This is a genomic window from Malonomonas rubra DSM 5091 (assembly GCF_900142125.1).
Taxonomy (GTDB): domain Bacteria; phylum Desulfobacterota; class Desulfuromonadia; order Desulfuromonadales; family Geopsychrobacteraceae; genus Malonomonas; species Malonomonas rubra.
Genome location: NZ_FQZT01000008.1, coordinates 114,761 through 157,508, shown reverse-complemented (window position 1 = coordinate 157,508; position 42,748 = coordinate 114,761). Strand labels below are relative to the sequence as shown.

51 protein-coding genes (1 of these 51 only partly in view) are annotated in these 42,748 nt (G+C 52.9%); 17 read left to right on the top strand and 34 right to left on the bottom strand.

Translation table 11 applies throughout. The annotated features are described in order from the left end of the window. Positions 1-283: integrase core domain-containing protein (locus tag BUB13_RS12150; RefSeq protein WP_139249373.1), on the top strand; the 283-nt coding region annotated here is incomplete at its 5' end. A 69-nt stretch (positions 284-352) separates the two neighbouring features. Here BUB13_RS12150 and BUB13_RS12145 read toward each other — a convergent pair. Beyond that, a complete protein-coding gene (locus BUB13_RS12145) occupies positions 353-772 on the bottom strand; it encodes a rhodanese-like domain-containing protein (RefSeq protein WP_072909034.1) in 420 nt (139 codons plus the stop codon). A 135-nt stretch (positions 773-907) separates the two neighbouring features. On the opposite strand from BUB13_RS12145, the gene BUB13_RS12140 reads away from it, so the two are divergent. Continuing rightward, positions 908-1,813 (top strand): selenium metabolism-associated LysR family transcriptional regulator, encoded by a 906-nt coding sequence (locus BUB13_RS12140; protein WP_072909033.1) that lies wholly within the window; start codon positions 908-910, stop codon positions 1,811-1,813. On the opposite strand, the gene BUB13_RS12135 is transcribed toward BUB13_RS12140, so the two are convergent. From BUB13_RS12135 to BUB13_RS12090, 10 genes are all read right to left on the bottom strand, one after another. After that, a complete protein-coding gene (locus BUB13_RS12135) occupies positions 1,728-3,584 on the bottom strand; it encodes an ATP-binding protein (protein ID WP_072909032.1) in 1,857 nt (618 codons plus the stop codon). The two genes, BUB13_RS12140 and BUB13_RS12135, sit on opposite strands and share 86 nt — an antisense overlap. A 115-nt stretch (positions 3,585-3,699) precedes the next feature. Beyond that, positions 3,700-4,209: a peptide deformylase gene (def, locus tag BUB13_RS12130; protein WP_072909031.1), complete on the bottom strand. Its 510-nt coding sequence runs from the start codon at positions 4,207-4,209 to the stop codon at positions 3,700-3,702. A 7-nt stretch (positions 4,210-4,216) separates the two neighbouring features. Continuing rightward, positions 4,217-4,756 carry a glycine cleavage system transcriptional repressor gene (locus BUB13_RS12125; RefSeq protein ID WP_072909030.1) on the bottom strand — a complete coding sequence of 180 codons (540 nt, stop codon included), beginning with the start codon at positions 4,754-4,756 and terminating at the stop codon, positions 4,217-4,219. 66 nt (positions 4,757-4,822) lie between these two features. Next, positions 4,823-5,599, bottom strand: a complete 777-nt coding sequence (locus BUB13_RS12120) for a PstS family phosphate ABC transporter substrate-binding protein (protein ID WP_072909029.1) — start codon at positions 5,597-5,599, stop codon at positions 4,823-4,825. A gap of 94 nt (positions 5,600-5,693) precedes the next feature. Beyond that, positions 5,694-6,596, bottom strand: a complete 903-nt coding sequence (locus tag BUB13_RS12115) for a protoheme IX farnesyltransferase (RefSeq protein WP_072909028.1) — start codon at positions 6,594-6,596, stop codon at positions 5,694-5,696. Between the two features lie 12 nt (positions 6,597-6,608). Next, the gene (coxB, locus tag BUB13_RS12110; protein ID WP_072909027.1) at positions 6,609-7,817 is read right to left on the bottom strand and encodes a cytochrome c oxidase subunit II; all 1,209 of its coding nucleotides are present in this window, start codon (positions 7,815-7,817) and stop codon (positions 6,609-6,611) included. Between the two features lie 8 nt (positions 7,818-7,825). Next, positions 7,826-8,110 (bottom strand): cytochrome C oxidase subunit IV family protein, encoded by a 285-nt coding sequence (locus tag BUB13_RS12105; protein ID WP_072909026.1) that lies wholly within the window; start codon positions 8,108-8,110, stop codon positions 7,826-7,828. 9 nt (positions 8,111-8,119) lie between these two features. Next, complete coding sequence (locus BUB13_RS12100) at positions 8,120-8,719, bottom strand: cytochrome c oxidase subunit 3 family protein (RefSeq protein ID WP_072909025.1); 600 nt, start codon at positions 8,717-8,719, stop codon at positions 8,120-8,122. Then, entirely contained in the window at positions 8,709-10,331 is a 1,623-nt protein-coding gene (locus BUB13_RS12095; protein ID WP_072909024.1) for a cytochrome c oxidase subunit I, read from the bottom strand. Before BUB13_RS12095 ends, BUB13_RS12100 begins: the two co-directional genes overlap by 11 nt. Continuing rightward, on the bottom strand, positions 10,328-11,086 hold the full coding sequence (locus BUB13_RS12090; RefSeq protein ID WP_139249372.1) for an SCO family protein: 759 nt from the start codon (positions 11,084-11,086) through the stop codon (positions 10,328-10,330). Before BUB13_RS12090 ends, BUB13_RS12095 begins: the two co-directional genes overlap by 4 nt. Before the next feature lie 181 nt (positions 11,087-11,267). Between BUB13_RS12090 and BUB13_RS12085 the strand changes: the two genes are divergently transcribed. Genes BUB13_RS12085 through BUB13_RS12065 form a run of 5 tightly spaced genes read left to right on the top strand, consistent with a single transcriptional unit; the run spans position 11,268 to position 14,483 of the window. Beyond that, positions 11,268-11,462 (top strand): SlyX family protein, encoded by a 195-nt coding sequence (locus BUB13_RS12085; RefSeq protein ID WP_072909022.1) that lies wholly within the window; start codon positions 11,268-11,270, stop codon positions 11,460-11,462. Continuing rightward, positions 11,455-11,985, top strand: coding sequence for a rhodanese-like domain-containing protein (locus BUB13_RS12080; RefSeq protein ID WP_084092058.1), 531 nt, complete (start codon positions 11,455-11,457; stop codon positions 11,983-11,985). The genes BUB13_RS12085 and BUB13_RS12080 overlap by 8 nt, the downstream gene beginning before the upstream one ends. Next, positions 11,982-12,431 (top strand): MauE/DoxX family redox-associated membrane protein, encoded by a 450-nt coding sequence (locus BUB13_RS12075; protein ID WP_072909021.1) that lies wholly within the window; start codon positions 11,982-11,984, stop codon positions 12,429-12,431. The genes BUB13_RS12080 and BUB13_RS12075 overlap by 4 nt, the downstream gene beginning before the upstream one ends. Continuing rightward, a complete protein-coding gene (locus BUB13_RS12070; RefSeq protein WP_072909020.1) occupies positions 12,431-13,477 on the top strand; it encodes a KamA family radical SAM protein in 1,047 nt (348 codons plus the stop codon). Before BUB13_RS12075 ends, BUB13_RS12070 begins: the two co-directional genes overlap by 1 nt. Before the next feature lie 10 nt (positions 13,478-13,487). Continuing rightward, the gene (locus BUB13_RS12065; protein ID WP_072909019.1) at positions 13,488-14,483 is read left to right on the top strand and encodes a 4Fe-4S binding protein; all 996 of its coding nucleotides are present in this window, start codon (positions 13,488-13,490) and stop codon (positions 14,481-14,483) included. Positions 14,484-14,492: 9 nt separating this feature from the next. Here BUB13_RS12065 and BUB13_RS12060 read toward each other — a convergent pair whose 3' ends face one another. Both BUB13_RS12060 and BUB13_RS12055 read right to left on the bottom strand, forming a co-directional pair. Further along, positions 14,493-16,793 carry a PAS domain-containing hybrid sensor histidine kinase/response regulator gene (locus BUB13_RS12060; protein ID WP_072909018.1) on the bottom strand — a complete coding sequence of 767 codons (2,301 nt, stop codon included), beginning with the start codon at positions 16,791-16,793 and terminating at the stop codon, positions 14,493-14,495. Between the two features lie 70 nt (positions 16,794-16,863). Then, positions 16,864-17,889, bottom strand: a complete 1,026-nt coding sequence (locus tag BUB13_RS12055; protein WP_072909017.1) for a radical SAM/SPASM domain-containing protein — start codon at positions 17,887-17,889, stop codon at positions 16,864-16,866. A 35-nt stretch (positions 17,890-17,924) separates the two neighbouring features. Here BUB13_RS12055 and BUB13_RS12050 point away from each other — a divergent pair, with 35 nt between their 5' ends. The 4 genes from BUB13_RS12050 to BUB13_RS12035 all read left to right on the top strand — a co-directional run bounded on the left by BUB13_RS12050 (position 17,925) and on the right by BUB13_RS12035 (position 22,797). After that, positions 17,925-18,404, top strand: coding sequence for a cupin domain-containing protein (locus BUB13_RS12050; RefSeq protein ID WP_072909016.1), 480 nt, complete (start codon positions 17,925-17,927; stop codon positions 18,402-18,404). A gap of 299 nt (positions 18,405-18,703) precedes the next feature. After that, positions 18,704-20,374, top strand: a complete 1,671-nt coding sequence (gene ilvB, locus BUB13_RS12045) for a biosynthetic-type acetolactate synthase large subunit (protein ID WP_072909015.1) — start codon at positions 18,704-18,706, stop codon at positions 20,372-20,374. A 163-nt stretch (positions 20,375-20,537) separates the two neighbouring features. Beyond that, positions 20,538-22,031: a helicase HerA-like domain-containing protein gene (locus BUB13_RS12040; RefSeq protein WP_072909014.1), complete on the top strand. Its 1,494-nt coding sequence runs from the start codon at positions 20,538-20,540 to the stop codon at positions 22,029-22,031. A 13-nt stretch (positions 22,032-22,044) separates the two neighbouring features. Next, positions 22,045-22,797, top strand: a complete 753-nt coding sequence (locus BUB13_RS12035) for an alpha/beta hydrolase (RefSeq protein ID WP_072909013.1) — start codon at positions 22,045-22,047, stop codon at positions 22,795-22,797. A gap of 20 nt (positions 22,798-22,817) precedes the next feature. Here BUB13_RS12035 and BUB13_RS12030 read toward each other — a convergent pair whose 3' ends face one another. The 15 genes from BUB13_RS12030 to BUB13_RS11960 form a co-directional block, all read right to left on the bottom strand. After that, complete coding sequence (locus tag BUB13_RS12030; protein WP_072909012.1) at positions 22,818-23,420, bottom strand: NUDIX hydrolase; 603 nt, start codon at positions 23,418-23,420, stop codon at positions 22,818-22,820. A gap of 82 nt (positions 23,421-23,502) precedes the next feature. After that, positions 23,503-24,273, bottom strand: coding sequence for a substrate-binding domain-containing protein (locus BUB13_RS12025; RefSeq protein ID WP_072909011.1), 771 nt, complete (start codon positions 24,271-24,273; stop codon positions 23,503-23,505). A gap of 130 nt (positions 24,274-24,403) precedes the next feature. Further along, entirely contained in the window at positions 24,404-24,970 is a 567-nt protein-coding gene (locus BUB13_RS12020) for an elongation factor P (protein WP_072909010.1), read from the bottom strand. 15 nt (positions 24,971-24,985) lie between these two features. Next, complete coding sequence (locus BUB13_RS12015; RefSeq protein WP_072909009.1) at positions 24,986-25,396, bottom strand: PaaI family thioesterase; 411 nt, start codon at positions 25,394-25,396, stop codon at positions 24,986-24,988. Positions 25,397-25,422: 26 nt separating this feature from the next. Continuing rightward, positions 25,423-25,611: a hypothetical protein gene (locus BUB13_RS12010; RefSeq protein WP_072909008.1), complete on the bottom strand. Its 189-nt coding sequence runs from the start codon at positions 25,609-25,611 to the stop codon at positions 25,423-25,425. A gap of 124 nt (positions 25,612-25,735) precedes the next feature. Beyond that, the gene (locus BUB13_RS12005) at positions 25,736-26,332 is read right to left on the bottom strand and encodes a J domain-containing protein (protein WP_072909007.1); all 597 of its coding nucleotides are present in this window, start codon (positions 26,330-26,332) and stop codon (positions 25,736-25,738) included. A gap of 116 nt (positions 26,333-26,448) precedes the next feature. Continuing rightward, the gene (locus tag BUB13_RS12000; protein ID WP_072909006.1) at positions 26,449-27,018 is read right to left on the bottom strand and encodes a LemA family protein; all 570 of its coding nucleotides are present in this window, start codon (positions 27,016-27,018) and stop codon (positions 26,449-26,451) included. 19 nt (positions 27,019-27,037) lie between these two features. Further along, the gene (locus BUB13_RS11995) at positions 27,038-29,014 is read right to left on the bottom strand and encodes a GIDE domain-containing protein (protein ID WP_072909005.1); all 1,977 of its coding nucleotides are present in this window, start codon (positions 29,012-29,014) and stop codon (positions 27,038-27,040) included. Positions 29,015-29,117: 103 nt separating this feature from the next. Further along, a complete protein-coding gene (gene arfB / locus BUB13_RS11990; RefSeq protein ID WP_072909004.1) occupies positions 29,118-29,537 on the bottom strand; it encodes an alternative ribosome rescue aminoacyl-tRNA hydrolase ArfB in 420 nt (139 codons plus the stop codon). 5 nt (positions 29,538-29,542) lie between these two features. Beyond that, positions 29,543-29,794 carry a hypothetical protein gene (locus BUB13_RS11985; RefSeq protein WP_072909003.1) on the bottom strand — a complete coding sequence of 84 codons (252 nt, stop codon included), beginning with the start codon at positions 29,792-29,794 and terminating at the stop codon, positions 29,543-29,545. 18 nt (positions 29,795-29,812) lie between these two features. Beyond that, complete coding sequence (locus tag BUB13_RS11980) at positions 29,813-30,655, bottom strand: hypothetical protein (RefSeq protein WP_072909002.1); 843 nt, start codon at positions 30,653-30,655, stop codon at positions 29,813-29,815. Between the two features lie 4 nt (positions 30,656-30,659). Next, entirely contained in the window at positions 30,660-31,322 is a 663-nt protein-coding gene (locus tag BUB13_RS11975; protein WP_072909001.1) for a class I SAM-dependent methyltransferase, read from the bottom strand. A gap of 19 nt (positions 31,323-31,341) precedes the next feature. Further along, the gene (locus BUB13_RS11970; protein WP_072909000.1) at positions 31,342-31,782 is read right to left on the bottom strand and encodes a hypothetical protein; all 441 of its coding nucleotides are present in this window, start codon (positions 31,780-31,782) and stop codon (positions 31,342-31,344) included. 80 nt (positions 31,783-31,862) lie between these two features. Then, positions 31,863-32,846, bottom strand: a complete 984-nt coding sequence (locus BUB13_RS11965) for an oxidoreductase family protein (protein WP_072908999.1) — start codon at positions 32,844-32,846, stop codon at positions 31,863-31,865. 100 nt (positions 32,847-32,946) lie between these two features. After that, positions 32,947-34,857, bottom strand: a complete 1,911-nt coding sequence (locus BUB13_RS11960) for a methyl-accepting chemotaxis protein (RefSeq protein WP_072908998.1) — start codon at positions 34,855-34,857, stop codon at positions 32,947-32,949. A 175-nt stretch (positions 34,858-35,032) separates the two neighbouring features. Between BUB13_RS11960 and BUB13_RS11955 the strand changes: the two genes are divergently transcribed. Together BUB13_RS11955 and BUB13_RS11950 are read left to right on the top strand one after the other, a co-directional pair. Continuing rightward, positions 35,033-35,326 (top strand): GIY-YIG nuclease family protein, encoded by a 294-nt coding sequence (locus BUB13_RS11955; RefSeq protein WP_072908997.1) that lies wholly within the window; start codon positions 35,033-35,035, stop codon positions 35,324-35,326. A gap of 1 nt (position 35,327) precedes the next feature. After that, positions 35,328-35,675, top strand: coding sequence for a hypothetical protein (locus BUB13_RS11950; protein ID WP_072908996.1), 348 nt, complete (start codon positions 35,328-35,330; stop codon positions 35,673-35,675). Positions 35,676-35,719: 44 nt separating this feature from the next. Here the strand turns inward: BUB13_RS11950 and BUB13_RS11945 are convergent, their stop codons facing one another. After that, the gene (locus tag BUB13_RS11945) at positions 35,720-35,974 is read right to left on the bottom strand and encodes a hypothetical protein (RefSeq protein ID WP_072908995.1); all 255 of its coding nucleotides are present in this window, start codon (positions 35,972-35,974) and stop codon (positions 35,720-35,722) included. A gap of 49 nt (positions 35,975-36,023) precedes the next feature. Further along, on the bottom strand, positions 36,024-36,539 hold the full coding sequence (locus tag BUB13_RS11940) for a YcxB family protein (RefSeq protein WP_072908994.1): 516 nt from the start codon (positions 36,537-36,539) through the stop codon (positions 36,024-36,026). Positions 36,540-36,753: 214 nt separating this feature from the next. Here BUB13_RS11940 and BUB13_RS11935 point away from each other — a divergent pair, with 214 nt between their 5' ends. Both BUB13_RS11935 and BUB13_RS11930 read left to right on the top strand, forming a co-directional pair. Further along, entirely contained in the window at positions 36,754-38,118 is a 1,365-nt protein-coding gene (locus BUB13_RS11935) for an SPOR domain-containing protein (protein ID WP_161947650.1), read from the top strand. A gap of 58 nt (positions 38,119-38,176) precedes the next feature. Then, positions 38,177-39,304, top strand: coding sequence for a DUF362 domain-containing protein (locus BUB13_RS11930; RefSeq protein ID WP_072908992.1), 1,128 nt, complete (start codon positions 38,177-38,179; stop codon positions 39,302-39,304). 92 nt (positions 39,305-39,396) lie between these two features. Here the strand turns inward: BUB13_RS11930 and BUB13_RS11925 are convergent, their stop codons facing one another. The 3 genes from BUB13_RS11925 to BUB13_RS11915 all read right to left on the bottom strand — a co-directional run bounded on the left by BUB13_RS11925 (position 39,397) and on the right by BUB13_RS11915 (position 40,853). Beyond that, on the bottom strand, positions 39,397-40,053 hold the full coding sequence (locus BUB13_RS11925; protein WP_072908991.1) for a Bax inhibitor-1 family protein: 657 nt from the start codon (positions 40,051-40,053) through the stop codon (positions 39,397-39,399). Positions 40,054-40,126: 73 nt separating this feature from the next. Beyond that, on the bottom strand, positions 40,127-40,540 hold the full coding sequence (locus BUB13_RS11920; RefSeq protein WP_072908990.1) for a hypothetical protein: 414 nt from the start codon (positions 40,538-40,540) through the stop codon (positions 40,127-40,129). A gap of 31 nt (positions 40,541-40,571) precedes the next feature. After that, entirely contained in the window at positions 40,572-40,853 is a 282-nt protein-coding gene (locus BUB13_RS11915; RefSeq protein WP_072908989.1) for a DUF3144 domain-containing protein, read from the bottom strand. Between the two features lie 479 nt (positions 40,854-41,332). Here BUB13_RS11915 and BUB13_RS11910 point away from each other — a divergent pair, with 479 nt between their 5' ends. Continuing rightward, complete coding sequence (locus BUB13_RS11910; RefSeq protein ID WP_072908988.1) at positions 41,333-41,737, top strand: hypothetical protein; 405 nt, start codon at positions 41,333-41,335, stop codon at positions 41,735-41,737. Positions 41,738-41,790: 53 nt separating this feature from the next. Then, entirely contained in the window at positions 41,791-42,003 is a 213-nt protein-coding gene (locus BUB13_RS11905; protein ID WP_072908987.1) for a hypothetical protein, read from the top strand. 279 nt (positions 42,004-42,282) lie between these two features. Here BUB13_RS11905 and BUB13_RS11900 read toward each other — a convergent pair whose 3' ends face one another. Then, positions 42,283-42,748: the 3' portion of an ABC transporter ATP-binding protein gene (locus tag BUB13_RS11900; RefSeq protein WP_072908986.1), read on the bottom strand. Its footprint extends 260 nt past the window's final position; only the last 466 of its 726 coding nucleotides appear in the window; its start codon lies beyond the right edge, outside the window; its stop codon occupies positions 42,283-42,285.

The window sequence follows — 42,748 nt, the reverse complement described above, 5'->3', positions numbered from 1 at the left end:
ACAGTATTGCTCAGGGGTCTATCAGCAAGAACTGAAGCGTCATGGCATAACGCCATCAATGACAGATGGTTACGATTGTTATCAGAATGCTTTGGCTGAAAGGGTGAACGGCATATTGAAGCAAGAGTTTCTGCTCCACAAATGCCGTAATTTGCAAGAGCTGAAAGGCCTGGTTCGAGAATCGGTCGCTATTTACAACCGCTTACGGCCACACCTTAGTTTGAATATGCAAACACCGGAAGAAGTACATAAGAAAGCCACCTCCATGGGGGAGGTGGCTTAGGAAAAAACTGTCAACGTATTTTAGGACGTGACAGCAACTGTTCTCAAAAAAAAGCCTGCGCCGGTAGTTCTATTTCTGTGCAAGCAGCTCCGGGTAAGGCCAGCCTTGCTGCCCTTTTTCGAGGATGAATAGGCGTTCAGATGCGATCCCCTGCTTCTCCAGATGATCATAGGCGCGTTTGGCTCCACCACCGCCGCGCGGGCAGACAACGACGACGATCTCTGAAGATTCCTTCAGTTGAGGCAGAAACGCGTCAATCCTGCTTTTGTCTGCGTCAGATTTGACCGGGTAGGCATAGGTTGCCAACGCGTTCGGTAGATGGTGTTGGTTGAATTCTTCTTCAACCTGAATATCGATTAAAGCCATCGGCACCTTGTTGTTCAAGTTATCTCGCGTGTCGGCAGAAGAGATGTACTGGTAGGATCCGGCCCAGGCTGGCGAAAGAAGGCAGAACAGGACGATTAAAAGCAGCAAAAAAGATTTTTTCATTTTTCTTTCCTCTCATGTGGCTGTGAAAATAGATTATGAACGGGTACAGATATATATGTGGCTTGACCAGATTTGGTCAAATGGATATTTTTTATAAAAACGATCATGTTGATCGTTTTTATCGATGGAGGAACTATGAATCTGCGCCAGCTTGATCTTTTTGTTGCTGTTGCCGAAACCGGGAGTTTTTCCCGCGGTGCTGAAATTATCTGCCTGACCCAATCAACAGTCAGCCAACACATTGCGGCCCTCGAGGATGAGGTCGACACCAGATTGTTTGACCGAACCCAGCAGGGAGCGTTGCTGACGCCGGGCGGCGAGGTGTTTCTGCGTCACGCTCGGCGGATTCTGGCGGAGCGCGATCAACTTTATCAGGGGATGGCAAATTTCAATGGTCTGTCGGAAGGAGATTTGTTGATCGGGGCAAGCAACATCCCTGCAAATCACCTGATACCAGAGATTCTCCCCCGCCTGGCCCAAACTTATCCTGGCGTCTCTTTGAATATGCAGAGCGGCGACAGCCAGACGGTTCTGCAGAGCCTGCTGAGTGCGGAAGTGGAGCTCGCCGTCGTCGGTGGTCGCTCGGATAACAAAAAGCTCGAATTCCTGCCGCTTGGCAGTGATGTCCTGGTCCTGATTGTCGGCAGAAAGCATCCCTGGTATGGCAAAGGGATGATCTCTTTAAACGATCTGACGCAGCAGCCAATGGTGGTCCGGGAGAAAAGTTCCGGTAGTGAACAGGCATTATTACGGGAGCTGCAGCGGATTAATTTTGATACGGGGCAGTTGCAGATAGCAGCTCGACTTGGCAGTAATGAGGGCGTTCGACAAGTCGTCCTCTCCGGTTTCGGTTGTGCATTTGTTTCAGAATTGTCTGTGCGCCACGAGCTGGAAGCTGGTGACCTGTGGCAGGTTTCTGTTGGTGGTATGCGGGTTGAAAGGAAGTTCTGGCTGGCTAGCCTGCGTGGCCGCTCCCTGTCCCCTGCAGCGATTGCTCTGTCGCGGCTGCTGCAGGAAGCTTACCCGGCAGCGAAGAACTGAAATCGATCATGATTTTGTCCAGCAGCCTGTACAGCTGTTTGCTGGTGAAGGGTTTGGTCAGGTATTCATCCATCCCGGCCTGCAGGCATTCTTCCTGATCCCCTTTCATGGCATTGGCGGTAATGGCGCTGATGGGGGTCCGCCTGTTTGCGAGCTGCTGATTGAGCTGTGCTTGCAGGTCGCTCGGTAGTGAGGGGTGTGCCAGTTGCCCGCGCTCGGCATCTCTTATGATACGGCAGGCACTGAGCCCGTCCATGCCCGGCATCTGGATATCCATCAGGAGGATATCGCAGGGGTTTTCGGCCAGCTTCTCCAGGCAGTTCTCACCGTTAATAGCCGTTCGAACCCGATGTCCCCTTTCTGCCAGGATCGTTTTGATCAGCTCCTGATTGATCAGGTTATCTTCCGCAACCAGGAAGTTGAAAGCCTGATCGGTTTTGCTGACACTGTCGGTATGCGTTTCGGACTCATCCTGGCTCGCTTGCTCCAGCAGTATGTCGAAAGTGAAGGTCGAGCCTTTGTCCTTTTCACTTGTCAGAGATATCTTTCCCCCCATAAGCGTGACCAGTTGCTTGCAGATTGTCAATCCAAGACCTGAACCACCATAGCGCCGTACGGTCGAGGAATCAGACTGGTTGAAACTGGCAAAAATAAGATCCTGGTTCTCAGGAGGAATGCCGATACCTGTGTCGGTCACGCTGAATTCTAGCCTGATCTGTTTTTCAGAGGCCGTCAGCTCGCGAACAAGCAGGTCGACACTTCCATGATGGGTAAACTTGATAGCGTTGCTGATGAGGTTCAGTAACACCTGGCGTAATCTCAATTCATCGCCGCAGAGCTTGTCGGGCAGCCCTTGCAGGTTATGCTGTATGTGCAAAGTCAGGCCTTTTTCACGGGCAGACAGCTCAGTTGTCTCATAGAGTGAACTGAGTAACTCGGACAGCCGGAAATCATGCTTGTCGATGGCAAGCTGGCCTGCCTCGATCTTTGACAGATCGAGAATGTCATTCAGCAGGGCGAGAAGGCTGTCAGAGGACTTTTTCACGACATCGAGCAATTTGCGTTGCCTCTCCGTCAGGTCGGTTTTGAGAAGAATTTCGTTCATACCGATGATCGCAGCCATTGGATTTCTGATTTCATGGCTCATGTTTGCCAGAAAAGCAGATTTTGCAGTTGTCGCCTGCTCTGCCTTTTGTTTTTCTGCCACCAGCTGATCCGCCATCTGCATCAATTCCGCATAGGATTGCTCACGCGATTTCTCTGCCAGGTAAGCAAAAAAGATAACCACCAGCATGGACGGGAAAAACCGTAGCATCAGGGAGCTCGAGTAGGTGGCGAAACCTTCTGGCATTGCAGCGGGGAAAAGTGTGTAGAGCAAGGCGATTGCCAGCAAGGCCGATGCTGTAATCGCGCCTCGTTTCGCACCCAGCAGAAAAGATGAAATCAGCGGGAATACGTAAAACCAGACATAGGCGCTGTTATCCACGCCACCGGTAAAGAAAAGGAAAAGGCAAAACAGGGAAAAGAAGACAGAGCCAGAGTAGACAATCAGTCGCGGATCCTTCCCCTTCGTCTGCAATATCAATAGCGATGCCATGATCGCCAGGCAGATGATGTCAGCGATGGCCAGCCGGAGGTTTCCTTGAGCGTAGGCAATCGCTGCCATTGGGAACAGGAAGATAACGGCAATTCGAAAGATCAATTGGGCGAGCTTGAGCTTCCTCCGCTCTTCCTTCGCCTGAATTGTCGCTGCCGTTAAGGTTTCTTCCATACAGCCCCGATAATTTTGATGTTTACGTTTAGATCATAGTAGGAATGGGTTCTTCGATTATTCTATCAACTTTCGATATTAATACAAACGTATTAGCTGCCTGCCTGTGCTGCCGCTATTTTTTCTGCTTACGGCGAAACAGGTCGGTTTTCAAGCTTGAGACCCGGTCGAGAAAAAGGTGGCCGTCCAAGTGGTCCAGTTCATGCTGAATGGCGATCGCTTCAAACCCTTCAGACGGAACGACTTTGAAATCACCGTTCTCATCCAGATACTGCACGACGATCTTTTCAGCGCGGGTGACGTTGCCGGTGTAGTCCGGGACAGACATGCAGCCCTCGCGGACGACCTGGCTGCCCTCGGTTTCTATGATCTTCGGGTTGACCATCTGCATCAGCCCGTGGTTCACCTGCTTTTTCCCCAGCTTGCTTTTCGAGACATCGACCACCACGGCGCGGCGCAAGTCGCCGATTTGCGGTGCGGCAACACCAACCGAGTGGCCGGCGTCAATCATGGTATCGACCAGGTCTTGCAGCAGTTGGCGGACTGAATCGTCAAAATCATCAACCGGCGCGCACATTTCTTTCAGGCGCGGGTCGGGATAAACCAGTACTTCTTTAACAGCCATCGTTCTTTTATAACTCCACGGCCAGCAGTGAGCGGACTGAAATATCGACCTGCAGCTTCTGTTTCAGTTCCACCATCCAACTCTCGACCGTTTCGATCTCGACCTCGTCCGGCAGGATGGCTTCGATCATCATGACGTAGACCGGGCGCTTTTCATCGCCAATCAGTTTGGTGTTGAGGTCGGTGATGTTGATCTGACGGTCACCCAGTTCCTTTGCCACTTGGTAGACAATTCCTGGTTTGTCAGCGCCGTAAACCGAAATCATGCAGAGATGGCCTTCAAGCTCAGGGCGTTCTTCGCCACCCGGCTTCAGGGTGCGGATGAAAACCGACAGGTTGCTCTCTTCCAGCTTGGCAAAGTCGTCGGCAAACTGTTCTTTACTGGTGATTTTCGGGTTGGAGATGATCAGGATCATGGAGAATTGACCACCGAGAATCGAGCAGCTTGAGTCGGCAATATTGAAGCCGTCACGATAGAGAATTTCCGTGACCTGGGAGACGATCCCGGGGCGATCGCGCCCGATAATGGTCAGTGCGAAGTATTGCATAATCTACCTCCAAAACGGGTAAGGCGGGCAAGCCCGCCAAATTTATCGAATGAAAAAAGAATCTTGTTACAAATCAGCCGGCAGCAGGCCAAGCATTGATAAACCACCTCGCCATTCCGTTGATTCCGCGAAACGCCGGGCAGCTTTGACAACTTTGTGGTCTGCATTTTTCTGATCGTAAGTCAGCCCGATGTTGACACCGATCTCAAAGTCGGTGACATCGAGGATGTTGATGAAAGAAAAGTTCGGTTTGGAGCCAAAAGCGATGGAGTAGGCCCCATCATCGGTTTTCAGGTAATCAACAACTTCGTTGTCTCTCTTCAGGATCAGGTCGAAACTGGAGTTGCTGAATTGGGGGTACGCTGCCTTCAGCGCGGCAAAGAAGGCTTCAGACGATTCGCGGCCGATCACTTTGATAGCGGTGTCCGGGCCTCCCAGGTCTTTCCAGTTTTCGATCCTGCCGAGAAAGATCGCTGCAACCTGGTCGAGGGTTAACCTGTTCAGGCCGACTTTCGGTCCAATGACAAAGACAAAGGGAACTTTGGCAAGAAACAGTTCAATTTTGCCCAGTTTCTTTTCTTCCGCGTTGAACGGGCGCCCGATCCTTCCAAACAGGTAGTCATCACTGTTTTTTATGCCACCTGCATGCTTTGCCGATGTGGCCGGGACGTAGAAGTGGTAGTCGGCTGCTTCCGGCTTTTTGCTTAAAAACTGAAAAAACAGCTGGGCGACTGCCGTTGAAGGCCCGGCCCCGGCGACCATCTGTTTGGTGTCGTCGGCCAGTGGGGCATTCGCACATGTCAGTGTGAAAAGGAGTCCTGCGAGTAAAGTCGCGAAACGCATTGGAAGAAACCCCAGCAGTGAATATTTAAGTCAGGTAATCGATTAATTTTACAAGCTAAAATTTGCTGGTTTTACTGTCAAGGGAATACGTATCTTAAAACCCCGCAAAGCTGTTGTCGAGTAACAGTAAAAGAAGCAGGAGGGTCATCGATAAGTTGGTCAGGTGGAAGAGTTTTTTGGCTTTCGGTTGTTTTTGTCGACTCTCGCTGAAAATTGCCAGACCGATCGCTGCCAGCCCGGCGAGAAAAACTGCGCGGAAAGAAGCAGAACCGAGGTAGCCGAAAAGTGGAAACTGCAGATAGCAGAACAGCAGCGCCAGCAACCAGTAGCTATTGATGCGCATCAACCGTTGCGTTGAAAAGGTCGTAAACAGGTTTGGCAGGCCGCTCAGTTGCAGATCTTTGCGGTAATGGCAGAGCAGCAGCCAGCTGTGGGGAACCTGCCAGAGGAACAGGGTAATAAACAGGCTGATGATTTTGACATCAAGCAGCGATTCGCCGGCAGCCGTCCAGCCGATTAATGGTGGTAGCGCGCCGCAGATCGCCCCCGGAAGGGCAGCAAATGCCGTCACTCGCTTAAGCGGCGTGTAGATGGCGTTGTACCAGATGATTGCCAAAAGACCGAGCAGCAGTGGCAGTTGTGATGGCAAAAAGGCCAGCAAAAGCAGACCGCAAACGAGCAAAACAGCGGTCAAGAAAAGGGCGGCTGAAGGGGGCAGGGTGCCCGCGGGGAGAGGCCGGTTACGGGTCCGCTGCATGCGAGCGTCAAGATCCCGCTCCTGCCACTGGTTCAGTGCCGAGCATCCAGCGGCTAAAAGCAGCACAGCAAAGCACACCTGAAAGCTTTCCAGCGACCAGCGCTGAGCGCCGAACAGGTTCCCGGTCAGTGCCGCGAAGGCCACCATTCCGGAGAGTTCAGCGCGGGTCAGAAGGCGCAGATCATTCAGTCGCAGCAGCAGCTGGTTGAGCGGAATTGTCGTAGTTTGCAGTTTTGCCATAGTGCTTTGTCTCTATTGCTGCAGCAGGTACTGCACCAGCGCATCGATCTCTTCGTCCGACAGGTAATCGGCCGAGGGCATAATCGCCGGGAAACCTTTGACCAGCTCTTTGTTTGGGTTGAGCAGCGCCTGCCGCAGGTAGGCCGCATCGACTTTAATGGTTTTCTCTTCGTTGTCGCGGATAATTGTCACCTGCCGGCTGCCGAGTCCTTTGAAGGTCGGCGCGATCGACTCACTACCGTCGTTTGAGTGGCAGCCGATGCAGCCGTTGTTTTCCAGCAGTGCACGGGCGTCGATTTTCGGCGCAACCGGTTTCTGCACCTTGCCGAGCAGGTAATCGACCACGGCCTGCAGATCTGCATCGTTCATTGTGTTTTCATCGTAGGCCGGCATCATCGGGTCGTATCCTGCCACCACTTCCGCATTCGGGTCGCGGATCGCACGTTTCAGGTACTCGGCGTTGATGGTGATTTCTCCGCCGCTGGCGAGATTTCTCTTCTGCCCGGCCAGCTGGAAGAGGCTGGGTGCAATCCCCTCGCTACCATCGAGGCTGTGGCAGCCGACGCAGCCGAGTTCGTTCATCACTGCCAGGCCACGCGCTTCTCCGCCCGTTGCTTTCGGCTGCTGCCAGGCGGCGAAATCTGCTTCGTTCAAAGCCTCGATACTAGTCGTCATATCTGCATGCCCGACCCCGCAATATTCAGCGCAGAAGATATCGTAGCTGCCTGGTTCTGTTGCTTCGAACCAGATGTAGGTCTCCATGCCGGGGACCGTGTCCCGCTTGATGCGGAAGGCCGGGGCGAAGAAGCTATGCAGCACATCAGTTGAAATCAGCTGCACTTTTATCGGTTTGCCGACCGGCACATAAAGCTTGCTGGCCCGCTGGCCGTCCGGGTATTCGAAGGTCCAGGACCACATCCGCGCCGTCGCTTTAACCTCAAGTGCGCCTTCCGGCACCTCGCGCAGGCCGGTATAGTTGGTCCAGCCGTACCAGAACATGGTCAGCACGATCAATGTTGGCAGCAGGGTCCAGATGGTTTCCAGCAAGATGCTGTGGGAAACCTCGGAGGTTGGTTCCGGGTGCTTCGAGCGATGATATTTGATCACTAGCCAGACGGTGACGACGGTGATTCCGAGCAGCAGAATCAGCGAAAAACCGAAAATGTAAATCAGAACGTTATCGACAGCCTGGGCCGTCGGATTATTCGCCAGTGCGTTCACGATCTCTCCTAACGATAGAGCACATCAAAGAAGGTCATGCCGATAAAAATCGCCAGTATCGTCAGCATCACCAACAGGCCGATTTTAAAGAGTTTCGATTCCTGCCGCAGGTGCATGAAAAAGAAAATGACCAGACTCGACTTGACCGAAGCAACCAGCAGCGCGACCCAGATGTTCAGGGCGCCCAGATCGAAGCGTGAGACCACGACTGTTACGACTGTCAGCCCGATCAGTGCGAGCCATATGTTGATGAATGTCCGGTAGGGAACCGGTGCGTGTTTTTCTTCGGACATGGGTTCACCTCATAGGATCAGGTAATAGAGCGGGAACAGGAAAATCCATACCAGGTCGACCAGGTGCCAGTAGAGAGCGCTGTTTTCCAGCAGGGTGTAACGATCGCTGGTCACCTTGTCTTTTGCCGTCATCACCGCAACCACTGCAATCAGGGTGGCGCCGATGAGAACGTGCAACCCATGCAGGCCGGCAGTGAAATAATAGAGGTTGAAAAAAACGGTGATTCCTGCCCCCATCTCGGCCAGATGCTCCGAACCGGGGTAAATGCCGTGACTGATTTCTGCCGACCACTCGAAATACTTGTTGATCAGAAAGACGATCGCCAGGGCAATAGTGACCCAGCAAAGCTGCAGGCACTGCTTCTTACGCCCCATCTGGATGGCGCTGATCGCCAGCGCGATCGTTAAACTGCTGGTCAGCAGCACAATGGTATTGGCCCCGCCGAAGTAAACGTTCAGCTTGTTGCTGGCCTGGCTGAACTCGGCCGGGTAATTGGTCAGTGAAACCGCGTAAATGATAAACAGCCCGCTGAACAGGATCACTTCGGTATAGAGGAACAGCCACATGCCGAAGCGGGCGCCGGTGTCGTCGCGATGCTCAATACTCATCGGCTACCACTCCTTTGTAGTCATAAGGGCCTTTGCTGACGACCGGATCTTTCGGGCCGAAGTTGTCCATCGGTGGCGGTGAAGGGATATCCCATTCGAGCGTCGCTGCGCCCCAGGGGTTTTTACCGACCGGGTCACCGGCACGACATCCGAGAAACAGGTTGACGAACATCATCACCAGGCCGACAGCCAGTATCCAGGAACCGAAAGTTGCTACTTGGTTAAGCGTCGTGAACTCTGGCAGGTAATCGTAATAGCGTCGTGGCATGCCCTGGATGCCGACCGCCTGCATCGACATGTAGGTGATATTGAAGCCGACAAAGAGCAGCGCCCAGGCCACCAGCGCCGGTTTGTGCTGATACATGCGGCCGGTGAATTTCGGCAGCCAGTAGTGCAGGGCGGCGAAAAAAGCGAAACCGGTGCCGCCGAACATGGTGTAGTGGAAGTGGCCGACGACGAAGGTGGTGTCGTGCAGGTGGATATCGGCTGCTGCCGCTCCCAGCGCCAGGCCGCCGAGGCCGCCGATGGCAAAGTTGAAAATAAAGGCGAGGGAGTGAAGCATCGGTGGTGCCAGCTGGATAGAGCCTTTGTAGAGGGTGGAAATCCAGTTGAATATCTTGATCGCGCTTGGAATCGCGACGATGAAAGTCAAAAAGGAGAACACCAGAACGGCAAAGTCGCTCATGCCGCTGGCGTACATGTGGTGTGCCCAGACCAGTGATCCGGCGAAAGCGATCGCCAGCGAGGAGAGCGCCATCGCCCAGTAGCCGAACAGTGGCTTACGGGCAAACGTCGGAATAACCTCCGAAATGACCCCCATTCCCGGCAGGATCATGATGTAAACCGCCGGGTGTGAATAGATCCAGAATAGATGCTGAAACAGGATCGGATCGCCGCCCCGCGCGGCATCGAATAAGCCTGCGCCAAAGGTCCGCTCGAGAATCACCAGTACCAGGGTGATTCCCAGCATCGGCGTTGCCAGCACCTGAATCCAGGCTGTAGCGTAGAGGGTCCAGACGAACAGTGGTAGCCGTCCCCAGCCCATTCCTTCAGCGCGCAACCGGTGGATGGTGGTGACAAAGTTGATCCCGGTCAGGATCGAGGAAAAGCCGAGCATGAATGCTGCGAAGGCCGCCAGGTTGACGTTGGTCGTGGTCTGGGTGCTGAAGGGGACGTAGAAGGTCCAGCCGGTATCAGGTGCGCCGCCGCCAGAGAAAATAGCAAGCAGGGCCAGAATCGCGCCGATGACGTAAAAATACCAGGAGAGCAGGTTCAGCTTGGGAAAGCTGACATCCCGCGCACCGATCTGGATCGGCATGATCAGGTTACCAAAAGCCGCCGGAATGCTCGGGATGATGAAGAGGAAGATCATGATGATGCCGTGGACCGTGAATGTTGCGTTGTAAGTCTGTGGTCCCATGATCGTCGGTCCCGGTGCGATCAGCTCCAGTCGAATCGCCAGCCCCAGGCAGACAGCGACCAGGAACATGGTGACGATGCAGCCCAGGTACATGATGCCGATCCGCTTGTGATCGGTCGACAGCAGCCAGCCGAGAATGCCGGAACGTGGGCTTTCCTTCCAGAAACCGGTATATGTTGAGGTCTGACTCATTTCTTCTTCTTTCTACCGCTGAGGATAAGGAACAGCATAAAGGAACCGAGAGTCAGCAGGATGACAGTGCCACTGACTCGCAGCAGGTTAAAAACATAACGACGCCCTTCCGGGTCGTAAGTAAAGCAGTATTCCAGGGCCTTGCGGATCGGTGTGCCGATGCGGCCTTCACTCGCCTCGTAGAGGGCCATGGTCAGGTCGAGGGGCATGAATCGTTGCCCGATAAGGTAGCGGACGATGGTTCCGTCCGGAGTTACCACAAAGGTGGCTACGGGGTGCAGGAACTCCTTGCCTTCCTTCGCAAAATAATACCCGGCGGCGTCTGTCAGCTGCAAAATATTTTCCTGTGTACCGGTCAGAAAATGCCAGGCGCCTTCCGGGAAAGGTTCCTGTATTGCTGTCAGGTAGGTTTTCTTATTGTGTTTGGCAAGCTCCACTGTTTCTTCGGGGTCGAAGCTTAAGGCGATGATTTCGTAATCTTCCCCCGGCACCAGCTTGACGTCAGGAAGCACTTGCGACAAGCCACCCAGCATGAAATTGCAGACGCTGCGACATTCGTAGTAGACAGGAACGATTAGTGTCGGTCGATCGATCAGTTGGCGTAGCTGGACATTTTCGCCAGCTGAATTTACAAAGCTCAGATCAAGGGGGATTTTTTCGCCAAGTTGCTCGACCAGTTCTATTCGTGGAGCAGAAACAGCAGAGCTTGTAAAAAGACAGAGCAGGATTATGTTCAGCAGAAATAGCCGTACCAAAATTGATTCTCTCTTGCCTGTGAGGAGTGGTGCGTAAAAAGGAACTACGAACATACGTTGCTGCTAAGTTTAGCGAATCAGTAAGGATTTGCAAAGGGCATGATTAGAGAAATAAAAGAGAGTTGGCAAGAAGGGGGCCGCGGCGTTATAACTTGACAGAATTTTCCGTCTGGAGATTGTCATGTTGGAAGAAGTCGAAGAACGTATAACCGAGCTGGAAATCCGTTTCAGCCATCAGGCACAACTGATTGATGAGTTGAACGAAGTGGTCACCGATTGCAACCTGCGTATCGATCAGCTGCAGAAAGAAAACCGGATACTGCGGGAGATGGTGAAGAGCCTGTCACCGGAAATGCTGGAGTCGCCGGATGAGTGACCTTCACCTCTCGCCGACGATGAAACGCATCCTGCTGGAGGCCTGTATTATCACCACGGTCGCTTTCGCCTTTGGGCTGATGGTCAATTACCAGATGGTGATGAACTCCTTTGCAGGTAAGTCGGTTTCTACCTCTGTCGAGAAGACCGCTGACGGTAATTCTACCGGTGGTGCAGTGACTGATCTGCTTTACCCCGACCCGGTCGATATGGAGGAGATCGATGACCTGTTAGCTGAGGGGGCTTTGCTGGTCGATGCTAGAAATAATGAAGATTACAAAGCCGGGCACCTGAAGAGTGCTATTTCGTATCCGATTGGGGATGCCGAAACCAAGCTTGAAGACTTTATGCAACAAGTACCCAAAGATCGAACGCTGATCCTGTATTGCAATGGCTTCGGTTGTCCTGACTCTTTCGATCTCGGTGTTTTTCTTCTGAACGCTGGCTATCAGGATGTTCTCGCCTACGAAGGTGGTTATCCCGAATGGCGGGACGCTGGGCGGCCGCTGGAGAAGGGACTATGAAGGAAAAGCTTTCAGCGGTTATCTATCATGTCAGTCGCCTGGTGCTGGCAGGTACATTTATTTATGCGGGTTACATCAAGGGGGCTGACCCGGTCGCTTTTGCCGGCCAGGTGGCCAACTACCAGATTTTACCCTACGCATGGAATTTCGTTGTTGCCGCCACACTGCCTTACATCGAGTTTTTATGTGGTGCCATGCTGCTGCTGAATCAGCGGGTGCGGCCGGCAGTGCTGGTTTTGTTCGGGTTGAATCTGATTTTTATGCTTTTGCTCAGTTACACTATTGCTCGCGGGCTTGATATTGATTGTGGCTGCTTTAACCCCGATGCGGAGAGCAAGACCAAGCCGCTGCACGCACTCTGGCGCGATGCCGGGCTGATGCTGTTGATGATTTCCACCTGGATGCTGCGTTACCGCCAGTCGTTGCCGGAAGATCGCGAGGATTGATGGCGACGGAAAACTGGCAGCAAAGTCTGAAAGACAGCATCAGCACACCGGAGCAGTTAGCGGAATATTTTCGTCTCGATCCGGCCCCGTTGCGGCAGGTTGCAGAGCGCTATCCAATGCGCATTTCTCCTCACTATCTACGCCTAATTGAACAGCCGGGGGATCCTATCTGGCTGCAGTCTGTCCCTGATCTGCGTGAGTTGGATGATGCCGGTCTGGTCGATCCCCTCGGGGAGGAGGATCTGTCTCCTGTCCCGGCAGTGATTCATCGCTATCCGGATCGGGTCATTTTTCTTGTCTCCAGCAGTTGTGCCACCTACTGTCGCTTTTGTACCCGCAAACGTAAAGTCGGCTGCCGCGAGTTGTCACTCAGTTTCAAGGAGTTGCGCGACGGCATCGACTATATTGCGGCAACACCGGAAATTCGCGATGTCATTTTTTCCGGAGGAGATCCCCTTTTGTTACCAGATCCTGTGCTGGCTGACCTGTTGGCAAGAGTACATGCGATCCCTCATGTTGAGATGATTCGCATAGGCAGCCGGGTACCGGTAACTTTGCCGGAGCGGATTACCGGTAAGCTCTGTCAAATATTGCAGCGTTTTGCGCCGATCTATCTGAATACACACTTCAACCACCCACGTGAGTTGACTGTTGAATCTGCTGCGGCCTGTTCCAGGCTGGCCGATGCCGGAATTGTCCTCGGTAACCAGACGGTCCTGTTGCGTGGGGTGAATGATCGCCCGCAGATTATCGCTGATCTTTTTCGTGGCTTGCTGAAAATGCGGGTACGTCCGTATTACTTGCACCAGATGGATCTGGTGCGGGGCGGTGAACATTTTAGGACTTCCATTAATACTGGCCTCAATATCATAAAAAATCTGCGTGGCCCAGTGTCGGGCTTGGCAAACCCTTATTATGTTATAGATCTCCCTGGAGGGAAAGGGAAGGTGCCGTTGGTACCGGACGACGTTGTTCGTGAAGGTGATCGCCTGCTGATACGGGCAGCCAGCGGCGAGTTGGTAGAATATTCAGATAAGGTTGATTGATAACAGAATCATGAAATTTTTGACTGGTTGGAACAATGTGGTCCGCTGGCGCTTGCTCGTTCAGTGGGCTTTTCTTGGTTGGTGTCTCTTTCTTGGTGTGCAGTTTGCGCTCTTCGTGCGTCATTTTGAACTGCTTGGCCAGACCGCTTATTATCCGCGTCCGCCCGGGGTTGAAGGTTTTCTGCCGATCGGAGCCCTCGTCAGTTTGAAAGCCTGGCTCACCAGTGGTTATTTCGATCATGTCCATCCGGCCGCGCTGGTGCTGTTTCTCACCTTTCTCGCTATGGCACTGTTTGCACGAAAATCATTTTGTTCCTGGCTCTGTCCGGTCGGAACCTTGTCTGAGGGATTGTGGAAGCTGGGGCGAAAAGTTTTTGGTAAAAACTTCCGCATCTGGCGCTGGCTTGATTTGCTATTCCGCGTGGCGAAATACGGGCTATTGTTTTTTTTCATCAAACTGGTGCTGCTCGATATGCCGAGCATGGCGCTGAAAGGCTTTCTGCAAGCTCCTTACTGGTCAATGGCAGACATCAAAATGCTACACTTCTTCACCCGTATGTCACCAACAAGCCTGGCAGTGATTGCCGTATTGACCGTGTTGTCGGTCTTTTATCAGAATTTCTGGTGTCGTTATCTTTGCCCTTATGGTGCGCTGCATGGCCTTTTCAGCTTTTTCAGCCCGCTGCGGATAGTTCGGAATCAACAGAGCTGTACCAATTGTGGCGCCTGCAGTCGGGCTTGCCCGGCGCAGATCGATGTGCAAAATAAAAAATACGTTTGCTCTGTAGAGTGCACCGGGTGTCTCACCTGTGTCACTCATTGCCCGGAAAAAGAGACATTGAATATCGCCTTCTGGAAACGTCCATTGCCAGGCTGGAGCTTTGCCTTGCTGGTACTCTTCCTCTTTTCGGGTGGCGTATTGATCGGGATGATGAGTGGGCACTGGGAGACGAGCTTGCAATATTCTGATTACCAGAGGTTGGTGCCACTGGCGAATCGTCTGTAATTTAGCTTGCTAGCCAGTCAGCGCTGTTTCGATCGCATGCTGCAGTTCTTCAATGCTGTAGGGTTTGCAGACCACCCCTTTGAAACCGTACTCTTCGTAGCGGGACATTACCGGGTCTTCGGCGTATCCGCTGGCGACCAATGCTTTGGCCTGCGAATTGATAGCATGGATTTCTTTCAGCGTCTCTAATCCACCAGGCCCACCAGGAATGGTCAGATCGAGGATCAGCAGGTCAAACTCATTCTGCCGGTATCTGCGTAAAGTTTTTTCACAATCGGTTGCTGTTTCTACTTTGTGGCCCAAGCTTTCCAGCATCTCGGAAACCAGATCAAGGATAACCAATTCGTCATCCATCACCAGAATACGAGCACTGTCAACGCTGTTTCGGCGGGTTGCTTTTGGCTTGTTATCTCCTTCTACCGGAGTTTTGTCGCTCGCAGGAATCAATAGGGTGAAAGTGGTGCCTTGGCCAGGGCTCGAATCGACCTCTATTTGACCTTTGTGGCGATGGATAATCGAGTAAACCGTTGCCAGACCCAAACCGCTGCCGGTTTGTTTTGTGCTGAAATATGGATCGAAAATTTTTCCGAGGTCTTGTTTGTTTATACCTGTTCCCGTGTCTCTAACTGATACTTTCAGATATTTTCCGGGAGACAGGTTTTTAATTTTACCGTCAGTGTTGTCGTAGTTCTGCAGGTTGATGAAGAGCTTTCCGCCGTCCGGCATCGCCTGGTTGGCGTTGGTGGTCAGGTTGGAAAAAACCTGCTGGATCTGGCCTTTGTCCACGTCAGCGGTCCAGAGATCTGAAGGTATGTCAAAGATCGCTTTAACGTTACTGCCGGTCAGGTCGAAGAGCACGACATCTTTCATCAGCTCTGTCAGGCTGACATGATCACGAATCGGCTCACCGCCTTTGGCAAAGGTGAGAAGCTTTCCGGTCAGGTTTTTAGCCCGTTCCGCACTGTTTTCAGCTTTTTCCAGATTCTTGAATGCAGGATGCTCCGTGTCCAGCTTGCGCTTGGCCATGGTGATGTTGCCGAATAACCCCATGAGAATATTGTTGAAATCGTGGGCAATCCCCCCGGCAAGGATGCCGATACTCTCCAGGGTTTGTATTCTTTGTAAATCGCTGTGAAGGCGCAGTTCTTCGCCGATGTCGCGGAAAACCAGGACAGTCCCTTTTACGCTCCCTTCGGTATCTTTGATCGGTGAAGCAGAGCAGGCGACCTGGTGTTCGCCGCCGTTTTTCATTTTCAACTGCGCATGGCGCAGTTTGGCCGTATGTGCGTCCGAGGTCTGAAGGTGATGGACAAAATTCTTTATCGGTTTGCCGTCTTCCGGATCAGCGAGTTGGAAAACATCTTTGAGATTTTGCTCCAGCGCTTCATTCTCTGACCAGCCGGTTAATTTTTCCGCCACCCGGTTGAGGTTGATGATCTTCTGCTGGAAATCGGTGGCGATAACGGCGTCGCCGATTGAGTTAAGAATGGTGCGTAAATGTTCTTCGCTCTCCCGCAGGTTTCTTTCAGCCTGTTTTCGGTCGGTGATGTCGAGAGCTGTAAACGTTATGCCTTCGCCCAGATTGTCAGGGTTTATCGGCGTAGAACTGAGCAGCACGTCGAACAAGCTTCCGTCTTTTCGCACCATCTGGGTTTCGACGGTGCCGGTTCCATGGTGACTAATCTGACGATACTTTTCTCGACCGACCCACTCAAACACTTCTTCTGTCAGGTAGAGTTTGCGAGCCGGCAGCCCTTCCAGCTCTTCCGCGTTGTATCCTGTCATCTCGCAAAACCTGCGATTAGGCCTGTGGATAACACGGTCTAAAGTGACGCCGATTCCGGTCGGAGCGACCCGCAAAATACTGGCTAAGCGTGCTTCACTGTTTTTAAGAGCGAGCTCGCCCTTTTTACTTTCGTCAATATCGGTGTGCATTCCTGCGATGCGGACCGGCGCGCCGTCAGCATCGTAAGTAATGACTTTGCCCTGGCCGAGAATCCACATCCAGTCACCATTTTTTTTCTTAAACCGAAACTTGGTTGTGAATCCTTCGTTTTTACCGTCTATGGTTTGTGAAATCGCTTCGAGAACCTGATCAATATCCTCCGGATGAACTCGGTTTTGCCATTCTTCATAGGCACAGGGAAATTCATGCGGGGTATAGCCGGAGATTTTGTAGTAATTGTCATCAAAATAAATTTTATTTTCCTGCGGGAACCAGTCCCAGATACCGCTGTTGGCTCCACGCAGGGCAAATTCCAGTTGCTCCCGGCTGGCTCGCAACTCTTCTCGTGTTTTATCGATATTCATACATACCTGGCCTCGGTTTCATCCCTCTGAATGGTTCCGGAAAATATTAATGTAATTATAGCAACAGTTTTTAGGGTTTCAGCAAAGGGGAAAGATTGCCGAAACGGGTTGCTGATTTGTCCAGTTGCTGCAGCTGGATGACAAAGTCGGCGTGCTCCGGGTGGTTGCTGAGATGAACGGCACGACGCTGATATTCCTGTCGGCTGAACGTTCCCCAGTTGACCAATTTGCTCAAATAGAGAGTTGCTCCCAGCTTTTCCGCAAGGTTGCCGAGAAGGCTGATTTCATGACGGTTGTTCTGTTGTACGACCATACTCAGGGTCAATCGACAACCCGTTGTTTTCAGGAAGTCGAGATTTTGCAGCAGCCGTTGGAAATCCCCTCCCGGCCGGTTAAGCCGATAGCTTTGCTCGGTCGCGGCATCGAGAGAGATTTCAATCTCACTGACGAGGGGCGGCAGGTCGGGCAGGCTCTGCCACATTTGCTTTGTCAGGAGTTGGCCGTTTGTGTGCAATCGTACCTGCTGCAATTCGGGGAAATCACGCTGATTAAAGGTTCGCAAAAGATTGTAATAGGTTGGACTGGCAAAAGGATCACCGAATCCGCTCAACGTGATGTGGTGAGCGTGAGGGATCAGCTTCTGCTGCAGAATCTGGCTGATGCGCTGCGCGCGTTGCAACTCGAGTCCGCTGGCTTGTTGAATTTTATTGCGACAGCTGGGGCAGGCAAGATTGCAGCTGTGGTCGAAGCAGAGGTTGAGTTGGCGTGGTAAAAATGAGACTTTTCCTTTTTTAGCGGCGATAGCCACTTTGAGCTCGTCATCTGCGACCTCATCAATGCACTTGACCGGGGCTGTTCTGTTGAGCAAATGCGGGCAGCGTTTTGCGCTGCAGTTGTGGAAGCTGCCGTTACTGACGCTTTTACGAATTTCCTGTGCGACCGGTCCGTTCCAGATATCATCGATGCTCTGTCGCAGCAGGTTACCGATCGGTCGTTTCAGCCAGGCCGGGCAGCAGAGAAAGACGCTGCCGTCCGGGTGGATTTCAAACCACTCGAAAGGACGGGTGCAGACAAGCTGTTGTTCTGATATGGTCAAAGGAATTCTCCAATAAAATTCCCAGGAGTTTTACCATGCATCTCCGCGCACAACAACTGATCGATCAGCTTGGACTGCAACCTCACCCAGAGGGCGGCTACTATCGTGAAGTCTACCGTAGCGGGCTGCAGGTGCAGTCCGAGAGCGTTAAAGAACTCCGTGCCGCGATGACCGATATCTATTTTCTGCTATCAGCAGGGCAAATCAGCCGCTGGCACCGGGTGGCCCACGATGAACTCTGGAACCTGTACGAAGGGGCACCGCTGAAATTGCATCAGCTCAGCCCTGACTTGTCGACCTGCAGCAGTCATCAGCTTGATGCCGAGGTCGGCTGTTTTAAGCACCTTGTTCCAGCCAACTATTGGCAGGCTGGAGAAAGTTGTGGCGATTATACGCTGGTAGGTTGCACCGTGGCACCCGGTTTCGATTTCAGTGACTTTTGCATGCTGAAAGATCTGCCGGAAACTGCGGCGAAGGTTTACGCTGATTTCCCGCAATTGGCTGCGTTGATTTGAGTCTTGTTTGGTCAGACCAATTGTTGACTGAAAAGGCGATCTTTTCTGTTGACACTCATGAGTGCCTCAGTTAAATTCAGCGGCCAAGGAGTTAAAACAATGTTTCGAGCTTTTTTGAACATAAACCTGCTGCTGGTCGTCGTAGTGGTGGTCGTCAACTGACGGCTCGCGGTGACCTTGGTTCGGTTGAGAATCGAAAGGGAGCGCGGGTCAGCAAGCCTGGCGCTCTTTGTTCACATAGATTGAACAGGCCGCGGGGCAAGCAACCGCGGCCTGTTTTTTTATTTGAGGAGATTGAGATGAAGACTGGAGCACAGATTCTACTTGAATGCCTGAAGAAAGAAGGGGTAAGTACCATTTTCGGCTATCCGGGTGGGCGTTCCCTGCTGGTTCACGATGAGTTGATGGACGATCCGGATATCAAGCATATCCTGGTTCGCCATGAGCAGGGGGCTGCACATGCGGCTGACGGTTATGCACGGACCACCGGGCAGGTTGGTGTCTGCTTGTCGACCTCCGGACCGGGCGCTACCAACCTGGTCACCGGGATAGCCACTGCTTACATGGATTCTGTCCCGATGGTTGCTCTGACCTGCCAGGTCCCGACCGCTGCAATCGGCAACGATGCTTTTCAGGAAGCCGATATGGTCGGGATTACCCGGCCGATCACCAAGCACAACTATGTTGTCACCGATATCAATGATTTGGCAAAAATCATTCACGAAGCCTTTTATATCGCCCGCACGCGACGCCCGGGGCCGGTACTGGTCGACCTGCCGAGTGATGTGATCGGAGCAAAGATCAAACCGGTGGAGTCAGAACCGGCCAAGCGACGGGGTTACCAGGAAAAGCCTTCCTTAAACCTGAAACAGATCCAGAAAGCTGCCGCGATGATCAATAAGGCCAAGCGGCCGCTGATCTACGCTGGTGGTGGCATCACCCTGTCGAATTCGACCGACAAGTTGCGGGCGCTGGCCGAAAAGGGGAACCTTCCAGTCACCCACACCCTGATGGGGGTCGGTATCATGGACCCGGACTCCCCCCTGTCGATCGGGATGCTCGGTATGTACGGCGCCTGGTATGCGAATATGGCGGTCAGTGAGTGTGATTGCCTGATTGCCATCGGCGCTCGCTTTGACGACCGGGTGACCGGCAACGTGGAAAGTTTTGCACCCAAAGCAAAAATCATCCATTTTGATATCGATCCGACCAGTATCCGTAAAGTGGTGCAGGGCGGCTTGCCGATCGTTTGCGATGCCGCCGAAGCCCTGGAGCCTCTGACCGAATTGATCGAGCCGAAAGATCGTAGCAGCTGGTTTGAAGATATCGCGTCCTACAAGGAAAAAGCGCCGCTGCCTCGCCCCGAACGGGATCACATTGTTCCTCACGAAGTTATGGAAGCGATCCATGCCATTGCTGGAGATCAGCCGGTGGTTGCATCCGATGTCGGTTTGTCGCAGATGTGGACAGCCAACTATCTGCCGTTTGCCGGCCCGCGTCAGTACATTACCAGCGGCGGACTCGGGACCATGGGTTATGCCCTGCCGGCGGCAATGGGGGCTGCGATGGGATGCCCCGAGCGGGCTGTTTTCGCCATCAACGGTGACGGTGCTTTCCAGATGAATTGCCAGGAACTGGCAACCTGTGCGCAATACAATATCCCGGTGAAATGTATCATCCTCAATAATGGAAAATTGGGCATGGTGCGCCAATTTCAACGCCTTCTGCTGGACAGCCGCTATGCTTCGACCGACCTTGGCAACCATGTCGACTTCTGTAAGGTCTCCGAGGGGTTTGGCGTGAAAGCCCTGTATGTCAAAAGGCAGGAAGATCTGCAGTCGGTTCTGCAGCAGGCGATGGATATTCCAGGCCCTGTCGTCGTCGAGGTGCCGATTCATCCCGATACCTACTCGTTCCCGATGGTTCTGCCTGGCAGTGATGCGACGCAGATGGTTTTCGACGCGGATTAGTGGGAAAACGAGGGGGTTCTCTGACGAGAACGGGATCGTAATGAACGGGGGCAGGTATTATCTGCCCCGTTTTTTGTTGCGCAGTTCAAACCGAGAAAACTCGGCTATACTTTCCTGAATCAGTGAGCGGATGTAGCTGGGAATTTTTCACGAGGAGTTGGACATGGCTGAATCGGTTATCAATCTGGGGGGCAGCGAAGGGAAGCTGATACAACAGCTCGCGCGCATGAGCAACAGGCATGGCCTGATCGCTGGTGCCACCGGAACTGGAAAAACGGTAACGTTACAGATGCTGGCTGAGGGCTTTTCACGCCTGGGGGTGCCGGTTTTTGCCGCAGATGTAAAAGGGGACTTGTCCGGGCTGGCCGCAAGCGGCAAACCACATCCGAAGATCGATGAGCGCCTGGCAAAGATTCCGCTGCCTGAGTACCGGCAACAGCCCTGCCCGACGCTTTTCTGGAGTATCGATAATGACCAGGGACACCCGGTGCGAACGACCATCACGGAGATGGGGCCATTGCTGCTGGCGAACCTGCTCGAGCTGAACGAGGCTCAGACCGGTATTCTCTACGCCGCCTTCGATATTGCGGATGATGAAGGAATGTTGTTGCTCGACCTGAAAGATCTGCGTTCGATGCTCAACTGGATGGGAGATAATGCCAAGGAGTTGCGGAACGAATATGGCAACATCGCCGGCAGTAGCCTCGGCGCAATTCAACGGCGCTTACTGGTGCTGGAAGAACAGGGGGCGGAACAGTTCTTTGGTGAACCGGCGCTTCAGTTGAAAGACCTGATGCATTGTGATTTTTCCGGTCGGGGCGTTATCAGCCTGCTCGATGCCAGCACGCTGATTCACCGCTCCCCGCGGGTCTATGCCGCTTTCCTGCTCTGGCTGCTGGCGGAGCTGTTCGAGCAACTGCCAGAGGCTGGTGACGCTGATCGGCCGAAGCTGGTGCTGTTTTTTGACGAGGCTCACCTGCTGTTCGAAGATGCACCGAAAAGCCTACTCGACAAAATCGAACAAGTGGTGCGGCTGATCCGCTCTAAAGGTGTCGGTATCTATTTTATCAGCCAGAGTCCCCTCGATATTCCGGAGGATATCCTCGGCCAGCTGGGGATGAAAATTCAGCACGCACTGCGCGCATTCACACCGAAGGATCGGAAAACGGTCAAGGCGGTCGCCCAGTCTTTCCGTGCCAACCCCAATATCGATACGGAGTCTGCGGTGACCCAGCTTGGCATCGGTGAGGCTCTGATTTCGGTGCTTGATGACGATGGCAGCCCGACGCCGGTCGCACGGACACTGATCTCCCCGCCGGAAGGCCAGATAGGTCCTTTGACGGAAGCTGAACGGCTGACAATGATGCAGCGTTCACCCGTAGGCAGTGCTTACGAACAGTCGGTTGACCGCGAGTCGGCCTATGAACTGTTGAAGCAGAAAACTGCCGAGCAGGAGAAACTGGACGCGGCGGAAAAGGCGCGACTGGAAGAGGAAAAAGCCGAACGGCAGATGGCGCGTCGCTCCAGCAGCCGGGGCGGTTCCCGCCGCCAGAGCACAGCTGAAGCACTGGTCAAAAGCGCCGCCCGCTCTATCGGCAGCCAGCTCGGACGACAGATCATCCGGGGTGTACTCGGTTCGATCTTCGGGCGAAGATAAAAGGAGAAAAATGATGGCGGATTTGCTTAACCACAGGTTCATCAGCGAGCGCTATTTTTTCCCTCGCCAAGGGTCTTTTTCCGACCCTTTCTGGGTTGACTGTGGCGATGCCAAGCTCGCCTGCAGCTACCATGAAATAGATCCGCAGGCAAAGACGCTGGTTCATTTTCACGGCAACGGCGAGATTGTCGATGACTGGCAGGGTGATTTCGTCGCGATCCTCCAGCAGATGGGGTGCAATGTTCTACTCGCTGAGCTGCGGGGCTACGGCCAGTCGAGTGGACAGCCCCAGTTGGGAAAAATGCTCGATGACGTAGTGCCGACGATTGAGGCGCTCGGCAGGCCTGCCTCTGAATTGATTTTCTTCGGCCGCAGTGTCGGTTCCATTTTTGCTATCGAGGCTGCAGCCCGTTTCCCTCAGGCGGCGGGACTTATCATCGAAAGTGGTGTGGCTGACGTGCTTGAGCGCCTGCTGTTGCGGGTGCACCCGCAGGAACTGGGTTGCAGCGCAGAAGAATTGAAAGCCGAGGTTGCCGAACGCCTGGATCACCAGCAGAAGCTCTCTGCCTATCCGGGGCCACTACTGGTTATGCACACGCAGAACGACGGGTTGGTCGATGTCAGCCATGGGCAGCGGCTTTATCAATGGGCGATCGGCAAAAAAAATCTGAAGATTTTCCCGCAGGGCAACCATAATGACATCATGTTTGTCAACGCACGTGAGTATTTCGCCTTGATCGCCGAATTTATGGCAGGTCTGGATTGAACGGGAATGTTGCTTACGAGTTACCCCAAAGCTTCTTTGCTGAGCGATTGAGGCTGGCAGCCGAGCAGATTGAAAAAGTTTTCCAGCAATCGGTAGGTGATGCCCCAGAGGAAGTGGTCGCAGTAACCGTCCATTTCGATAATCGGGTTGGTGCGCATGGTGCCGCGGAATTCGAAGGTTTTTTCGTGGCGGCGTTGCGGGCTGAGTAGTTCTTCTAGCGGCATCCAGAAGGTGTCGACGACTTCGCCATTCAGTTTGAATTGAGGCTTTTTGTCCAGCAGATAGACAAAGCAGGAAATCTGCACCGGCAGGTAGGCCCCTTTTAAATCATCCAACCGCCCCAGGTAAGTATTCCGCTGTAACCTCAGACCGATCTCTTCCCGGGTCTCCCGCTCTGCAGCCGCTTGCGCATTGGCATCCTGTGCTTCAATCCCACCGCCCGGGAAGGCGATATCGCCCGACCAGGGATCGCCGTCATATTCTGCCCGGCGGATAAACAGTACCTCGGGAACACCGTTATTTGCTGTCAGTAGCATGGCGACCGCTGCCTGACGTTTATCGACATTTTCAATAATCGTGGGTTGATACTTCTGCAGGCGGGTTATGATCTGCTCAAGTGTCATCGGTTTTCTCTGGTTTCTGTTGGCGCCAATAAAAAAAGGGCGGACAAAAAGCCCGCCCTTGCTTGTGAGTATAAGGGGAAAATCAATTGATCGGCAAGGCATCAATCGTTTTCAGTAATTCACGCCATTCCGGGCTGGCAGCAAACATTTTGGCTGCTTTGACCACCGGCAGGTGTGCGTTTTTTTTGTCGTAAGCCAAGCCAACGGAAATCGCAGCGTTGAAGCCATCGACCGGGAGATGATTGTAGAGTTGGAAATTCGGCATGGCGCCGAAAGCGATAGCGTGAGCACCTGCGGGTGATTGCAGAAACTTCGAAGTTTCATCATCGTATTTGATGATCTTGTCGAACCTGGCGGTCTGGAAAAAAGGATACTCCCTTCGCAGGGTTTTGAGCAGGGCATCATCACTGCTTTTGCCGATCAGCATGATCGGCGCGTCGTTGCCACCCACTTCTTTCCAGTTGGTAATTTTTCGCGTGTAAATCTGCTCCAGCTGTTTCAGGGTGATCCCGTTGGCTTCAGTTTCCAGGCCGACAACAGCGATCACAGGAACGTTGCCGAGCAGGATCTCCTCCTTGCCCATCGATTTTTCATCCTGCTCCAGCGGGTTGGCAATCCGACCGAAGATAAACTTGTTGGTGGTCAGGACACCACTTTTATGGCGGATTGGGGTCGCCATAACTTTGAAATCGTATTCTGCACAGGCGAAGTTGTGCCGGAAATGCTCAAAAAACAGCTGAGTGATTTCCGTCGATGCAGCCGCACCGGCAATCATTTCGGCTTGTTGTGCCCAACCACCGAAAGGGGAAAATAGCAATATAAGCAAAGCACCGGTGAGGATTTTTCTAGCCATGCAACACTCCCACTCTATGAAAACTAGAAGAGGCTAATTTGTGCATTCTATAAATAGGGTTAGAAAAAATCAAGGATCGCGCCGATAAAATGTTTTTTTGCTATCAGTAAAGAGGCTTTTCCGTCCCCGTTTATTGAGCGCGTGAAACAAACCGGCATTCACGGGTGTCGACTTTAATCCGTTCCCCTGCTTCCAGATAGCCGGGAACTTGCACCGAAATTCCGGTTTCCAGAATCGCTTCCTTGGTCTGCGCTGTAGCAGTCGCATTTTTGATTGCCGGGGCGGTTTCGGTCACTTCCAGCTCGACCACCTGCGGGACTTCGAGGCTGACAACCTGGTCGTTGAAAACGCCAAGTGAGACTTCGCCGCCTTCCAGCAGGTAGCCTTTGATATCGTCGTACATGTCGCCTTCGATTTCGTACTGTTCGTAAGATTCCTGGTCCATAAAGACGCCGCCGTCGCCGGAGGCGTAAAGGAACTGGCCTTTGCGGCGGTTGAAATCGGCCTCATCGATGCGGTCGCCCGATTTGAAGGTTTTCTGCAGCACCTGGCCGCTGATCAGGTTGCGGTACTTGGTTTTTATCAGGGTGTTGCCGCCTCGGGCTGTCGGGGACTGCTGGGTGACGTCGAGCACGATGCAGGGCGCGTCATCCAGTTGCATTACGGTGCCGCGTTTCAGGTCGCCGGCGTTAATCATGTCGATCTCCTTGTTTTACGAATCGGTGGTGATGAGGTTTTCTTCTTTGCGAAAAGCTGTGCCCTGGAACTGGGCGATCAACCTATCCTCTTCGTCGCTGATGCGAACCTCGTAAGTTCCCAGCTTCCTGTTCAGCGACAGTTCTTTCGCCTCGGCGAAAAGAACGCCGTCATAGGCTGCTTTGACGAAGGACATGCTGGTATTGATTGCCAGCGCCAGTTGGCCGTGGCTGTTGGACGCGACGGCGAAGGTGAAGTCGGCCAGGGTGAAGATTGCTCCGCCATGAACAGTTTTGGCTCCGTTGAGATGGATCGGTTTGATCTCCATCTTTGCTTTGGCCCAACCGGGGCGGCCATCAAGCAGTTCGATGCCGCAATGTTTGGCAAACTGGTCGTTCTGGCGGAAAAAGTCGAGTTTGTTCTCCACGGTTTTATCCTTTGTGCTTTAGGGGCTCAACTCCAGAAGCTGTCAAGCTTGTTCTTGCCCAGGGGACGAGGGTTGTGCAGGTCCTCGGCTCGATTTGCTTTGGCGCGGCACTTTCCGCAAACAAACTCTGGTTTGTCGGAGCGGCGATCGATCTCTTCCATCAGCCCTTGTGCCTTGAGCTGGCACATTTTCAAATCATCTGTTTTCTCGGCCATTTTTCAACTCCTGCAGAAGAAGTACGAAGATAGTTGAATGATAGCCCGAGTCAAGATAAATCGAAAGCCCACAGCCTTTAGCTGGAAACAGAAAACGGGCCGCCTCGATTCAAGACGACCCGTTTCAATGTTTGAAGAACTGCAAAAGGACCAACAGCAAAAGGCAGACAAAGCTGCTGCCGGGAACCCTGCTGAACTTCGGTTTGTTTTTTGCCTGTGGTTTGGAACGGCGGTAGATGCCATCCTCTCCGCAGCTGTAGGGACTGTTGCTGCGCTCGATCTCCAGGTAGTAGTAGAAGTTGAAATCCGGTTTATCGCGCGGCTTGTGTTGCCCTCTCTTGTGTGGCGAAGCGCGGGCCTGCGCGGGCCTGCCCGGAGGTGGGTCCGGTTCTTCGAAAATAGCATCGAGGAGCGAATGGAGAAATTTATTGAATTTTTGTTGCGGGTCCTGTTTTGGCGCCGCTTTTTTCCCTGTTTGTGCTTTTTCTTTTGCAGGTGCAGGCTGGGGTGGCGTCAGCGTTCGATCATAAGCCTTGCGCAGTTGTTCATCGCTGAGAACCCGGTAGGCTTCACTGAGTTGGCGGAACAGTTCGGCCGCCGCTTCCGAGCCGCTGTTGGTGTCGGGGTGGAAGCGTTTGGCCATACTGCGATAAGCAGCTTTAACCTGTCTTAAATCGGCATTTTCCGGGATGCCGAGAATCTGATAATGGCTGATCTTCATGAATGAACGTCCTCATACATTTGGACCCCATCCATGGAGTCGGGCAGGCTCTGCCGAAAATAACAACAGAGCACTACCCTCTTATCGGTAACCGGCGCGGCCGATTTTAATCTTTTTTACGTATGCTGGAAGCTGACATCGACATCCTGGCGGTGGGCCGGATCGATCTTCCACAACTCGCGGGCGGCAAAGTTGAACAGCCGTGCGACAATCACATCCGGGAACTGATCGAGCCGGGTGTTATAGATGGTGACCGAAGCGTTGAACAGTTCGCGGCGGTCGGCGATCTGGTCCTCCAGTTCGGTGATCCTGGCTGAAAGCTGGTGGAAGCCGGTATCCGCCTTTAGCTCCGGATAGCGTTCGACGACCATGAACAGTGACTTCAGGGTGTCGGTCAGCATGTTCTGAGCCTGCATGCGGTCGTGATCATTGTTGGCTGTGTTGATCGCCGAGCGCGCCTTGATCACTGCCTCCAGGGTTTTCTGCTCGTGCTGCATGTAGCCTTCGCAGACCTTGATCAGTTTCGGCAGTTCGTCGTAGCGCTGCTTTAACAGCACATCGATATTGCTCCAATCCTGATTGATGTTGTTTTTCAGGGCGACGAAGCCGTTGTAGATGATGATGACGTAAAGCACCACCGCCGCCAGCAACAATAAAATAACTCCCAAAACAATCCAGCCAGTCATAGTCTCTCCTTTATCCGCTTCAGGTGAAAAAGTTCAACAGGTTATTGATGCCCCAGGCTGCCAGGCCGACTGCAGCTGCCAGCATAAGACTGGCATAAATGGCGTATCGGCCGGTCAGGCGCTCTTCTGAATGGGTTTCTGCGATCACCATCGGTCGACCTTTCTTTTTGCCGATAACGATATGTTCTTCCTGCTTTTTTCTCTGTTTTTTCTTCTGCAGTTCTTCCCGCAGCACCTTGTCGGCCACTGCCTGCCGGGCGCTGTCCCACTCCTGTTCACTGATACGGCCGTCGCCATCGGCGTCAAATTGCTCAATCGCCTGCGGGTTGCGCTTCAGCTCACGCAGCGCTTCGACTTTCTTCTGCGCCATGGTCGGTTCATTTGAGCGTTTTACCGATGCAAAGCCAAGCACGTAGAGCAGAGTTCCTTCGATGACGACTTCTTCGACCCACTTTTCATCCGAGTCCGCGGGGTGGTGCATGTCAAACATGCCTGTTGTCCCGGGCCGCCCTTCATACTTGGTGCCGGCGCTGACCCGGCAGCCAGCAGGGTCGATTTCGACTTTACCGGTGTCGTCTTCCAGCAGAAAAGGAACCGAATCACTGGTGCTGCTACTGGTGACCTGCCACTGGTTGTTTTCCCGCCGGAACTTGGTCAGCCGGTAGAAAACGCAGGGAATCTGGCTCATCGGCGAAATCAGCGCGTATTGCCGGATTGCCCGCCCTTTGACCTCGACCATGCCCATGGCGATCGAGCGTGCTTTGCTGGTGGGCGTGTTTTCGATCTGCCGCTTCAGTCGGATGAAGGAGAAACCGGACCAGACCAGCAACGCCGAAAGGAGCAGGAAGATGAACCCGGACTGAAAGGCTTTGGCCGCCAGATCACCGAAAGAGTCACTGCTGTCGAGTTCAAACAAGGCTACAATGGCGATAGCAATGGCAGCCCCCGCACTGCCGAACCAGAAACTCGGCTTGCTCCAGTTACAGGTGGGGCGAATCGGTGGGGGCGCCGGTAAGCCTTCTTCCGCGGTGACCGGTGGCTTCTTTTCTTTTACTGGGTCGTCCCGCTCGATCTCCTTGGCAATTTGTTCTGCTATCGGCAGGATCTCTTCGACCTGCGATCCTGCCGCCAGAGCCGGGTTCTGTGTCAACATGGCGGCTGCGATGCTGTCGCGCAGTTCGCTCTCTTTTTCAGGGGCTGATGTCAGAACCGGACCAGCTCGCAGAATGTCGGCGCGCAGCCAGCCGTAACGTGCCAGGCTGAGCTGATTTTGCCTCTGTGTATCGGGTTCGTCCGGGGTTTCCCGGCGCAGGTTGCAGCCGGGCAGGTTGACCAGACCAAAATCGGTTGCCAGGGTGAATTCCCCTGCGTATTCCTCGACCAGTTTAAGAATGCGGTCGAGGTTTTGCGTCGCGCTGACTGTTGCCCGTTCGCCCAGCCCTTTCGGGTCGAATTTGCCGGGAAAGATTCGTACTGCGTCGATAACAGTGTTGTCTGCATCGAGCAGGTAAATGTCGAGTATCGGCTTGCCCTGCAGGATAGTACGGAAAACTTTATGCTCTGCTATGTGGCGAACATTGTCGCGGCCGCGATATGCATGGCTGGAGAGCAGCTGGGATACACTTTTTTCCGCCAGTGCCCCTGACATCTCGGCGAAGAGCACCAGCAGATTTGCGCCCTTGGGGATGACCACTTCACGTTTCTGGGTGGTGAAGACGATTTTTTCGTTTTCAATGCTGAGCGAGCGTAGCCGGAGCGGAACAAATTCCGGTTTGCGTGGATCGACCAGATAGTGAACAAAATTGTTCGCTGTCAGCAGCGGAGAAATCTCCTCCAGTGCTTTGCGCTCACCTTTATGCAGTAACGACAGACCGCGGCCGACCAGACGCTGGCGAGACTGGTAGATATCCAGACCGTACTTGCCGCTGAGCTGCTTGAGTAGTTCAGGCAGATTGTCGGGCGGTTGTTGCTGTTGCTCAACGATCAGGTATGTCATTGCGCTCATTTGCCATTAATAGAAAGTTTGAGGATTTTAATAACTTACCCGCTAACACCGATCGAGGCAAGAGGTATGGCTGGTTTTATCTGCAGAAAAGACTTTATTCGCTGACCTTGCGCCGCAGCGATTTCAATTGGCCTCGTTTGTTCTTCTTCTGCAACCGTTTCTCTTTGGCTGCTTTGGTTGGTTTGGTAGCCCGGCGTTTCTTCTTTTGAATAAAGGTTTTTGCGATCAGATTTTTCAGCTGTTCAAAAGCGAGGAACTTGTTCTGCTCCTGACTGCGACTCTGCTGAGACTTGATGACAATGATGCCATCTTTGCTGATGCGGTGATCCTGCAAATTGAGCAGCCGTTCCTGCACTTCCTGCGGAAGGGATGAGTTGCGAATATCGAAGCGCAGATGGATACAGGTCGCAACCTTGTTGACATTTTGCCCGCCCGCTCCCTGCGCACGAACTGCCGTCAATTCGATTTCGCCAAGAGGAATACTCAGCCGGTTTGAGATTTGCAACTCGCTCATGTTGTTTATTTTTCAATCTGTTCTATGCTGCGGTTGCTTGCTTTTTGCTTGATATCCACCCCGGACATCATGGAGTCAATCAGGTAAAAGCAGACAGAGAGTACCACAAGCAGCACTAGCACCAGCAGCGCGCGTTTGAGCATTTTGAGCGGCTGCCACAGGGTCAGCGCCGCCAGGATTCCTGCAGCGATATAGAAGGGGATCGGGGAGGCGCTGTAGAGGTCGAACAGCCAATCGGTGATCATTTGGTAATCCATGCTTTTCCCTTTTCAGTTTCAACTGAATCTTTTCACGCGGATATGGCGCAGTCCGTACCAGAGTAGCATGACCAGCGCGATCAGCGGCAGGGCTGGCAGAAAGAGTCCACTGGTCTGTGCCAACAGGATGGCGCCAGTGAGAGCGAGTAGCGACACCGGCAGGTAGCGGCCGATCTGCCGGCGTCGCGCAAGTTTTTCTCCCTCCGGTCCGAGCAGGTTGTCATTGATTTTATGGCGATGCGCGACGATGGCGAAAAAGACCACCATGATCCAATCGGAAATGCCGAACACCGGGGTGACTCCGGTTGCGCCCGGAAACGCTAACTTGACCAGGATCATATCGATCAGCGGTGGCGGGCCGGTCGGGTCGAGATAGTGTTGCTTGATCTGCTCGGAAAAGATCGCTGTCGGGCCAACACTCCAGCTGGCGAAATCGGCCAGCGTCATCGCCAGGCAGACCGGGATGAGTTCCCACAGGCGTTTAACATAACGCGCAAGCGCCGCGCCGACTAATGTTCCGGTCAGCAGCAAAAGTCCCGATTGCAACGTTGCCAGCCAGGTTGTTGCCGGGAACTGGTGCAGCAGCCAGATAGCGGCACTGAGGATGAATCCCCAGAAAATATAAAAGCCGCGGCTGCGGTCTTCCGGGTGCAGCAGCAGAACCGGCAAAAGGAGCTGGGCCGCAGCAAACAGCTGCAGCAGCAGGAAAACCCCGTTTAACAGGATCGACTGCACAGGCAACATGTCGCCCAGCAGATAGAGAAGAAATACTGCAGCGCACCAGAGCAGGTGGCAACCGCTCAGCAGGTAGATGAGGCGGCGGTTTTCCGGGCTGAAGCTGGTGAAAGAATGCAGTGCCATGGAATTAAACCTTCTGCGGCGGTAACGGGTTACGCAAAAGAATGACATCTGCGCCGATAAATTCAACCTCGGCCGCATAATGTTGGGCCAGCCAACGGAAGCTATCCCGGCTGTAAAAGCAGATATGGGTCAGATCGCGGATATAATGCCAGCCTGCGAAGGCCTGCTGGTTGCGCACCAGTTTGGTCATTATGGCGAGAATCCCGCCCGGTCGCAGCAGCGAAAACAGTTGCCTGAATTCATCTGCCGGGGTGCGCAGATGTTCAACCACTTCGGTGGCGCAGATGAAATCGTAGTCCTGCTCCAGCACGGATGTATCAGGCTGATAATAGGGATCGTAGAGCGCAACCTTGTGTCCCGCTTCCGTCAGCATTTCCGCCAGTGCCGGGCCGGGGCCGCAACCGAAATCGAGCCCGGATGATCCCGCTGCGATTCGCTCCTGCAGCGGATCTGTCAAGCGGGAGAGAAATTTACGATAACCGCTATCGGCCGGGTCATTGTGATGTAGATCATATTCAGCTTTTTCAGCTGAAGAGGAAAGGTGAAATCGTGGTGGAACGAAGACCAGCCTGCAAGCGGAACACAGCAGGTAGGGTCTGTGCTTATTCTCGAAGTAGGGGGTCGTGTCGGTACAAAAGCACAACGGGCATGCGACATGTTCAGCCATGAGTTGCCCCTCCCGCCCTTCAGAATTCTCTGGCCGGCTCCTGACTGAGTTCCATCAGATATTCTTTCAGCCGGTTGGTGAACAGGTCATTGTCGATGTTCAGCTCCGCCAGGCGGACGATTTTACCATCTTCAATGATGTACAGCTCGTTAGCTGTTGCGCCGTGGGCGCTTTCGCCGCGTGGAACAAAAATGTTGAAAACCTGAACCTTGTGATTGCTATCAGGCTGAACGGGGGGCTGCCCATCCATTTCCCGGTGCAGGTTGTAGATGATTTCGCAGATCAGGGAATTGGCTTCATTTATCTGCCAGGACCGGTCAAGGGCGAACAGCAGGCGATTGAGGATCGCCTTGGTCGCGGCAGTTTTTACCAGCTTGCCGGAAGAGATCGAACCGTTGACGGCTTTATCGATATCTTCAGCGGTGGCCAGCTTCCAGTCGGTGTCGTTGTTTAGTTGCATCTGAGTCCGTTATCAATTGAAGATTAGTTTTGGTTAACGGGTGTTGAGTTTAACAGCTTGCAGATTGCAGGGGAAGAAAATTAATTTTTAGCTGCCAGCTGGGCAATCACTTTGCAGGTCATCTGTTCACTGTAATCGCTCAATTTCCAGTGACCGGGGCTCCAGCCTTTAAGGAAACGGTGGAAATCAGCCCAGGCAAATGGATAGAGCTGTCGCCAGTCAGCTTCCAATGTTTTTCTGTCGACGGTCGGATGATGTTTCTGCAGGCTTTTTTTTAACTCGGCGAAATAGCAGTCGAGCAGCTTGTCTTCATAACGACGGCAATCCTCTTCATGCAGGCAGCTGCCGATGAAATACGCAACATCTTTCATGCCGCATCCGCCGCCGACATACTGAAAATCGACAGCTGCAACACGGTCACCAGTCGGGGAAAAGCAGAAATTCGCAAGTTTGGCGTCGCCATGGACGATGGTCTGAAAGGGTGACTGATCCAGCCGCTGATCAATCTTCGCCGCCGCGTTTTTCAGTGGGATATCTTCGAGCGCCGCCAGTTCATCCGGTCGGGTGGCAAGGTGCCAGTAGGTGCCTTGCGGCCAGAGTCCTTGCGGGTTGCGGCCGAAAAACGTGGCGTGAAAGTTGGCTAGCCAGCGCAGACAGACTCTGATCTCTTGCCAGCTGACGCTCTCGCGCCGGGCAGGGAAACCACTGGCGTCCAGATCTTCCAGCACGATCAGAACCTCTTGCTCCCGGCTCTCTAATGCCAGGCAATGTGGAACAGGGCAGGTGTCGTCACATGCTGTACTCCAGCTTTCGTACCATGTGGTTTCGACCTGGTAGGAGCGAAGCTTGCGCTGATGGGAGAGATTGCTGTTCCAGCCACGTGGATGCTCCCGATCGCCGCCGAAGTCGACATGCTTGACCACCAGAGATGGCAGCTCAGAGCCATGCAAACGATAGCGCCGGATTGTTCCGTAGCCGCTCCAGAGCTCTTGAATCACTTCGAGCAGTTCAATCTTTTCCGCCTTGCCCGCGGCTCTGATGATGTCGGGGAAGTCACTGTGCATGGTTGCCTGATGTAGCTGAAATCACGGTTGCGGTCAAGGCGAACAAAAAAGACGCCGGAAAACTTCCCGGCGTCTTTGAGGTACAGGGTGCGTTGTTGGATCAGTATCTGCCGAAATCGTCATCATCCAGTTTGATCTGTTGCGTCGACTCGATATCTCCCCAACCCCCTGTTGCCGAATTTGTTGGCGGAGCCGAGGGTTTTGGAGCCCTGCTCGCTGGAGAAGATACTGGAGGACGCGGTAGCGGCTGCGCCGGAGCCGCCATATTCGCCAGTTTGAACTGTTGCAGCATGCGATGCATGTCGGCGGTCTGTGCCGACAGCTCTTCGGCAATTGAGGCGCTTTCTTCGGCCGTCGAGGTGGTGTTCTGGTTGACGTCATCCAGCTGCTGCAGGCCTTCGTTGACCTGCGAAATGCCCATCGATTGCTCGTGGCTGGCAGCGGCGATTTCTTCAACTAGGTCGGAGACCTTGGTCACATTTTCGACAATGCGTGCCAGTGATTCGGCGGTCTGGTTGGCAATTTGCGCTCCGTTGTCTGCTTTTTCCACCGAGCCGGCGATCAGGGTGGAGGTCTCCTGGGCCGCCTTGGCGCTGCGGCTGGCGAGGTTGCGCACCTCTTCGGCGACAACGGCAAAGCCTTTGCCGTGCTGCCCGGCTCGTGCTGCTTCGACAGCAGCGTTCAGCGCCAGCAGGTTGGTCTGGAAAGCGATCTCGTCAATGACCTTGATGATCTTGCTGATGTCCTGCGCCGAGGCGTTGATCTCTTCCATTGCGCTGATCATCCCCTGCATCTGGCGACTGCCTTCATCCGCGGCCGATTTTGCTACGTTCGAGATTTTGTTGACCTCTGCCGCATTTTCGGCGTTGTTCCGGGTCTGTTCATTCATTTCGGTCATGGAAGCGGCGATTTCTTCCAACGCCGCAGCCTGCTTGGTCGCACCGTTTGCCAAATCTGCGCCCTGCTCGGCAACCTGTTGTGATCCTGTTGTAATCTGTTCGCCGGCACATTGAACGGTATGCATGACTTCGGTCAGGCCCAGGCAGGCTTTACGCAGCGGTGCCGAGATCAGACCTTTGGCCTGGAAAGTGAAATCACCAGCAGCCAGTCGGTTGAAAGCTTCCAGAACCTCGTCTTTGAGGTTGTCGGCGAAACCGTTCATGGCGGTCGCCAATCGGCCCAGTTCATCCTGCCTGTTCGTCCTGATACGCCGGTCCAGCTCACCCCGTTCCAAACCTTCGATCATCTCCATCGACTCGCGGACAGGATTAACGACTGCGCGAGTGGCAAACCAAGAGATCGCAACGCCAACAAGAATCAGCAGGACAATAAAGAGCCCGCTGGCCCAACCGAGGGAAGAGGCGAGGGCGGCATCAGCGGCATCGAGGGAATGAATGATTTCGAAAGCACCATGCATTTCGCCAACTTTCCAGTTCTCCATCTGGGCGCCTGTTGGATCGACCCCGCGCGAGTTCCCCCAATATTCTTCTGATTTGGCCGGATCGCCATGGCAGTAGAGGCAGGATTCAGTCAGATAGACTGCGCGGAAATAGTGAACGTTGTTCCCTTCCTTATCGATAACGTGATACTCATCCAGCCGCTCACGTTTCATTTTTTTGAGGATTTCACTTTCCAGTGCGTCTGGAGTATTACTGCTGTTGCGAGGGTTGAACTTTGGAACCTTGAAAGTGTAACCGCCTTCTTCTGCCTTGCGCATCGCAGAATTCCAGGCAGTCACGACCGGAACTGCGGCCAGTACTTTGTTCAGCTCGCCATTATTGCCCCATTCTTTGAGCATGGAAACGTTGAACATCCCTGTTTCCCACTTAAGCTCCTCTTCCATTCTGGTCGATTCTACAGTTGTGGCCAGAATTCGAGACTTGCCGACATAGTCTTCCAGCACCCGGTTTTTCTCATGGACGGCAAAAGAGATGAACAGGGCACAAAGGAGCATGGCCGGCAGCAGAACGCCTCCGGCAACCAGTTTTGTTCTCAGGGATAAATTTTTCATCGGACATCCTTAGCACAATGCAGAAGAGAAAAATTAGCTTCCTTTTCTTAAGCAACACTTAATAATAGCCATTTCTCTTCAAAATTCAATACGCTGATGCAAAAGATTTTGTCCCTTGGCGGCTGGCCTGTCCATGAGTGCTGTGCTACCGTAACGATCTCGAAAGAAGGGCGATATGAATTGGCAGGTCTACATAATTCTTTGCTCCGATGATTCCCTTTATACAGGCATCAGCACCGATGTTGAACGCAGGTTTCGGCAGCACCGGGACGGCGGCGGAGCCAAATATTTTCGCGGTCGTTTGCCCTTGCGCGTCGTTTACCGTGAAGATGGTCATGATCGCAGCAGCGCAAGCCGCAGGGAGATTGAAATCAAACGGATGCCGGCGACTGAAAAACGGCAATTGGTTGCTGCTTTTGCAGCAGCGGCCGGTGTCTCTCTTTCCAGGGATGGAGCGAAATTGAGGTGATATGAAGAATAAACTGATCAGACTCGTGGAATTGATTCAGGATGGTTTCAGCGATGATTTGCTGGAGGCTTTTCGGACCGGCGGCGATGAGTCATTGGAAACACGGCTGAGCCTGCTTGCGGAGGCCCGCAGCTTTCACCAGAATCGCTCCGAGAACTTGTGGCTGGAAGCTGGGAAGAAGCGTACGCCGGAGGAAAAGCAGGCCGCAGCACAAGCCGAGCTGGCCGCTTTTTTGTCCGCATATCTTTCCGGTGACGCAAAAGAGCATCTCGACAGTGGGGTGGATGCGTTGGAAACGCTCGGTCGCTATGCCGAGGTTGATCTCGTTCGACGCTTGGCAAAATGTTGAACGTGAAAGAATTGAGCCGGACTTAGCGTCACCCGGGCCGGTTGCTACATCGACAAGCTGGCAAAAGCGTTGCGTATTTTCATCTTGGTATCTCTGTTCTCTTCCGCGCTGCCATCGACAAAAAACTCGATTTCGTCGATGGAAAAACCGACCCGTACCGTGTGCTCATCGGTGTTGAGCCGCAACAGCCATTCGTAGCCCTGGTCAACCCACTCAACTGTGGGGCGCAGGCCGTGACCTTCGGCGTAACGAAGCGCAACTTCTTCCAGCATCTGTTTTCCTTTTTCCGTGTTGTTCATGTTCTCGTCCTTTTGATTGGATTGCATTTCAAAGAAATTCTTTGCGCCTTTATTTACGCCTGAAATCCTGAACCTCAGGCACTTGGGAGTCAGTTAAAATTCGTAGAATCCGGTTGATATCACCAGCGGTCAGTTCGGCTGTCGGGATGAAAAAGAAAGAGTTGCGGTCGTGGTAAAGCAGAAAGCCGGGGTTCAGCCTGCGATAGCCGATAAAGTTGTCCCACGGCTGGCTGTAGCCTGAGTTTTCACTGCGGACCGAAAGTTCTTCCGGGGATACGGAAACGGTCAGCTCTTTGCCGAAAAAAGGGTGCTCGCTGGCAGCCCGCAGCGATTTATAGATCAGCAGGTGCTTTGACAAAACACCGAAGAAACCGGTTGCCAGCAGCAGCCCGGCGACAAGCTTCGATTCGTAATAACCACCGAATCCGAGCGAGCCGATGAAAATACAGACCGCTCCCCACAGGTAACGCATTTTCAACCCGCGGTCGCAGCTGTAATGGGCCTCGTAAAACTGGCGCCAGAGGTCTTTGGTTAATTGGTAACTGTGGATGATTGTAACTGGCATGGCAGTGAACCTTTGTTCTTCGTTTGGACGCAGGACTTCAGTCTATTTGCCAACCTTAACAAATTTGCCCCTGAATTTGCGAGTACTGTTGTCTCTTGGTTGAACGGAGAGAGAATACTTGATACTTTCACATACTTTGGAAATTTAGAATCCTGCTCGCATCTGGAGATAATGCGAAACGGAATCGGGGGGAGTTATGTGGAAGCGTAAAAAAATGCCAGTTTTACACAAAGGACTAATGGTCTGGATTGTCCTGTTCCTGATCGCTTTTGCAGGATCTGTACTTGCGGCAGACCTGGTCAACTCTGTCCAGATTGGCAGCCACCTGACCGAAGAACGGGCTTTGCGGCAGTTTGATCAGGTTCGCTCTAAGCTCCAAGACGCAGACTTGGAGAACCTGCGGATCGAGAATCTCGATGATTATTACGTCGTGCGGGTTGGGGGATTTGCGGATCTTGCAACAGCTGAAGAGCTGTTGGCCAGAGTTCGGCAGGTCTATCCCGATGCGATGATGATGAATGTCTACATCAGCCGCAACCGGCTGGTCAAAATGTACCAGCCTGAAGAGGTTGAAACGGCTGCCCTTCCAACTGCGGTCGAGTTGGAAGAGGCCCCGATGCTCGAGCAGGCCGAACCTGTTTCTGACGAGCTTGCTGCGTCGGCGGTCATATCCGACAGCGTCGAAGAGACTGCAGTTGCTGCGCCAGAGGTGACGGCGGCGAATGTTGTGCCTGTCGAAGAGCCCTCTGTAACCGCTCAAGATATCGATTTGAGCAGTGAGCCTGTGGACGTCCCTGAAGAGGTGACTGTTGCGCCTGAGCAGTCTGTACCCGTTGAGGCCGACGCGGAAGCGATGAACTCTGTTCCGGTCAGTTCTGTAGAAGCAGCTTTGCCCGTTGCAGATGTGGATCAATCGGCAAGTGCAGAAACGGAGACTGCACTGCCGGTCGAGATCGAGGCTACGGAAAAGATGCCTGCAATTGAACACGCAGAACAGCCGGAGCGGACAAAGCCACCTGAAATTGCAACGGCCGTTGCCGGAAAAAAAATTGATGTCGACAACTTTTTACCATCCAGCCTGACCATCGCTTTTGCCTCGCTCTTGCTGCTCCTTGGTGCGTTACTTTGCATCCGTACTTTAAAAAAGAAAAAAGTAGAGAATTTCGAACAGCAGGTCATCAGCGAGGATCCGGTTTCGCCAGAGAACGCTGAAACGGGCATTGATCAGCTTGATGCTTCAAGTGCGGCGATCACTGAAGAAGAGACAATCGAAACACTGGAAGCAATAGAACCCTGCGTGAGTGATGCTTCAGAACTGCTGGCACGAGAATCGGACGGAAGTGCAGAGGTTCCTCTTGCAGGGCAAGCTGACGAAATTTTTCCGGCAAAAGAACGGGTCACGATTGGAAATGTCGAAGAAGAACTGGCTGCACCGAGGGTCACAAAGCCGGCATCGATTGTTTTTGAAGAGCGTGAATTGCCGGAAACGAAAGAGCCGGAACCCGACAAAGAGGATCGGCAGAATCGATTGAGCCGGGCGATGGATGCGGCTGTGTTTGGAGAAAAAAGTAAGCGCTGATCATGGCCAGCTTGCCAGATTACGCGAATAAATATTCTATTTTCCAGGAGGAAAGAAGATGTCAGTACCCGTTTGGTTTGCTGATTTGCGTGCCGGAAGCCGGGAAAACCTGTTTGTTAAACTCCGTCGCTTGCTTGAGGCTGCTGGTTTACAGGAACTGGTTGCCGAGGGCGACCTGAGCGCTATCAAGTTGCATTTCGGAGAAAAGGGCGGACACGCTTATGTCCGGCCGGTTTTTATCCGGGAAATCGTTGAGCGGGTCAAGGCCGCTGGCGGCAAGCCATTTTTGACCGATTCCAACACCCTTTACCCGGGGCAGCGTAAAGAGGCCGTTTCGGCGCTGGCATGCGGTATCCAGAACGGCTTCGCTTATGCCGTGGTTGATGCTCCGCTGATCATGTCTGACGGTTTACGTGGCTCTTCGGCAAAGCGGGTGCCGATTTCGGGTGAGGTGTTGCAGTCGACCGATATCGGTCTGGAAATTCTTGAAGCTGATATGCTGCTGACAGTCAGCCATTTCAAATGCCACGAACTGACCGGTTTCGGCGGCGCGATCAAAAATCTGGGGATGGGTTGCTCCAGCCGGGAAGGAAAACTGGAGCAGCACTCGAGCGTTGCCCCGGTTGTTGATGGAAAACGCTGCAATCTCTGTCGCGCCTGCCTGCGCTCCTGCGCTCATGGTGCTATCAGTTTCAGTAACACCACCGCTGTCATCGACCCGGAGCGCTGCGCCGGTTGCAGCCGCTGCATCACTGTTTGCGAGCAACAGGCCATCCAGATTCAGTGGAACGAAGCGGCCGATAACGTCATGCGCAAAATGGCCGAATACGCACTCGGCGCGGTAACCGGAAAGCAGGGTAAGCAGCTCTATGTCAATTTCATCACCCAGGTCAGCCCGGCCTGCGACTGCTACGGTCATTCCGATGCCGCGATTGTTGCCGATATCGGCATCCTCGTCAGCCAGGACCCGGTTGCCATTGATCAGGCTTGCGCCGACCTGGTCAACCAGGCGCAGGGTTTACCGGGAACCGCCCTCGCCACTGGTCATGAGCCGGGTGGTGACAAGTTCCGCGGCGTGCATCCAGCCATCGATTGGGAGGTGACCTTGGAACACGCAGAAAAGGTCGGTTTGGGAAGCCGCACATACGAACTGGTAAAGCTGGAACCAAAAAAAGAGAAGTGGTAGTAGCGATCAGCGCTCTTCAATCTGAATAAAAGGGCCAAGCGAAAGCGCAATGCAGATGATTGAGTTGGCCTTCCTCGGTGTTTTTGCTGAACCTAGCGCCGTCCCAGAATTCTCACCAGGCGCAGGAACAGGTTGATGATATCCATGTAAAGCGCTGCTGCCGAATCGATAGCGTTATCGACGGTGCGCGGGATACTGTTGGCGCGACCCCAGTCAACGCCGATATAACCACTGAAGATCAGCACCACGATCCAGTCGATGATGGTGTGATGGGTTTTGAAAATAAAGATCGCCACCAGCTCGACAACGATGGTGCAGAGCAGCGCTACGAAGAGCCCACGGGCGATGCCGCGGAAAAAAGCCGGGTACATGGTGCCGAGGATCATCATGATGGTGGTAATCAACGCTGTCGCCTGGATCGCATCGATCACGATGGCTGGATTATAGCGGCTGACCACCAGGTTGATCACCAGTCCGAACGGTGTGACTACCAGCAGGTAGCCGAGAAAACTGACCGCAGGGTTGTCTGATCTCGAGAACAGGGCTACTCCGGCCATGCAGCAGACAAAGTAGCCGATGAAAAACACCCAGGTGTTGATCGACAGGATCGCTTCAACCGGGATGTATTTAACCATCGCGTAATTGATGGCGAAACCGACCAGCAGGGTGATGCCGATAATGGCGTTGTAAAGGTGTGCACTGATTTCAGTTGCAGTGGTGTGAGTGCGTTCGAAGACGTTGGTTTCCATTGTTGCCCTTTGCTTGTGGTGTTTGCTGTGAGGGGAGACGATGAGTTTGCCGGCTGCGATAGTCTGCTAGTTTTTATTCCTGTTCATATTCTTCAACCTGGGTTACCCCTGAAAAACTAAAGTCTTCGCCCGCTAACCAGTCAGATTCCTCTGGAGAGAAAATTCCGTTGTCCAGCTTGTAGCGAATTTTTACCCCTTCAGGCAGGGTTTTGAGCTCTTCATCCAGCTGAGTCTGTTCGTTTTCAAACCCGCAGGTCGTGACAATGACTTCTTTTCCTGTTTTCTTTTCAACCGCCAGAATCCTGGACTTTTTTCTGACAATGTAGTTTTTATCCCCGACTCTTATCTTTTGCGGTGAGCCTCCAGGCTTTGCCAGGAAAGAATGCTTCGATTTTGTTGCTTTGTAGACAAGCCAGCCTCCCACCACGACAAATGGAATTAGCGAAAGAATTATTGTAACTATTGAATTCACCTTTTCTGGCTCCATCCTTTAATGCTTAACGAGTCATGAACCCTGTTTATTTATTTTCCTTTTGCTGAAGGGCAACGTACTGGTCCAAATTTTTTTGCAGCATAGTGTTGTACTGCTCTGTAAACCAGGCCAATGCGTTTACTCTCTCTTCAGCCAGATTCGCAGTGCTAAGGGATGCTTCGTGGGCACTGAACCTTGCAGCGGCATAGCGAAACGCCGCCCCGACTTTCGGCAGGTTTTGGTCGTTATTTTGAACTAATTGGTTTGCGACAGAGATAAACTTATCGGCCATATCAAACAGTTCTTTCTCAGTAATTTTTTCGCTCATATACTTTTCCTTTCACGCACAATTTTTGCTATCTAGCAGCAATGAAACAACCTGTGAATTAAAAAGTCACCGTAGTTTAAACTAACAGTGACTTTTTGTCTCAATCAAACATCCTAACGAATCGAGAGCATAAGGGCAAACCTGCAACCCCAAGTAAGCTTTCTTCACCCTTGGCGGCTGATGTGATGGAGGCTTCTTAACAGGATAGTTAGTGGGAAAGTGCAGGCGTAAAAGGTGCCTGCCCCTTTTTTTCTCCTGACTATCTTTATTGTGTCTAAAGGAGTAAGCTTAAAAATCTGCTGACAGCCGTTCCTTTCTAATACGACGCCAACCCTTCCATCCGTATGGAGATGTACGATAAGGACTGAAAAGAACAATACGCTGTCTGTATAGAATTAACCTGTCAAGCGACTCTTTTATTCCAGCTGTCTCCCTGGGCTTTAGAGGCCATAACTTGGCTCAGCCAATGGGAGTTTATAATGCCCGATACGATCCTCGCCCCTGGTGACCAGATTCAGGCCCGTTGTACCAAGTGCAAACTGAATACCGAATCGATAATTGTTAGTCTTGTGGACAATGTGCCGGAAAAAGTCGAGTGCACCCTTTGTAGCCGCAAGCATAAGTACAGGCCGCCTATTGCGCCCAAAAGGGCCTACACCAAACAAGCGCCGCGAAAGGTCGAAAGCGAGCAGAAGAAGTGGGAGAATCAGCTTGCTGTCGCTGATCAAAGTAAAGTCATTGAGTATTCAATGGCCGCACCTTATAAGCCTAATGCCCTGATCAGTCACCCGGTTTTCGGTCTCGGATTGGTACAGGGTAATGCCGGTTCGCGAAAAATTGAGGTACTTTTCTCAACAGGCAGAAAAATCATGCGTTGTAAATAAACCCTCTGCGCGATTGTGTCATACCGGAAACTAACCCATGAAAAGAGAACATAATGAGTATTTGTGAGCAATGTAAAGAACAGGGCAAGAAAAACAGCAGGAGCAAACCGCATGAACAATTGAGCAAAGTTGGTGAACAGCGGATATTCAAAGGTGTTAAGTCCAGAAGGTTTGAAGAGCAGGATTACCAGTGTCAGACTTGCGCAGCTAAATTTACCCAAAGTAACAATAAAAATGATCTGGCCTGGACCCTGTGGCAGAGTTGATGTTCCAGCAGAATGCGTTTTGTCGAACTTTCATAACCACCCATTTTTAGAGGGGCGATTTTTTCTGTCGTTCGCGTTGTTTTCCAGAAGGAGATGGTGATGACAAGTTCGATGGGACAGGTGCTCCAGCAAGCAATTCAAGATGATGACAGTTCGCAAAGAGATCTGTATTTGACCTTTCATGTTCCTCTCTTTTAATTCTTTCTGACAAAAAGCCACTGCTGTAACTAACAACAGTGGCTTTTTGTCAGAATAGAACCAAAATCAGAAGTGTAAATTTTATCCCCCCAAGTAAGCTTTTTTCACCTCCGGGTTCCCCAGCAATTCCTCGCTAGTCCCCTCGGCGACAATATTGCCGGTGTCGAGTACATAACCCCGATGTGCCAGGTGGAGTGCCAGATTCGCATTTTGCTCAACCAGCAGTATGGTCATCCCTTCTTCATTGAGTTGCTTCAGTTTGCGAAACAGCTCGTATTTGAGCACCGGCGCCAGACCCATTGAGGGCTCGTCGAGCAGCAGGATTTTACAGCCGGTCATCAGGGCGCGGCCGACGGCGAGCATCTGCTGTTCACCACCGGAGAGAGATTCGCTGCGCTGGTTTCGACGTTCTTTCAGGCGAGGGAACAGCTCGAATATTCGCTCGTACTCAGAATCCAGATCGGCACCTTTTTCGCGGGCGTAGGTCGCCAGCTTCAGGTTTTCCATGACCGTCAGATTACCGAAGATCCGCCGTCCCTCGGGGGAG

Bases quoted from the DNA above. Each gene is read 5' to 3' on its own strand.
- BUB13_RS11995 (WP_072909005.1), bottom strand. From the start codon at position 29,014: ATGACATACCTGATCGTTGAGCAACAGCAACAACCGCCCGACAATCTG.
- BUB13_RS12030 (WP_072909012.1), bottom strand. From the start codon at position 23,420: ATGACACTTGAGCAGATCATAACCCGCCTGCAGAAGTATCAACCCACG.
- BUB13_RS11975 (WP_072909001.1), bottom strand. From the start codon at position 31,322: ATGGCTGAACATGTCGCATGCCCGTTGTGCTTTTGTACCGACACGACC.
- BUB13_RS12050 (WP_072909016.1), top strand. From the start codon at position 17,925: ATGCATCTCCGCGCACAACAACTGATCGATCAGCTTGGACTGCAACCT.
- BUB13_RS12020 (WP_072909010.1), bottom strand. From the start codon at position 24,970: ATGATTAACGCCGGCGACCTGAAACGCGGCACCGTAATGCAACTGGAT.
- ilvB (WP_072909015.1), top strand. From the start codon at position 18,704: ATGAAGACTGGAGCACAGATTCTACTTGAATGCCTGAAGAAAGAAGGG.
- BUB13_RS12035 (WP_072909013.1), top strand. From the start codon at position 22,045: ATGGCGGATTTGCTTAACCACAGGTTCATCAGCGAGCGCTATTTTTTC.
- BUB13_RS11920 (WP_072908990.1), bottom strand. From the start codon at position 40,540: ATGGAGCCAGAAAAGGTGAATTCAATAGTTACAATAATTCTTTCGCTA.
- BUB13_RS11925 (WP_072908991.1), bottom strand. From the start codon at position 40,053: ATGGAAACCAACGTCTTCGAACGCACTCACACCACTGCAACTGAAATC.
- def (WP_072909031.1), bottom strand. From the start codon at position 4,209: ATGGCTGTTAAAGAAGTACTGGTTTATCCCGACCCGCGCCTGAAAGAA.
- BUB13_RS12010 (WP_072909008.1), bottom strand. From the start codon at position 25,611: ATGGCCGAGAAAACAGATGATTTGAAAATGTGCCAGCTCAAGGCACAA.
- BUB13_RS12135 (WP_072909032.1), bottom strand. From the start codon at position 3,584: ATGGAAGAAACCTTAACGGCAGCGACAATTCAGGCGAAGGAAGAGCGG.
- BUB13_RS12115 (WP_072909028.1), bottom strand. From the start codon at position 6,596: ATGGCAAAACTGCAAACTACGACAATTCCGCTCAACCAGCTGCTGCTG.
- BUB13_RS11965 (WP_072908999.1), bottom strand. From the start codon at position 32,846: ATGCACAGTGACTTCCCCGACATCATCAGAGCCGCGGGCAAGGCGGAA.
- arfB (WP_072909004.1), bottom strand. From the start codon at position 29,537: ATGAGCGAGTTGCAAATCTCAAACCGGCTGAGTATTCCTCTTGGCGAA.
- BUB13_RS11960 (WP_072908998.1), bottom strand. From the start codon at position 34,857: ATGAAAAATTTATCCCTGAGAACAAAACTGGTTGCCGGAGGCGTTCTG.
- BUB13_RS12100 (WP_072909025.1), bottom strand. From the start codon at position 8,719: ATGAGTATTGAGCATCGCGACGACACCGGCGCCCGCTTCGGCATGTGG.
- BUB13_RS11905 (WP_072908987.1), top strand. From the start codon at position 41,791: ATGAGTATTTGTGAGCAATGTAAAGAACAGGGCAAGAAAAACAGCAGG.
- BUB13_RS12140 (WP_072909033.1), top strand. From the start codon at position 908: ATGAATCTGCGCCAGCTTGATCTTTTTGTTGCTGTTGCCGAAACCGGG.
- BUB13_RS12060 (WP_072909018.1), bottom strand. From the start codon at position 16,793: ATGAATATCGATAAAACACGAGAAGAGTTGCGAGCCAGCCGGGAGCAA.
- BUB13_RS12005 (WP_072909007.1), bottom strand. From the start codon at position 26,332: ATGAAGATCAGCCATTATCAGATTCTCGGCATCCCGGAAAATGCCGAT.
- BUB13_RS11940 (WP_072908994.1), bottom strand. From the start codon at position 36,539: ATGCCAGTTACAATCATCCACAGTTACCAATTAACCAAAGACCTCTGG.
- BUB13_RS11985 (WP_072909003.1), bottom strand. From the start codon at position 29,794: ATGGATTACCAAATGATCACCGATTGGCTGTTCGACCTCTACAGCGCC.
- BUB13_RS12065 (WP_072909019.1), top strand. From the start codon at position 13,488: ATGAAATTTTTGACTGGTTGGAACAATGTGGTCCGCTGGCGCTTGCTC.
- BUB13_RS11955 (WP_072908997.1), top strand. From the start codon at position 35,033: ATGAATTGGCAGGTCTACATAATTCTTTGCTCCGATGATTCCCTTTAT.
- BUB13_RS11915 (WP_072908989.1), bottom strand. From the start codon at position 40,853: ATGAGCGAAAAAATTACTGAGAAAGAACTGTTTGATATGGCCGATAAG.
- BUB13_RS12075 (WP_072909021.1), top strand. From the start codon at position 11,982: ATGAAGGAAAAGCTTTCAGCGGTTATCTATCATGTCAGTCGCCTGGTG.
- BUB13_RS12040 (WP_072909014.1), top strand. From the start codon at position 20,538: ATGGCTGAATCGGTTATCAATCTGGGGGGCAGCGAAGGGAAGCTGATA.
- BUB13_RS12095 (WP_072909024.1), bottom strand. From the start codon at position 10,331: ATGAGTCAGACCTCAACATATACCGGTTTCTGGAAGGAAAGCCCACGT.
- BUB13_RS11970 (WP_072909000.1), bottom strand. From the start codon at position 31,782: ATGCAACTAAACAACGACACCGACTGGAAGCTGGCCACCGCTGAAGAT.
- BUB13_RS11980 (WP_072909002.1), bottom strand. From the start codon at position 30,655: ATGGCACTGCATTCTTTCACCAGCTTCAGCCCGGAAAACCGCCGCCTC.
- BUB13_RS12025 (WP_072909011.1), bottom strand. From the start codon at position 24,273: ATGGCTAGAAAAATCCTCACCGGTGCTTTGCTTATATTGCTATTTTCC.
- BUB13_RS12080 (WP_084092058.1), top strand. From the start codon at position 11,455: ATGAGTGACCTTCACCTCTCGCCGACGATGAAACGCATCCTGCTGGAG.
- BUB13_RS12070 (WP_072909020.1), top strand. From the start codon at position 12,431: ATGGCGACGGAAAACTGGCAGCAAAGTCTGAAAGACAGCATCAGCACA.
- BUB13_RS11930 (WP_072908992.1), top strand. From the start codon at position 38,177: ATGTCAGTACCCGTTTGGTTTGCTGATTTGCGTGCCGGAAGCCGGGAA.
- BUB13_RS12120 (WP_072909029.1), bottom strand. From the start codon at position 5,599: ATGCGTTTCGCGACTTTACTCGCAGGACTCCTTTTCACACTGACATGT.
- BUB13_RS11910 (WP_072908988.1), top strand. From the start codon at position 41,333: ATGCCCGATACGATCCTCGCCCCTGGTGACCAGATTCAGGCCCGTTGT.
- BUB13_RS12085 (WP_072909022.1), top strand. From the start codon at position 11,268: ATGTTGGAAGAAGTCGAAGAACGTATAACCGAGCTGGAAATCCGTTTC.
- BUB13_RS12000 (WP_072909006.1), bottom strand. From the start codon at position 27,018: ATGACTGGCTGGATTGTTTTGGGAGTTATTTTATTGTTGCTGGCGGCG.
- BUB13_RS11945 (WP_072908995.1), bottom strand. From the start codon at position 35,974: ATGAACAACACGGAAAAAGGAAAACAGATGCTGGAAGAAGTTGCGCTT.
- BUB13_RS12125 (WP_072909030.1), bottom strand. From the start codon at position 4,756: ATGCAATACTTCGCACTGACCATTATCGGGCGCGATCGCCCCGGGATC.
- BUB13_RS12145 (WP_072909034.1), bottom strand. From the start codon at position 772: ATGAAAAAATCTTTTTTGCTGCTTTTAATCGTCCTGTTCTGCCTTCTT.
- BUB13_RS12105 (WP_072909026.1), bottom strand. From the start codon at position 8,110: ATGTCCGAAGAAAAACACGCACCGGTTCCCTACCGGACATTCATCAAC.
- BUB13_RS11950 (WP_072908996.1), top strand. From the start codon at position 35,328: ATGAAGAATAAACTGATCAGACTCGTGGAATTGATTCAGGATGGTTTC.
- BUB13_RS11935 (WP_161947650.1), top strand. From the start codon at position 36,754: ATGCCAGTTTTACACAAAGGACTAATGGTCTGGATTGTCCTGTTCCTG.